Genomic DNA, 57,671 nt, shown 5'->3' with positions numbered 1-57,671 from the left:
CGGGTCTTCTTGCCGAGGTTGGGCTCTCCGGCCGAGAGGACCATCACCCTAATAAACTCTCAGGAGGAGAACAACAGCGAGTAGCCATAGCCCGGGCTCTTATAAACAATCCAGCCATTATCCTGGCCGATGAGCCGACCGGTAATCTCGATACTAAAAACACGAGCGAGATTATGGATTTGTTTACCCGCCTCAATGAGGAAAAGGGCATTACAATAATTATGGTAACGCACGAACCTGAAGTGGCGGAATATACAAAACGTAAAGTCGTTTTCCGTGACGGGCAGATAATTGAAGATTCACCTGTCTCAAAAAGAAGAATCCCGCAATCCAGATCGCAAAAAAATACTAAATCTGCTAAAAATAAATAATTTTATCCTCCTTTTATTAAGACATAATACCGGCATATCCGATATTAATATTGAAATAAATAAGAAAATTTATTTTAACTTTCCTGGTAAAAAGTTGTATTAATAGTATAGGAGTGGGATTACTACGTACCTGGAGGATATCCCAAGTGAAAGAAACGCAGGCAATAAGTAGATTTAAAAGGTTTTTACAGGTAGAAAAGGGTCTCTCTCCCAATTCGATCTATTCGTATACCTATGATCTTAAAAAGTTCAGTGAATATCTGACGTCACAAAACAAAGATATATTGGCGGCAACACAGGAAGATGTTCAGCAGTTTTTAAAGTTTGAGAAAACAAAAAAGAAAAACTCGACCAGAACCCTGGCCAGATCGCTTGCAGCTATAAGGCAGTTTTATAACTTTCTGTCCGATACTGAGGTGAATATTGATAATCCTACTACTAAGATTGAATCTCCCCATATAGAGAAGACGCTTCCGGATTTTCTTACAATTAAAGAAGTAGATAAGTTATTCAGCTCCATATCCGAAGAAGATCCTTATGAATTGCGTGATAAAACCATATTTGAATTACTGTATTCATCGGGACTGCGCATAAGTGAAGCAGTAGACCTGGAAATTGACGAAATGGATTTTGAAAATTCTTTTCTGAGTATTATCGGGAAAGGGGACAAGGAACGTATCGTTCCGGTAAATGAAGAAGCTAAAAGACTGCTCCTGAAATATCTCAGGGATTCAAGACAGGACATTCTCGGTACCCGCGAGAGTGAGTATCTTTTTGTAAGCAAAAAAGGCTCAAAGCTGAACAGGAAGTCGGTGTGGAGGCTTCTTAAGAATTACGTTGTAAGAACTAAAATAACAAAGAATATCACACCGCATACGTTGCGTCATTCTTTTGCCACTCATTTAATAGAAAATGGTGCTGATCTGAGATCTGTCCAGGAATTGCTGGGACACATGGATATTTCGACCACGCAGGTATACACACATCTTGCAAAAGAAAAATTGCAAAAGATACACAAGCAGTACCATCCGAAGGGATAACACTGGTAATACGGGAGGGGGGATACCCCCTCTTTTATTTTGAGGGGATATGAAAAAATTTTATTTTATTGATATATTTGCGCTGTGCATCGTAACTCTGATTTTTTCCTGCACACCTTCGCAGCAATATCTGAAGAAAAAAGGACACTCAGTTGCCGAGGATTCAGAATATATCCGCGTGCTGTTATTAAAGTCTCATGATATGATTACCATCTCATCGAAAGCAAGAATGCGGATAACTGACCTCAAAGATAACCGTATTGTTTATGATGCATCCCGGGGAATCGTAAAAATTACGCCGGATAAAATAAAATCCAGGGTACTTATTGAATCATGGAATAGTCCTTTATCTATTCAGAATACAGCTTATCGCGGGTCTATCGAGATTACCAATGTTCTGGGAAACCTGCATGTTATAAATCTGATCAGAATGGAAGATTATATTAAAAGTGTAGTACCCAGCGAGATTCCATCCTCATGGCCCATGGAGGCCTTGAAAGCACAGGCTGTAGCTGCGCGAACCTATGCCTATTATCATCTGTCAAATAAATCCAACGAAAAGGGTATATATGATCTTGATGCTACAACAAATTTTCAGGTATACAAAGGAATATCTGTAGAGACTGAGTCGACTTCAGAAGCGGTTATGAAAACAAACGGTGAAGTGATAGTCGATAACTACAAACCGATAGTTGCTTATTTCCATTCTGCCTGCGGCGGCCGGACGGTAGATGATAAATATGTCTGGATAGGGAATGATCTTCCATATCTGAAAAGTGTCCGCTGTCCCTTTTGCAGCAATTCTCCCAATGCCATGTGGGAGATTTTTATCACCATAGATGAAATAAAACAGCATCTCAGCGTCAAATATAAGAGCATGGGAGCAATAAAAAATATCGCCTTTTATAAAAAAGATGGTCGTGTTGTCGAAGTGCGGGTCAAGAGCAATTCAGGAACTATAAATTTAAACGGCAATGAATTCAGATTACTATTCCCTACCAAAATGATAAAAAGTCTCTATTTTACATCTATAAAACAGGGAAACGGCCTGAAAATCAAGGGGCATGGATGGGGGCATGGTGTGGGTTTGTGCCAGTGGGGTGCTAAAGGCCAGGCTGAAAATGGAGCCTCATATAAAAAGATACTCAATTACTATTATCATGACACAAAAATAGCGAAGCTTAACGGTAAAGGGAAAGACCGATATGCTTCACGGTAATTTAAAATAAACCTCAAATTATTTTTCAAATTCTTGACAGAAATCTTCTAATGCTGTTTTACGACATATATGAACCCTCACTATACACTGGAAGATTTTAACTTCCACCTCCCCGAGGAACTGATTGCTCAATATCCCCGGGAAAAACGGGATGAATCCCGGCTTTTTGTCATGGACAGAAAATCTTCAGATTTCAGACATTCCGTGTTCAGTGATCTTCCAGCGGAACTGCATGAGGGGGACATCCTCGTTTTCAATGATGCGAGAGTTATTCCGGGCAGGATATTCTGCCGGAGAAAAACCGGCGGGAAAATTGAGGTAATACTGACGAGACGCATCAATGACACGGAGTGGCTCGTTATCTGCAACAGAACCAAAAGAATGAACCCGGGTGAACTGCTCCAAGTCGATAAAGATCATGCAATAGAATTAAAAGTTATGGATCGTGTGGACGACTATCTCAGGGTTGAATGCAACTGCTCCCTTGATGATGATGTTTTAAATGAAATCGGAGAAATTCCTCTCCCGCCCTATATCAAGAGAGAGCATGAAGGAGATGACGCGGAAAGATACCAGACAGTTTACGCCCGGGAGAGCGGGGCAGTTGCTGCTCCCACGGCTGGACTCCATTTTACTAACGACCTGATGGATATAATCGCAAAAAAGGGAATAGAACAGCATTTTCTTACTCTCCATGTATCCTGGGGGACCTTCCAGCCTGTGAGAGAAAACGATCTCGCCAGGCATAAAATGCACAATGAACGATATATCCTCCCGGAAAAAACGGCCCAATCACTGGCTCGGGCGAAAAGGGAAAACCGGCGAATTATCGCAGTGGGAACGACTTCACTTCGCGTACTTGAGAGCTGTTACGATAACGGCAATTATAAGGCCGGATATGGTGAAACGGAGATATTCATATATCCTCCCTATAAAATAAAATCTATAGATGCATTGATCACCAATTTTCACACTCCCTATTCAACCCTGTTAATGCTTGTATCAGCTTTCGCAGGTTATGATAAGATAAAACAGGCTTATCAGGAAGCGGTGAGAGAGAGATATAATTTTTTCTCTTACGGTGATGCCATGATTATCACTTAAAGGTGTATATCCGAGATGCATAGTGGTAAATTTTTCAGAATAATTTTCTGGCTTGCCAACACGGGTATACTGGTGGCCGCACTTATTCCCAGCCCGGTTCCCGGAACAGAATCGATAAACGACAAGATACTCCATGGCGTCGCATTTTTTGTTTTATCCCTTTTGGGCAGCATAGCCTATAAAAATTCTCCCGTCTCCCTGGTCCTGTACCTCGCGGTATATGGATTTCTGATAGAATTGATACAGTACTTCCTTCCTTACAGGACTTTTGCATTGTCAGATTTGCTGGCCGATATCATCGGAATAATCCTGTTTTTACTTGGTAAGAAAGTATTCTATAAATCGTCTTTTATGAATAGATCCAGTGAATAAAAAAATAATATCTTTACATTGAACAGTCTTTTTCTATAATAATCCCAATCGCTTGACTTACTATTGCTTTTTTTCCATGCTGCCGATGAAAATACTGGAATTCATAAATATAATAAATGATATATTTCCCACGGCTCTCCAGGAGAAGTATGATAATACCGGTGAACAAATACTATTCCCTCAAGAAGACATCACCGGTGTATTTTTCTCACTTGACGTTGATGAGATTACGATCAAAGAAGCCCTGGAGAAAAACTGTAATTTGATAATATCCCATCACCCTTTGTTTTTTAAGCCTCTTTCGAGGATACATTCAGAAGAACCAAGGTCGTCAATTATCATTCAATGTATCAGTAATCGTATTAGTCTTTTCGCAATTCACACAAACCTTGATAAAATATTCCATAACAAGCTCGCAGAAAAACTGGGATTCGTGAGCAGACAGATCCTTTTCCCGGAAAGGAAGCTCGATGAGGGGAATGATGTTGGATTCGGATCAGTTGTAGAATTGGAAAATAATGTGTCTCTCCAGGATCTGCTGAGACACATAAAAGCAACACTAAACCTGGAATATCTGATTTACACCGGGGATATTACTTGCAGTATATCCAGAATAGCCATTTTAAACGGAGCTGGAGGCGGGAGTATCGAAAAGATACTGGAATCCCATGATATAGATTGCATCATTACCGGCGACGTTAATTATCATAACGCAAAGTATGGCCAGGATCATGGAATATCCATAGTGGATGCAGGACACTTCGGTACGGAAAAAATACTTCTGGAATTTTTAATGCGAACCATTGATGAATGCTTGACAAATATTCCACAGGGAAAAGAGTTCAGATTAATTAAATCAGTAAATGAAAGAAATCCCTTCAAAGTTTATCCGGATATTATATGAATAAAGATATCAAAATCATGATCGAGCTGCAGCGTTATTGGGACAATATTTCACTGGCTAAAAAAGAAATAGAGCGTTGCAGTAAAAATATCACATACTGGGAAAATGAACTCGCACAAAAAGAAAAAATGCTTTTGAAGATGAGCCAGGATTTAAAGACAGGGAAGGCCGATCTCAGGGAGAAAGAACTCCATCTGAATGAACTCGATGATCGCATAAAAAAACTTGAAAGCAGAAGGATACAGCTAAAAACGGAAAGAGAGATGGAAGCTCTTGACAATGAAATGAAAAAAGTAAAATCTGATGATGAAGAACTCGAAGGACATCTCCTGGAATTGATGGAGAGCCTGGAGATCATGGAAAATGAAATATTGGCCGAACAGACCTTGTTGCAGGAACAAAAAGCGGAAACAGCAAAAAGTGTTGAAAAATTAAACAATGATATACAAAATTATAATTCAATTGTTTCTTCAAACAAGAATTCTTTTGATTCATTATTACCGAACCTCCATGCTTCCCATCAATCGAGGTTCACAAAACTGCTCCAGTCAAAAGATGGCAAGGCAATAGGCGAAGTGCATGGCGAGATTTGCGGAACCTGTAATTTCCAGATACCATCGCAGCTTGCCCAGGATGCATCTAGTTCCGTAAAAACCGTCAGCTGCACAAATTGTGGAAGATATATTTATAAGCAATAATTTGTTGTGTTTTTTTTCTTTGAAATCGTATTATTTATTGTCAGTGACACTGATAAAATCATCAATGTGAAAGGTATATTATGCTGCTAAGTATTGACAGGGTATTGCAATTACTTGCCGAAGGAAAAACCATCGATAAAATTTCCGAACTCGCTTCCTGTGAAATAAATGATGTCGTCGGTGTTATAGAGGAGGCCAGGCTTATTCTGGGCAAATATGAAAAGCAGCTTTCCCGGAAAAAAATAATTCTTAAGAAAAAGAATACGCCGGAAACCGAAGATCACGATGATTCCGAGATTAAACTGATTCTGGCTGGAGCAGAACTTTCCGCTGTTCCTGTTTCCTCTCAATTGTCGATATACATTGCCGGTTACACTAATCACGAAACTCTTGAGTCCGGTATTGGCATAATCATTTATGACAAAGAAAATCGTCAGGTGGGCAAAATTTCAACATACCTTGGCAAACAGGAAAATAAATACGTACCCTTTGTCGCAATAATCCGTGCCATGAAGATCGCCAGGTATTTTAACACAGATTCACTTAAAATCAGAATAGATTCTGAAACTGCTGCAAAACAGATACACGGAGAAATAACCATCGATGACCTGAAAATAAAAAAATTCAGAGATGCGATTTTTGCCTTATCGACGGCTTTCGAAAGTTTTAAAGTAGATTCTATTTCTAAGGCCATGAATGATAAAGCAGTGTGTCTTGCACAGAAGAGCCTTGAGCAATTATATAATAAGTAAATGAAACAGAACTGGCATCTACCTAAACACTCCAGTCCCGATGCGGAGAAGCTCTCCGGCATATTTAATGTAAGTAAAAAAATTATTGAAATAATGCATAATCGGGGTGTATCAACCTTTGAGGATATTGATAGCTATTTATTCCCACGGCTTTCCTCCATGCATAGCCCTTTTTTACTGGAAGGTATATTCCCCGCAGTGGACAGAATAAGAAAGGCGATTTCCGGGAAGGAAAAGATAGGTATTTTTGCTGATTCCGATCTGGATGGCTTAACTTCTCTGACAATTCTTTACAACCTGTTCAAGAAGTTTTCTATCGAAATATTTTACAGGTTTCCTCTGAATGATGAAGCATATGGGCTGAGCAGGAATATAATACAGGAGTTCATAAATGCCGATATCACGCTTCTTATAACCGTTGATTCCGGTATCCGGGATATTGATGAAATAGCCTGTATACGTGAAAAAAATATTGATGTCATAATTACCGATCATCATGAACCCGATGAACTACTACCCGATGCTGTAATAGTCAATCCCAAGAAGCATACATGCCAGTATCCTTTCAAACACCTAGCCGGCGTTGGTGTCGCTTTTAAAGTGGGATATGCAGTATTATTGAGTTATCTGCCCTCATTCAATAAATCATTTCTTCTTGTCACAACCGAAAACGAAAAATATTATACATCAAAGATACTTAATTATACTCCGGGTCCTGTAGAGGAAACGAGTGTATTTGAAGACGTAGTTAAGATAGCCGAAGGTTTGAACGATGGCGATTACGTTTTGTATCACGAAGAATCGCTCTATAAGAAGATGATGCAGCAAACCAGGAGCAGCATAAATTACCTGTCTTTATGGGACCTGTTTCCCGTGGCAATGCAGGATGGGGCACAGAATACACCGGACAGGCTTGAAAAATTATTTTCCCGTTCGGCAATTAAAGATACGATCTATCACAGAAAAATAGACAGATTAAAAATACTCTTTCAGGAAGCGCAGGTTCTCAACTCTCCCCGGGTTCTTGAATTTATTCAGTTTTCCCTGGCCCTTGTTTCAATCGGCAGTATAGCCGATGTAATGCCGTTGACGGGAGAGAACAGGGTGTTGTCCCATTATGGTCTGAAGTTCCTTGGTAAAACTGAACATACAGGACTTGCCTGCCTTGTCACCGATGATGCTGTAACATCCAAAACCATCGGTTGGGATATAGCGCCTTTGCTCAACACTCCCGGGCGTTTCGGAAAAGCGCAACTCACTGCCGATTTTTTTTTGGAAGATGACACCTCCATTGTCCTTGAAATCATTAAATCCATAAAAAAACTGAATGAGGACCGTAAAAATCTTGTTTCAAATATACAGAGCAATATTGAGCGGGATATTAGTGAAGGCAAAATCCATGTTTCCCATAACATGGTCCATATTGAATATTCTGAAATACCCGATGGCCTTGCCGGACTTATTGCCAACAGGATATCTGATTTATTGAAAAAGCCTGTGATAGTTACGGTATTTCCTGCAAAAGATGGTATGGTTAAAGGGTCGGGAAGAAGCATCAATAATTTCAATATGCTCGAAATAGTTGAAAAACATGCAGAACTGTTTGACCGCTTAGGAGGGCACAGTCAGGCTTTCGGTTTTACAATTAAAGAAGAAAATCTGGGAAAGGCAATCGATAATATCATGGAATCGATTAAAACGACTCCGGTTATAGAATCAAATATTGCTATCGATGCAGAGCTGTCTATCAAAGACGTCAGCAGTTATTTCATTAAATCGCTTTCCGTTTTAGAGCCATATGGAAAAGGAAATGAGGATCCTGTTTTTATTACCAGGAATGTTCGGATAAACAGCTTCAGCCGTTTTGGTCAGAGCGGAAACCATGGCAAATACGGCATTGAAGGTAATGGAGGCTTAACAGCAATCGGGTGGGGCCAGGCGGATAAAATGGTGGACTATTTCAATAAGACCGGCGGAGTAGATTTGGTTTATACACTGGAAGTTAATAAATTCAGAGGGAATCTTTATCCACGAATGGTTATCGTCGATATGGATGTTTCTGCCTGATTATTTCATTCTATTCCTGTAATTATTATTTCTATCCTGTCAATTCTTCTGTATCCTACAGCTGTATCCATCACCTCGGTGTTGCCAAGACCTATTACGGAAATTCTGCCGGCAGCCGTTCCCTTGCTTATTAAATAGTTTTTAATATTCTCGGCTTTCCTTTTTGTATAATCCTTGAGATCCCTGTAACTGGAATGTCCGACAATTTTTATCCCGGCCTGAGGATGCTTGTTCAAAACAGCAGCGATACGGTCCAGCTGATTCCTGGCGCTTTTTGTAAGCCGGTATCCTTTTTGTGTAAAAATTCGCTTGTCCAGCATGATTGTACGGTATACATTATCTTTCCTTAAAAGACCGGCATCGACGATTTCATTGCCTGGAGCAGTTGTTTGCTCCGCAATTGCCTGATGGTCGCGATAATAATCCCTTTCAAGCGCTAACTTCTCATATCTCGCTTTTCTTGCCTGCGCTGTGAGCGAGGTCGTTTCTATTTTTACAATCGATATGGCGGCATAAAAATATGCCATTTTAAAATTATCTTTGTCAAACTGTATCCTGGCACTGCGAATACTGATCACCGCTTCACTGTATTCGTCGTGTGGAATGAATTCTTTCAGTTCATAATTATAATCCAGATCATTTACCATTGATTCAGCTTCCTGAATCATCAATATTGATTTATTTTTATTCCACGCCATCAAATTGGTGGAGAATATCATAATCAGGCAAAATGACAGTATTATGCGCTGCTTCATTGTCTCCTCATTTACCCAGTTTGTCTTTTATTTGATTTAATTCCGTCTCTGCATCAATAAGTTCCTGTGAGGCCTCTATCTTTCTGAAGTATGCCATACCGATGCTTATTTTATAATAAGCCATCTCTTCATCTCCACTTTTAAGGTCGCTTTTTGCCTCATTTATATAGATGCTGATTTTATCTACTTCACTCTTAGCATGACCCATGTCGCCTTTCTGTTTTATGGCTTCCAGTCGTTTTTCTGCAATAGAGATGAGGCTTTGGACTTCCTCTTTCTCAGCTGCCTGGACTTGCATGGAGCATACCACAAAAAATGTGGTCAGAATTACGAAATATTTTCTTTTCATTCGGATTTTTGATTTCATTTTATTTTAACCTGAAAAACGAATATATTTCAATTTATATAGCATTTATATTATAATCGTCAATACAAATTCAGATATTATCAAAAAATATAAAGTGTCTTCAACTGCCATTGGATTGATCTCCCGAGGTACATATATTAACGACTGAGGGGTGGTTTTTAAAAATATATTAACGTTCCATGGGGGGTATACATAAATAATTTAATATTTAACAAAATTTATGTTTGACTTAAAAGAATATGGCGTTATGATAATTGTAATATATAACAACTCTGCGATGGGATTAAACTATGGATATAGAAATAAAAGAGAATGATGAGTTGGTCAACATAATCGTTAACGGCGATATCGAGATGATGACTATTAAAACCTTCAAACAGAAACTCTTTGAAATTGGACAAAATGTGGATAAGGATATAGAAATTGACTTATCCAGCGTGGACTATATAGATTCATCGGGAGTAGGTGTTCTCATTAGTCTTCTAAAATTGCAGAAGAAAAAAGGAAAGACACTGAAAATTAACAAGGTAAGCTCGAAGGTTCTCAATGTTTTGAAGTTAAGTTCCCTCTCCGATGTATTCAATATCTGACTCATATCTGTATTAATGAGTTACCCCTCGTGAATTATAAAAATCTTCGCATAGGAAATGGTTTCGATGTCCACGCCTTTGCCGAAGGCAGGGATTTATTTCTTGGCGGAATCAAAATAGATCATCGTCAAGGCCTCCAGGGCCATTCCGATGCCGATGTTCTAATTCATGCAATCATTGATGCCCTGCTTGGAGCGGCAGGAATTGGTGATATTGGCCAGCTATTTCCCGATAGTGAAATGCAATACAAGAATATCAGAAGTACAAGTCTTCTTTCCTCCGTTGGAACTATTTTTAAAGAAAAAAATATTACCGTCATCAATATCGACTGTACGATTATCTGTGAAAAACCAAGGATATTGCCGTATGTGCCGGCCATGAAAAAATCCATTGCGGAATGTCTTGGCGGGATGGATAGCAGCCGGATCGGTATAAAGGGAACTACTACGGAAAAACTGGGATTTACCGGCAGGAGCGAAGGTATTGCCTCAATGGCTTCGGCACTGATCATGCTGCCGGAATGATGGTTGCATGCTTAAACAATTTGGATTTACTACCGCCAGAAACGCGGAGTAAATAAAACTAAAACAGTATAGAGTTCCAGTCGGCCGGTAAGCATCCCGAAGGATAAAACCCACTTCACGTAATCCTCGAAAAAGGCATAATTTTCCGTGGGGCCAACTCTGCCAAAGCCCGGTCCGATGTTTCCCACCGTTGCCAGGGAAGCAGTAAAGGCCGTTAACAGATCATGCCCTGAAAAAGCTACGACACTCGTTACAATCAGAAGAAGAACAATATACAGAAAGAAAAAACCGGAAATTGCATAAACAATATTCTTTCGTACTGCAGCCTTTCTTATTCGTAAGGTAAATACGCCTCGTGGATGGAGCAAAAGATTCATTTCGTTCAGGGCCTGTTTAAACAATGTCACAATGCGAATCACCTTTATGCCGCCTCCCGTGGAACCGGAACATCCTCCGACAAACATTAGGATAAACAATATCATCTGACTAAAGTAAGGCCATTTTTCATAATCGGTTGTGGCAAATCCCGTTGTTGTTAAAATTGTGGCGCATTGAAAGCTGGCATATCTGAAACTTTTTTCAAAAGAATCATACACGTGTCCGTTAAGATTGATTGTAACCAGCATGGTTGAAAAGAAAAAAATAAGCAGGTAGGCCTTGAATTCGGTATCTTTAAAGAGACTTTTATATCTGCCTGTAATCAGATTAAAGTGAAGTATAAAATTGACCCCGGCAATTACCATAAAGAAGGTAATGACATAGTCTATATATGCTGAATTGAAATGACCTACACTGGCATTTTTGGTGGAAAAACCTCCCGTGGCCAATGTCCCGAAAGTATGAGTCAGTGCATCGTAAAGCCCCATTCCACCGCCCATGAGAAGCAGGGTCTCGATTACGGTGAGCCCCGTATAGATATACCATAATAATTTGGCGGTCTCGGTAATTCTCGGTGTGAGCTTGTCGATTGTAGGTCCTGGAGCTTCAGCCTTGATGAGTTGCATGCCGCCAATGCCCAGGAGTGGCAGTATGGCCACGGCAAGAACTACAATACCCATCCCTCCGAGCCAGTGCGTTAGAGACCTCCAGAACAGCATGGAACGGGGAATAGCATCGGTTACTGTGAGAATGGAAGCACCGGTTGTGGAAAAACCGGAAATAGTTTCAAAAAACGCGTTGGTAAAGGACGGTATACAGTCGGATAAATAAAAGGGGAGGGAGCCGGCAACTGAAGCGAATACCCAGCTTCCTGTTACAAACAGGAAGCCGTCGCGGGTTGAGAGTTTATTTGATTTTACCTTCCTGAAAAGAAAAAGAAAGAATACTGAAATTGTCAGTGTGCCTGCAATGGTGTAAAGAAAGCTATACAGAGAAGCTGTTTCCTGGCAATAGGCTGCTATTCCGGCAGGGACGATCATAAATCCGGCTATGATAAGAAGCAGCAGGGAAATCATTTTTAAGACTATTTTAATATTCATGTAATATATTACGGCTTATCCGGCCAGGTATTCTTCAATTTTGTTTATAGACGTTTTGCTGGCAATTATTATGGCCACATCTCCGGGTTCTATGACAAGATTCCCGTCGGGGAGAACGTTCATGTTATCTCTTACTATTGATAGGATCAGTGAATTTGCAGGGAGCTCCATGTCTTTTATCTTTTTACGGGCAAGCTGATTATTTCCGTCCACGGAGAATTCAATGACTTCGGCTTTACCGTCAAATATGCTGTGAATGCTCTTTATTTCTCCGCGCCGTATGAATTTCATGATAGCATCAACCGTGCTCATTTTCGGACTGATGGTTGCATCTATGTCGAGTTTGGACGCAATTGGTAAATAATTTGATTTGTTTACCAGGGCTATGGATCTCCTGGTTCCGAGAGTCTTCGCATATATTGATGTTAAAATGTTAAGTTCCTGGTTATCCGTAGTGGCAATTATCAGATCATATTTATTAAGCTGCTCTTCTTCAAATATATCTTCATCGGAAATATCTGCATTGAGTACGAGTGCTTCAGGGAATTTTTCCGACAGGATTTTACAGTTTTCGTAACTATTGTCGATGATGGTTATTTTCCTGCCGGTCCTGATAAGATACTGACAAACGAGCGATCCGATTTTACCTCCACCGATTATGACAATACGATCAATATTTTCCTGTTTACGGCCGGTCTGGATGAAAAGACGTGTAAACTCTTTCTGTGTTGCCAGCAGGTATACATTATCATTTTCCTTAACCATTGTATCGCCGGTAGGTATAATGAATTCAGAATCACGTAAGATCCCGGCCATGAGAAATGATTCTTTAATGTGATGGCGGATTTCGCGCAGGGTTCTGTTTCTGAAATATGAATTCCTTGTTATGATGATATTCCGCATCTGCAATTCAGTATTCTCGAAAAGCATGACATCACTGCTTGCTCCCAGGGCAACAATGTTGGCAATCTGTCTCGCGGTCTCAACTTCGGAATTAACAATATAGTCAATGCCCAAAAAGTTCTTTTCTGTTATCTTAAGTCTTGAATAATCAAGGTTTCTCACCCTTGCAATTTTAATCGGAACGGTAAATTCGCTGTCCACGAGAGCGCAGGCAATCATATTGACTTCATCGGAGTTTGTGACGCTGATAAAAATATCGGCTTTTTCAATACCGGCTTTTTTCAACGTATGAATATTATTTCCTTCTTCGTTAATCACCATGCAATCGAGATGACTGTTGACGTATTGAGCTCTCTCCATATTTTTCTCAATTACGACGATGTTTTTCCCCTCGGCAATAAGCTTAGAGGCGATCTGGACTCCTACGATTCCGGCACCAAGAACTACGATATGCATAATACTTTGTATTCCCTGTTTAATTGATTTAATATACCGCTGACTGCAAGGCGGCTGTATAATATTCTAATGAGACATAATATATCTTATCGGAAGTTGATATAATGTATTTGCAACCGGAGAATATCAATCTTCAAGGCGAATTCTTGAAAAAAAGTCCTTGAGAAAATTGGTCATTCTTGTGAGAACGAGTGCACTTATAGCTGTATCAAGTATAAGTGGCAATTTTATACCGGTCCCCCTGAACAATGTGAGTAATTCCACCTTGTAACAGAGAACCAGGGCAAGTATCAGGATGAGAGAATCCCGGGCTATTTCAACGGGTTTTGAATTGGATATATCTTTTAATGCTGACATGGAAAAAAGCGCCATAATCGATGATTCAAGAATTATGGCAACAATGAACAGGTTAAAGACATTTTGGACAAGAACTTCACCATTCATAAGAAACGCTCCATCAATTTTTAATTGGATTTTAATTTATATACATATACAATATAAAAAGTTTATTAAAATATCAAGCCCATTTTCTTCACACGGGATTGATATTCAGATAAATGATACTAAACACGAACAGGCATCATGATTGATAAAAAGATAAATATATCATATTTAGGCAGAATGGATTATGCCTCGGCGGTCAAAATACAGGAAAATGAGCGCACCAGGGTTCTTTCATCTTCGAGCTGCGGATCGGTCTTTCTGCTGGAACACGTTCCAGCGGTTATAACCCTGGGAAGACATGCCGCAAGAGAAAACCTGAAGGTCAAGGCTGAATATGCCATGCAATGCGGCTACCAGGTGGCCATGTCAAGCCGTGGTGGTGATATTACCGTTCATGAGCCCGGTCAGCTTGTCGTATACTATGTCCTGCCTGTTAAATCGAAAGATACGGGCCGGTTTATACGGAATCTTGTTTCACCCGTCGCCGATATGCTTAACAGCATCTACAAATGTGATGTTTACTATGACGCGTCCCGACCAGGCATATGGCATGGGAATGAAAAGCTCTGCTTCTCAGGATTTGATCTGACCGGTAAGGTAAGCATGCACGGGATATCAATCAATATATGTAATACACTGGATGGATTTTCCTATATTGTTCCCTGCGGAATGGAGGGTATCAGCCTCACTACCCTTTGCCGTCTCGCAGAGAAACAAATATCAGTTCGTGAGGTCGCTCACGAAATCACAACCATTTATGAAAAATTATTCAATGATTAAAGCTCAAGTCCCGTGAACAGACTTTCATCATGCAGACATATCCGCCGCATGATAAGAACTTCTGATCAGCGGACCTGACATGACCTTGTCAAATCCGATTTTTTTTGCCATATCACCGATAATGGTAAATTCTTCAGGAGTATAATATTTTTTTACGGGAAAACCGTTTTTCCTGGATTTCAGATACTGTCCCACGGTAAGTATCCTGCAGCCCGCAGCATAGAGGTCACTGAATGTTCTTTCAATATCATCGACATTCTCACCGAAACCTATCATGAGACCGGATTTTGCCGGTATACCGGAAGCGGCAGCCCGACTCAGAAGACGAAGAGATAATTCGTAATCGCCTGCCGGGCGAAGCTGTTTATAATAAGAAGATACAACTTCAATATTATGATTTATCACATGCGGTCCCGATGAAACAATAACATCAAGGGACGTCTCCATTGCTGACTTAAAATCGGGCACCAACAGTTCAATTCTGCATTGAGGATACCTGGCCCTGATGGCGTTTGTCGTTTTTGCGAAAACGGAAGATCCGCCATCGGTAAGATCATCCCTGGTGACTGATGTTATAACGGCATATTTCAATTCCAATTGTTTAACGGCGTTGGCAATATTTTCCGGTTCATCAGCATCGGGGGATTCCGGAGTTCCCTGCGATACAGCGCAATACAGGCAGTTTCGTGTGCAGATATTCCCCATAATAAGGAACGTGGCTGTCCCACACCCGAAACATTCCCCTATATTGGGACAGCCCGCTTCAAGACAAACCGTATGAAGCCTATTTTCCCTGATTATGTTTTTTACCCGGGTATATTTTTCTCCGCCGGGAATTTTAAAGCGTATCCAGCCCGGTTTTCTAGCGCTAGTCGTTTCCATGTATAGTCATCAGTCGCCTTTTTCAACATGCTGGCTGTAGGTATCGGCGTCCATAAGCTCCCTGAGCTCGTTTTTATCTTTCACTTCTATTTGAAAAATCCATCCTCCCTCGTAGGGATCTGAATTGATAAGTTCCGGGGCATCTTCCAGGTCTTTATTGACGGCCATTATGCTTCCGGAAACGGGGGCGTAAACATCGGAAACCGCCTTTACAGATTCGACGACGGCAATCTGTTCCCCTTTTTTTACTTCCATTCCGACTTCAGGCAATTCGACAAAAACAATATCGGTAAGCAATTCCTGAGCGTGATCGGTTATTCCGCAGGTTCCGGTGAATTCTTCATCCATTCGTATCCACTCATGATCCTTGGTGTATTTCAAATCTTCTGGAATATTACTCATGCAATAATCCTCCTGTATAGGTATTAATATTTTTCATGTAATCCGCAATATGATACATGTGTTGTTGCGCTACTTCATGATAATAAATTCGACTCGTCTGTTCATGGCTTTCCCGTCCTCGGTATCATTACCGGCAATGGGTTTGCTTTCCCCATATCCTGAAACAAGAAGGCGTTTATCGCTGACTCCATGTTTTACCAGGTATTCCTGAATGGACCGCGACCGTTGAACGGAGAGTTCCTGGTTTTCATAAGCGGGGCCTACACTGTCCGTATGTCCCTCTATCATGATGTCCTCGCTCCTTTGTTTAAGAATCTCGGCAATCTTATCCAGTTCGGGATATGATTCCGGCAGGATGCTGGCACTAGCCGTTTCAAAATAAATCTTGTTGGTTATAAGCAGGACCTCATTGAGATGCAAAGAATTGAGTTTGGATTGAAAGTTTAATATTTCATCAGTCGTCATATCTTCGGGATTTCCTGGAAGTTCGGACAGTCCATTGCTCGCCTTTTTCTGATTCGACAGAAGAATGGATTGATTTTGAAATTGCGGATTGCTGATTTCAATTATGCCCGATATATTGAATACCGTTGTACTTGTTTCATTACCTTCTATTTTTTTTAGTCCTGTTTTTTTAACAGCGTTCTTATTTACTTTTTTTGTTTTTGTTGCAGTCACGGAATCAACCGGCTCATCTTCCCCTTCAGGCTCATTTATTTCAATTGCCAGTTCGGTGCCGCGGATAGAAGCCATAGTAGTGGGTGTCTGTATCCTTATCTGGTGCCTGTCGAATACACGCTTAAATTTACCGTATAATGAACCTTTTTCCATTTTAATAAGCAGATTTTTTACGCTCACCTGATCAATTTTCATCTGTGAGTTCTCATTGATTCTAATAGCCGTATCATTATGAAGCCGTATATCAGCCAGTGACAACTTGCCGGTTTTTATCTCACTTCCTTCTTCAAGCGTAGTGCCTACAATGCAGTTATGCCAGTCATTTTCCGCCATTGATTTATATTTCACCTTTCCGATTACATATGTAACCACAATATCCTGCTGAATCACAATGGGGGTTCTTATAATTATCTTCTCTGATTTCACAAAATACAGAGTAAGAGCCGCTCCGAGGAAGAACAGTATTGTAAATGCCAGTGTCAATATTTTCTTCATTTCATCTCCCTTAACTGATATATGATTGTTAATAAAATATAATACGGGATTGCAGTAAAAAAATATTATTTAAAAATTTACAGTTAAAGTGATATCATCTAAAAAAGAAAGGTGATAATATCAAGAAAAAAAATAAATAAATGCCGGTAGTATTACATATTGGCTGGAGAATAAAAGTGTTTCAGTTAAAAAACCGTAAAATCGAATTATTTCATCAAACCTTCAACTTTTACGATTATATCCTGCACAAACGCCTCAACATTCTCCACCTTCGAACGGGAAAGCCTGAAGCCGATGGCCCCTTCATGGCCTCCCCCATTTTCAATATTGAATATTTTTAATACATTACGAAGATCATAATCCTTGAATGATTTACTGCGCCGTATCCTGAACTGAATAAGATCCGATTTTTCATCATTTTCAAAATAACTGACAAACCCGAATTTTTTACTTTCTTCAGCCATTCTATCGGCAATACCCCTGGTTATGGAAACAATGGTATCATCATCAAACTCTTTGTAGAGATATTTCATATCATCCTGATCCATAATGATGTATCCGAAGTGAGATGTTAACTTTTTCTTTTTCATCATGTAATTCGCGCATTTTTCTTCCGATGTTGATAATTTCTGAATTTCAGTAAAGACTTCATTCATGTTGGCAAGATTGGTTTTTTTTATTGTCTCTCGTGATAATATAGAATTGTAAAGACGACTGAATATATCATAATACCTCAGTTCTCTTTTTGATTTCAGGAAGCTTCCCATTTTCGAATCACCAATAATTCCCGTGAGAACGGCAAGGACAAAATTTCTTGTCATGAGATTTTTAATCTGATACTGCTTCATGAGATCCTTGTTATTCCTCATTTTCAAAGCGAGATACCCCACCAGTTCGCTGGCAGAAGACGCTTCCAGGACAAAGGAATAATCAGGGTCTCCATTGTAATCACTGTCGGCACCGAGGTGATGGTCCAGTTCTATCTTGATGATTTCCGGATTGGAAATATATTCATCAATCATGCGATTGGTGTCAACCATTGAAGGTTTGGGTGTATCGCAGATGATAACAGCGTCGGGCGTCTGGGCCACAGTTTCATTTCTTTCAACGATAGTTATGGAATTATAGCGGCATATATTCATCAGGTAATTATAGTGATCATGGACGGGATAGCCATAATAGATATAAACATTTTTAGAGAATTTAGTCAGGATCAGCGCCATGGACACCGTTGAGGCAACACAGTCATCGTCGGGATTTTTATGTCCCAGAATCAGAAAGTTTTCCATCGTGCTGATAGCATTGATAATATTATTGACGATGGTATTTTTCTGAAAGATGGTTTCTATTGATTTTTTTGCCATAATGTTCTCATCCTTTTACAAGCATCCTTTCATGCACACACAGCCCTGTTCCTTCCGCTATTCTTGGCCTCGTAGAGAGCCCTGTCGGATTCCCTTATAAGAGTTTCAGCGTCGAGCCCGCTTTCAGGATACGTAGCAATTCCCAGACTTATAGTTACACTCGTACTTACTTTAGTGGAAATTTCAGCCAGATCCATGTTCCCAACCGCCGAGCACAGTCTGTCGGAAACACTCTTAGCCTGATCCATGGTTGTTTCCGGTAAAATGAGAACAAATTCATCTCCGCCATATCTGGCAAAAATGTCCTTCTGTTTCAGATTTTTCAGACAGATACTTGTCACTTCTTTCAGTATCTTGTCAACTTCATCATGGGAATAGACCTCGTTGATTTTTCTGAAAAAATCCATGTCAATCATCACCAGAGAAAATTGTGCCGATGTGGCCTTTGCCCTGGTTATTGCCAGGTGAAGTGCATCATCAAAGTACCGTCTATTATATGAGCCTGTCAGTTCATCGGTTATAGCCCGTTTTCGCGCCTCCTCTCCCCAGGTAACCATTTCGGAAAGGAACTGATTTTTTTCCTCGAGCCGCTCCGTGGTTATATTAAGCATGCGATACATCATTTTTATTGCAATGTCGGGGTATTTGTGTATTATATCATAAAAATCGTTTTTCCGTAGTTTCAGTAATTCAGATTTACAAAAGCTCGTACATGTTGCGGATCGGGGCGCTTGTTCGAATATGGCCATTTCTCCAAAAAATTCACCTTCGGTGAACTTTGCCAAAACACGCCGGTGTCCGTCGGGGAGCTGTACCGTTGAAACAATCTCCCCTGCAATGACAATATATAAATCCTCCCCGGCATCGCCCTCAAGGAAAATTACTGTTTCCTCATTTATCGAAACTTGCGTAAAGTATTCGAAAATTATTTCTGCTTCATAGTCCGTCAGTAAAGAGAAAAGATGGCTGCATTTCAGTATATTTTTATGAAGATCGGTCATGATATTTTTTTCCTATTCACCCAGAAACACCCCGGTCTGTATGCTGTTACCGCCGGCTTCCCAGGCGGTCATCATTCTAGCATGTGCCTGCTTTATCAAATCTTCTGCATTATTCGCCTCGCCGGGAAATATGGAAATACCGATACTGACCGTTACATGAAACTCGCCGGTCTGTAAGGCATTGCTTAAATCCATGGCGTACAGGGTCTGCTGCATGTCCCGTGAAAATATGATGGCACGGTCAAGACTGGTTCCCGTCAGAACAACCACGAATTCGTCTCCCCGGTATCTCACTGCAATATCCTCTTCCTTAAGCAGTGATTGAATAAAAATAGTAATGAGCCTCAGAACACGGTCACCCGCGTCATGACCGAAGGTATCGTTAACCTGTTTGAAATTATCCGGTTTTACCATAAGGAGACAAACCGGAATATCCATGTTATAAATGCCTTCGGGAAGGTCCTCATCAAGATAATTCTTGTTGAATATTCCCGTTAATTTGTCCGTATAGAGATTTCTTTTCAGTTCATGAAGCCATGGCGTTCTGTCGTTGATAAGCCTGTTAGTACGGCGTATTCTTCCCGCGATAATGGCTATAAGCTTATAAAGGATATTGGCGAAGACTTCACCATGCATTTCTGCAATATCCCAGAATTTAAAGGATGCAGCCGGGAATTGTAAAATACGAGAATCTAATACGGCAATTGCATTGGCATTTTGCCGGGAAGATCTGAACAGAGAAAGTTCACCGAAACATTCTCCCGACAAATATTTCGCCACATCCCTCTCATCGGCCCCTGATTCTGTTTTGGTTATGAGGATTTCTCCGTCCGCAATGAGATACAATGATCGGGCCGGATCATGTATCCTGAAAACAACCTCGTTACTTTGGAAATAAATGAACTCACTGTATCTGACAATTATTTCCAGCTCCTCCTCTCTGAGTTTTGAAAAGAGCTGTGATTGCAGAAGAAGAATTTTTTTTTCTGTAATAATATCCATCATTACGACTGTGCATTAACCATGGATGCGGGTTGACCAGTCGCCTCTAGTACACTGTTCCAGAATGGGGAATTTGGATCTATTTGCTTTCTACTGGATATGGCAAGTTCAATAGGTATATGGATAAAGACATTGTTCCACTGTCCGATCACCAGATCGGTTTTTCCTGCCATACCCGCATGTACGGCGTACTGTCCAAGAATTGCACAGAATATTGAATCATTGGGAACTGCCGGAGCGCTTCTTATTATGTAACTTGGATCAATATATTTGAGATTGATAGTAATCTTTTTCTCCTTGAAATACTCATTGATAGTGTGCTTTAAAAAAATACCGATGTCATCCAGCACAATATTCCCCGAAGCGTCATGGCCCCTGTTTTCCTGTTCCTTTTTAATCAGGTCCTGCCCTGCTCCCTCGGCAACGCAGATAACGGCATGCCCCCGATTTAACAATCGCTTCTCAAGACAGTTCAAAAACCCATGGTCGCCATACAGATCAAAAGGCACTTCCGGCACCAGAACATAATTAACATCATTCATGGCAAGTGTGGCGTTGGCAGCGATAAATCCCGACTGCCTGCCCATGAGTTTCACAAGACCAATCCCGTTAGGTGCTCCCTTTGCTTCGGCATGGGCTGCGTAAATCGAATCCGATGCCTTCGAGAAGGCAGTCTCAAAACCAAAAGAACGCTGAATGAAGCTTATATCGTTGTCAATCGTTTTAGGGATACCGACGACAGAAAGATCATAACCCCTTTTTTTTGCCACCTCGTTTATTTTATGGGCACCCCGAAGTGTCCCATCACCACCGATAGTATATAGAATGTTTATACTCATATTTTCCAGGGTATTCACCAGAATTTCCATATCGTCGGTTCCGCCCCTGGACGAACCAAGGATAGTGCCGCCGTCCATGTGTATGGATTCCACAAGTTCGGGAGTTAATTCTATGGGATGGTAGCCCATGGCTGGATTAAGCCCGTTATAACCATATCTAATGCCAATTATTGAACGAACACCATAGCGGTAGTAGGATTCCATTACAATGGAACGGATAACATCGTTCAGCCCGGGACAGAGTCCACCACAGGTTACAATGGCGCATTTCGTTGTTTTCGGATCGAAAAAAAGCTTTTCCCTGGGACCGGCCAGTTCAAAGCTTTTTTTCATGTCAGAGGGATCGTATCCCCTTTCATCGATAAAAATGTTATGCAGAAGGCGTTTTTCGTCTGAAACTATGTAGGAATCCTTAACAGCAAAATTGACAATATCCTTCGCCCTGTATTTGTTTTCGCCAAGCGATTTAATTATAAAATTCATATGCTCCTCATAACCTGTTGCTACTATAAATAAATATACTCTATGCCAGCATTGTGAAGCAGTCAAGAGAAAAGACATCTTTATTCATATAATTTATGGGCACCTCTAAAAATAAGGTTTTTCATTAACAATAAAATGAAAAAACCTTATTTTCCCAAAGTTTGTGCCTGCTGATCACGATGATCGAATGCAGAACCAGCTCACTCTGCTAAATAATGATTCATAGAGGTTCCCTTATCAAGGTTTTTATTATAGTTAATTACTTGAATAATCTTTACGGCTAATATATAATTCATCAACCAGGTGTGGTCTTTTCTCGGGATACAATAAAAAGATGATCATAAAACGCTTAAAAAAAAGAAGCATCACTTCAATTTTTCTTTTCTCCATGCTTTTTATCACTTTGATAATCATGGTTCCCATTAATTATCTCTGGGTCAGTTCTGAATACAAAAAATTTGATGTTGAAGCTGCTCTGATAAAAGAACGTTATCTGGAGAGTGAAAGAGTAAAATTAAAAAATAATGTGGATATGGCAGTCGAGAGTGTCTATTTCCTTAAACGAAAGCTCATGGAGACATCGGGTTCAGAACAAAAACATGATTACAACAAGAAGAAACTTCAGAGAGATGTCCTGGAGCGATTATCGATGATGACATTCGGCAAGCAGGGGTATATTTTTGCCGGTACATGGGATGGCATCAGCCTCCTGGGGCCTGCCCGGGGAAAAAACATGATCGATGTGACAGACACTAATGGGGTGAAGATCGTCAGGGAACTTATAGCCCTTTCCCAGACAGGGGGCGGATACCTTCACTATGTCATGCCTGAATTCGAGGGTACGGAGCCCAGGCCTAAAATCAGCTATGTGAAGGCTGTGGGCGAATGGGAATGGTACGTGGGACTGGGTATTTATGTTTATGAAATTGACAACTATATTGAGAAAAGTCGAAAAGAACTCCAATCTCATGTGATCCGGCTAATCTATAAGATTCTGTTCCTGTCGCTGGGGATATTGTGTATAGTCTTCATCATTGCCTTATTCATTTCAAAAAAGCTTGACGGAGAGTACAAGGTCTTTTCAAAATTTTTCAATCAATCGGCCGACAGCTATGGGACAATAGACATCGACCGTCTGTCATTGTCTGAATTCAGGGATCTGGCTGAATCAGCCAATCACATGATCGGAAAAAGGAAGGATGCAGAAAGTAAGCTGAAGGATACCAAAAATATACTTAACGGAATTATAGATTTTATGCCTTCAATCGTGATATGTTTAAATGAAGAGCTGAAAATAACACAATGGAACTCCTGCGCCCAGAACAAGACTGGAATCTCTCAAGAAGAAGCTCTTGGTAAAAAGCTGGAAGACATTGTACCCGCTTATAATCAGTATAGTGATGATATTCAAAAAGCAATTGCAACACAGGAAATCATTGTACGGGAAAAACTGGTAAACTACCGTGGGGACAACCGCTTTTATAACGATCTTATTATATACCCGGTACTGGACGAAGAAAGAAAAGGAGTCGTTATACGAATTGATGACACGACTGAACGAGTAAAAATGCAGGAATTGATGGTTCTTAACGATAAAATGCTTACCGTGGGAGGTCTTGCGGCAGGGATGGCTCACGAAATAAATAATCCCCTGGGCATCATAATACAGGGGATACAAAGTGTAATCAGAAGGATCTCTCCAGGAGAAAGTTACAACAATAGTATTTTCAAGGAATATGGCATTGAACCGACGGCTCTTCAGAGACTGTTTGAAGATAAAAAAATTCCATACTACCTCGACGGGATACTGGAAGCAGGAATCAGGGCCTCAAAGATAATACAGAATATGCTTGAATTCAGCAAAGGTTCTAAATCGGGCAGAATTGTCTGTGATATTAATGATATTATTGACAAATCAATTGACCTCGCCATTAATGATTATGATCTGAAAAAAAAATATGATTTCAGAAATATAAATATAGTAAAAAATTACGACACGCAGATACAAAAGCCCCTGTGTTCCTCCACTGAGATGGAGCAGGTTTTTCTGAATCTTCTGAAGAATGCTGCGCAAGCCATGGCAGAGAGGACCGGGATCAGCGTGGAGCCTGAAATACAAATAAACACATATCTGCGTGACGATAAAATAGTTATTGAAATATGCGACAATGGACCGGGAATTCCGGCCCACATACAGAAGCATATTTTCGAGCCTTTCTTTTCCACGAAAGACACGGGACAGGGAACAGGCCTCGGACTTTATATCTCATATTTTATCATCACCAATAATCATCAGGGTAGTATTTCGGTTACATCAAAAGAAGGAGAATGGACCTGCTTCTCGGTCTCCCTCCCTGCCGTAACAGGACAATAAAAGCAAAGGAGGCTTCACCTGTGTTTAAGTCAAAATTCTTCTGGTATAATCTCATGGCAGGAGCACTTTTACTCTGGCCGGCCGTTATTTTTTTAGGATACTTTTTTGGAAAACCACTCTGGGGCTGGGGAGTCTTTATTGCCCTGATAATCCTTCATGTGTCGGAAATAAAAAAAGGAATACAGGTCGGCTCGTCCAGGGGGATATCAAAAACAAAATCCGCCGTTAAAGCCTTCATTTTCGGTTTTACCTGGTGGATTCCACTCAGCAAAAATATAATAGACAACTAAAAAATACTGGTTCTCCAACAGTCAAACACCACAACAACCAAAGGTAGATGAAATTATGAAAAATATACTCCGCTATGGTCCCAACAATGCGCTGGTGAAGCTGCAGTTATGGCTTTCCTGGCCTACTATTATTTTGGGAAAAAGATTGAGCAATGTTCCCTATCTCCGGTCATTCATCAATCTCTTTTTTAAGGCGCCTCACAATGAACTGACATCAATTCCCATAAAAGAAGAAGTCAGTCCTCCGGACACAACTCCCGTGCCGAGAAAAGTGCTGGAAAAACTTATGTATGATATTAAGGAAAACATCTTTGTCCTTAATGAATGCATGTGCCACGGAGTAATGGACAGAAAAAGCCCCCGGATGAAAATCGGCTGCATCGCCTATGGTCCTGCCACGCGGCGGATACATCCTTCCCATGGCAGATTCGTTTCTCCAGAAGAGGCAGTCAGCCATATAGGCCGGGCCGCCGAGGCCGGTCTTGTGGCAAACCTGGCACATGTATGGATCGATGCCCTCGCTTTCCAGCTTCCCGATTTTAAGAGGCTTATGTTCATCTGTTTCTGCGATGATAACAAGTGTCTTTACCGCAAACATATGAAAGTACGCGGCCCGGAGTTGAACCGGACATATAAAAAACTCCCCGGTCTTTCTATTCGTGTCAATGCTGAAAAATGCAACGGTTGCGGGATCTGCATAGAAAAATGCTTTGTCAATGAAATGAGGATGATAAACGGCAAGGCCACTATTTCGGCCGATTGCAAGGCCTGCGGTATGTGCATCGAAACCTGCAAGCAGAATGCAATTGAGTTAATCGTGGAAGATGAAAAAACTCTTTACAGGCAGCTGCAAAACAGGGTTGAGGAAATGTCCAATGTGCCGTATAACTTTAAAAAGTAATGTGAGTTGCTGCATAATATTCCGGAATCATCGGTAACAGTTTTAAGATGCCCCGCTCCATTCTGCTGCGGGGCATCTTTATATGATAGATTAATCATACTATTGCTTTCAATTGTTCAGCATCATCATTTCAAAGTACTGGATATCCTTATCGGACATGATTCCTTTTTCTCTAAGAACATCGGGAGAAAAAAGGGCAAATATCCCCGTGGAACGGGCTGCAAGAACGCCTTTATCATTGTAAATAAAACCCTGCATGACAGCTTCCCTTTCACCGGTCCTTTCAAGCACCTTCCCTTCTACCCGTATATCTTCATTGATCATGATGGGCTGCAGAAAATCTACAGAGATGGATTTTGTCAGCACTATCTGTCTCAGCAGGTATATGGCACCCCAACTCATTATTTCATCCAGGATAGTTGATATCACTCCTCCATGGACAAGCGTGTTCCATCCACATAAATGCTCCGGCACGGAAAGCCTGGAATAAACTCTAGTATCATCGGTATAAAATTTCATCTGCAGCCCTGACTGGTTTGAGGGACTGCAGCCAAAACAGTTATGATCATCCCTGTTGGGAAGCAATTTCAATGTTTTACTGAAGTCGGGAGCGTTCATTTACTTCTCCGGAACATTATAATTAAAGTCACGGCTATATTTTCTCCCGTCATCGGACAGGCAAGTACTTTTTCTTATTTTTCCTGCCGGATTATTGCACATATACTATCGATAAATGGGAGCGAGACAGTGATTCATTTGAATAACCGATCCCCAAAAAGCATTTTTAAGAAGAGCCGATCCGTATTAAATCTTGACATTTGGTAGTTATTCAATTATACGTATAGAATGTGAAAACATAATTATGTTTCAGATAGAATATTCATGATAAAATACACGCAAAGAATCGCTATAAATATCATTTTTTTGTTTTTAGCAACAACTCCACTGGTTGCTGAAAATATATTCAGGCTCGGTGATGATTTAAAATCGACACGGCTCTCAACCTGGATGCAGTATTATGAAGACCCCCAAGGCAATCTCAATCTCAGTGACGTTCTAACCGAGCCCATCACCATGCAATTCCGGAATTTGAGCAATGAAACAAAAAGTTTTGGATACAGCCGTTCCACATTCTGGCTCAAGATGAAAGTGCATAATTTCACAAATCATGCAATCAGCTGGCTGCTAGAAGAGGAATATCCTCTCATCGATTTTATCGATATCTATATAATGGACTCTGGCGGAACCACTCATTATGCAGGTGGGGATAAGTATCCTTTTGCCAAACGGCAGGTTGAATCCCGTTCCTTTGTTTTTCCCGTTGAATCCCCGCCGGGCGATTCGGATATTTTCATAAGAGTGAATTCCACGGGATCGCTTGTCCTTAATCTATCAGCCTGGTCACCAACTGAATTTTATAAAAAAACGAATAACGAAATGATGTGGCTATGGATTTACTACGGTATAATGATCGCCCTGATATTCTACAATGTGGTAATTTTCTTTTCTTTCAAAGATTGGGCCTATCTCTATCTTGTTGGCTTCATCTTCGGTATTTCCATGTATTCCATGAATCAAAATGGTCTTGCATTCCAGCATTTATGGCCTGAATCCATCGCATGGGCCCATTATTCCAATCCCTTTTTTATATTTTTCAGCGGTGCTTTCGGCCTGCTTTTTACGAGAAGTTTTCTCAACCTGAAGAAAATTCTCCCCTTTGCGAATAAAATTTTTATAGTTTATCTGGTTTGTACTTTGCCATTGATCATCGCTGTGTTTTTCATGGACTATTTCCTCATCACCCAGGTTTCAGTCATATATGTTTTAATCATCATGACAATCTTTATTGCTACCGGATTTATAGCGGCTCTGAAAAGACGTCGCGAAGCATATTTCTACATGGGGTCATGGATTATTTTTCTCCTGGGTGCCCTTATTTATGCTGCCCGGGCATTCGGCCTGACTACCATCACTACTTTAACAAACTGGACGTATCAAATTGGGTCTTCGCTGCTGGTTCTCCTTCTCTCACTTGGTATCGCTGAGAAAATAAATATTTACAGGAGAGAACGGGAAAAAGCACAAAAGGATTTAAAAGAATCGGAGGAAAAGTACAGGATACTTATAGAAAATGCACATGACGGTATAATGCTTATTGTCGATGAAAAACCCATTTATGCCAATAACAAAATGATAGAAATGACCGGTAAAAATGAAAGGGATTTTTATACAACTAAACTTGACGATTTTTTTCCCGATACGCCAACGGGAAGAGAGATGGTGATGAAACAGTACAATAACCGCCATTCGGAAAAAGCTGCGTCATCACAATATGAGGCACAAATGTTTACAGCTGATAAAAAGATCATCGATGTAATCATTTCTGCTGCTCTGACTTCCATCAAAGGTCAGAAAGCGTCAATTGCCATCATCACGAATATTTCGGAATTGAAGCTGGCGGAAAACACAATACGCAGCCAATATGATGAAATTCAGAATCAGTGTGCTGCACTGGAAGAACTGAACACAGAATTATCGGAAACCCATGATGAACTTATCAATGCAACGGATAAAATAAATCAGGAAAAGGAACATCTTTCGGCAACGCTACGTTCTATCGGAGATGCGGTCATAAGCTGTGACAGGGACGGCATGGTTATCCTTCTTAATAAGGTCGCAGAAAGTCTTACCGGCTGGTCTCAGCAAGAAGCGGTATCCATGCATATAAGTGATGTAATTAATCTCAAGGACCAGAGGGCCAAGGAACTATTTTTCAGTAATATTGAATTTATAAGAGAAATCGGCAACCTTGATACGATCGGTATGCCCTTTGCCATGATATCCAGAGATGGTACAGAATGTATTGTGGAGATAAACTGCGCGCCTATTCTTCTGGAACATGATGTCATGGCGGGCATGGTTCTTGCCATCAGGGATATAACTGAAAAGAGCAAACTTGAAAAAGAAATAATGCGAATCAGCAAAATGGAGTCTCTCTCCATACTGGCAGGAGGAATAGCCCATGATTTCAACAATCTGTTGACGGGCATAATTGGTAATATCTCCATCGCAAAAACCATGAGTGCGGAATCGAGAGAATTACTGGAATTGCTAGATAAATCAGAACAGGCGGGGAAAAGAGCGGTCAATCTGACACGTCAGTTGTTGACATTTTCAAAGGGTGGAGAGCCCATCAAGCATACCGTCTCAATAGGCGATCTGATCCAGGACAGTGTTGATTTTATACTGGCAGGCTCCAGTATTTCCTGCACCATCACGATAGATAGTGACATCTGGCCCGTGGAAATCGACATCGACCAGATAAGCCAGGTTTTCAGTAATATGATAATCAATGCCATGCAGGCCATGACCGAGGGTGGTATCATTACTATTTCGGCAGGCAATATCCATTCCATTCCCGCGAATCTCCCGATTCCAGACGGTCAATATGTGAAGATTACTATTTCAGATAACGGCTGCGGAATACCATCGGAAAATATAGGAAAGATTTTTGATCCATATTTCACTACCAAAAAATCAGGAAGCGGGCTCGGACTTGCCAGCAGCTATTCCATTATTAAAAGACATGGCGGTTATATTGATGTTAAATCCCAGCCCGGTTCGGGAACCTCTTTCTCCATATACCTTACAAAATCCATCGGCAAGATACAACAACAGGCTGATTCAGACCAGGAGCCTGAGATGCATGAGGGAAGGATACTGATTATGGATGACGAGGATTATATTTTAGAGGTCGCTGACAAAATGTTCCGGCATCTTGGCTACTCAGTCGTAAAATCCAGGGATGGGTCCCAGGCAGTCCGCCTGTACAGGGAAAACCTGGAGAGAGGTGCACGGTTTGACCTGGTTATAATAGATCTAACGATTCCGGGAGGAATGGGGGGAGCCCAGACTATAAAAGAGCTGATAAGTATTGATCCCGATGTCAAGGCCGTAGTTTCCAGCGGTTATTCCGACGATAAGGTTATGGCCAACTACCGTAATTATGGATTCAAAGGCATTCTTGTCAAACCTTACCAGCTTCAGGATATTGATAGAATGCTTAAAAGCGTATCCTGATATTCCAATTCACAGTATTTTCATCAGATGATAGTATACCCATTCCGCGCTATATCTGTAAAATAATCTTTTATGCCAAGCCTGTCTTACCACTGTTGAAAATGTATGTTTCAAGATTAATACTTTCCCTTGCCGATTCCATATCACTATTTTCCCATGTCGATCACGCGCATCTTTTTCCACTTGCCGTTTTTAAACCGCAGGAGAAATACAAATCCCAGTAGAATGACATATGCCGAAGCAATTGTCCATCCGGCATACAAACCCATTTCAAATATGACAACGCATACGTAGGTGGGAATGACAAGAACGGTAAGTGATAGACTGGAAATCATATACATGACAAAGCGTGTATCCCCGGCTCCTTTAATTGCCGATGCGAATATGATATTGAGCGTATCAAAAACAGAATAGAAGGCTACGAATCGCAAAAGAATAACGGTCAATTCAAAAATTTTTCTGAATTTTTCAGGATCTGCCTTGGCAGCGAAGATACCAATGAATATTTCAGGGAAAAAAACAAAAAGAGCCGCAATAGCTGTCATATATATAAAGGTCAGGTGAAATCCTGAATAGGCGCTGTATTCAGCATTTTCAGGTTCATTTCTACCAAGATTCTGTCCCACAAGAATGGACACGGCAATTCCCAACCCTATCATGGGCATGAAGGCCAGGTTGTTTACGGTGAGCGCTATATTGGATGCGGCCAGACTGACTTTCCCGAGACGACCTATGATAAGAATGAAAAAAGTAAAACCAGCCACATCGAGGAAAAACTGGGCGCCGCTGGGCAGTCCATATTTCATCAGCCTCATAAACAACACCCTGTTGAATCGCCAGCCCCGCACCGAATCAAAAACCGACCGGTAATAGGGACCGAGAGTTATGGCAAAATAGATGAGAAAGTTCACACAGGCCGAAATTACCGTGGCAATACCTGCTCCCCTGATGCCCATGGCAGGGAAACCGTAGTTGCCGAAAATAAGAAGATAGTTAAATACAATATTTACTATTGTAGAAAAAATATTAACGAACATAACAATCCAGGTTTTTCCCAGACCGGAGAAAAGTCCTGCCAGGCAAGATGAGGCGACAACGGGAAATCCGCCGAAGCACAGTATCTGGAAGTAATCGGTTTCAAGTATCCTCACCGCTTCATCGTGACCGATGAGCGTGAATATCTGGGGCGCAAAAGGGATAAGCATAAAAAGAGTGAAAGCCGACATGAGAGAAACATACATTCCCTGCCATACGATGGGTCCCACCATCTTATGCTGATCTGATCCGAAATACTGGGCTACAAAAGTACTCACATAACTGGCCGTGCCCATAAAAAAACTTATTATGGTAAAATTCAGAATTCCCGCAGGCATGGACGCGGCAATTGCTGCTTCGGAATGCCAGGTGAGAAACATTCTGTCAATGACATGCTGAATGGACCATGACCCTGTGCTGATAATGAGCGGTATGGCCAGCACGAGCAGATGACGGTATCCGAAAGGCGCATTCCAGCGTATTAAGAAACGCTTTGATAATGTGGAAATAATTGGTATCATAATTGTTGTTCAGACCTGGAGATCTTTATTTTTGCGGCATGATGGCAGTCAATCAACGGTATCAAGGATGCCTTCATCAGTCATTCTGATAAGACATGCTGGTCCCGGAACATTCCGTTTGTTTAAAGTTCTGATGCGGAAGCCTTCACGGAGCTTTTTTTTTCCAATTTCAATAAATCCGGGAAGTATTGTCCACTTATTATTTTCTGTCTCCACCTGAAATTGACTGAATGACGGCGTATAAAAATTATATTCAGAAGAAACGAAGCGTATATGGTATGTTTCATTTTTGGGATTATATTCAGCTATTTTTCCCCGGCATATATTGAGATCATGTAAAAGCCGATCGGCAGACAATGGTGTTTTATCAGCAAAGGGCCAATTCCTGTCTTTTCCATTGATATTATCTTTTATAATATACATGGAGTCCCATATATCCATTCCAGAGCCGTCTCCATGAGTGAAAAAATTATTCCTTCCCACATAGGCAATCTCATAGGTATAGCTGATCCATTCCTTTGTGACAGGCATTCTGCGCCAGAGTACGGAATCGTTCCGGGTTATGGGAAGTTTATGAAAATCATACCTCTTCTGAGTTCGGCCCGCACCATAAACGTATATCATGGATTTACCGCGGTCCCTGATCCAGTCATCACGCATTTCCAGCACGGATAGAGGTACCTGCTCTTTTGTTCCTTCAAGATGTATATTCCATGTAGGGTCTATATAAACCCATTTTTTATAAACATTGGACCATACATCAACGGCTGCATGCATTTCCCCCGAAGGCTTACGAAGAAAAATATACCGGGACGTCCAGCCCATACTGAGGGCGCACTGCATGTAGAGCGCTGCATAGGACGAACAGAGGAAAGCTGTTCCTTCTGACGATTTTCTGAGAATCTCCAGGGAATTTCTTAACTGCGGATATGGAGAATTGAAGCTATATCGGAGATGATGATATACCCAGGATTTGAGCATGACCATCCGGTTAAATTCATTATTTTCCTTCAGACAATACTCATCAAAATCATATTGTTCCCTGAGTCGGTTTAGATCCGGATGATCCCAGGCTTCGTGGACGAACAGATACGGCTGTCTTTGAATTTCAGGTTCTGCGGCCCATGCCATTATTCCAACAGCAAACATGGCCATAGCTGCTGCAATGATGCAGCCCGTGAATATTGTCAGCCTGTTCATGTCATGGTGCTCTATAGCCTGCCGTATGTTCCCTGCGAAGGGCCAGGAGCAGGTGGTATGTCATATCGCCATATCCATATCCGTATCCATATACGAAGGGAAGAGGCTCCCCCGACGTGTTGGCCAGGTCCTTTTGTAATTCAACCTGATATCTTTCTTTAAAAACGGGCAGTGGTCGATGATATTTCCCAAAAAGGCGGATTTCCCAATCCTTGTTATTCTTTAAATAGGTATAGGGGATTCCGCTGTCATCCTGGAGAATAGAACTGCTGAGAGAGAGGACTATATCCCGTATAGTTGAAAAATTACTGTTATGCATGAGATATGATGCCGATTTGATGATAGTTGAAAAGGGACTTTGGCCACGAAGCCATTCGCTGAAACGTCCAAGCTGGGGGGAACCGTCAGCTATGTTGATCTGGAAATAGCGGACTCTCCTCGGCTGAGAGGTATCATTTCTGGAAAAAATTATTTCTACCCCGTTCAAGCGTCCTTTAGCAGGCTTACCGGCCCCCCGGAGGAGTCTTCCTCTTTCGTCAACATGTACCAGGTTTATATCCATAACCTGGTACCCTCCCCTGGCGAGAAAAAAGACCATGATTGCCGTAATGCCTGAAAGCGGTGTTTTGCCCACACTTTTTTCCATCTCAGTAGTGATAAAGAATGCGTGATCCAGCATAAAATTGATGGCCGGCAAAAGTTCATTGAGGCCGGGCAGTATTTTTTGACGCGGCATAGATGTCAGGTCCGGTATCCCGCCCGTTGGTTCAAGTCCGAACATGATGATGTCCCGGGCTTCGGGATAAAAGGCTAGAGGATTCAATATGTCGGGGCCGCTGAAGGGATAAAAAATTGTTTTAGCGTATCGGGATGGAAGATTGCTACTGGTCCATCCTTCTATCCTGCATAAATTGGGTTTGAAAAAGTTTTCCCAGCTCCGCTCTACGGATTTTTTATACGCCTCATACTGACGGGTTTTGGTCAGGTCATGACAGGATACATCCTTCCCGGAAGGTAGCGCTCCGAGGAATATGGCCGTGTCCCTGAATCCATTTTTAGTTTTCGGTATGCGGATGTCATGGTATCGTGAGTCCGTATTGTTTGAACCATTTTCGGGCCTGCACCCGGGGAAAAAAGCAATCAGTCCCGCAACGATGAAAATAGAATAAATAGTTTTCAGCTTCAATTTTTTTCTCCCCTATGAATTAATCTTGTAAAGAATCGCAGGAGGAACATAATGTCAAGTAAAAAGAAATATCATATCCGGGGAAGACCTATCCATGATTATCGTCGACAAATTGAATAAGATTGCTGCATGCACAGCGGCTTTGTTAATGTTTACAGCAATTTCATTCTTAGAATGCCGTGCCGCTGACCAGGGACCACTATTACTCCTTGTCCATGTCACCAGCCGGCTTAATGATATAAGCCTCAACCAGGCTCATTACATATTGAACAATGGCCGGCTCCCCGGTAAAATGGTAACCCCCTTTCATGTTTTTGTCGATGCAAAAATTGAAACAATAATAAAAAGACGGTTTCCTTCGCTGAATTTCAAAACATGTATTGCCTCTAATACGCCGCCCCATTCTGACCAAAACGCTCTTCTCATCACCGATATGGGAGGTATAAAATCTTCGATGAAGGTGCTGTCCATAAACAATAACTATCCCTGGGGCGTTACGAACGCCGATTACACTATTTCAGATTCTGATGCCTACCCATTGATGGTAAAAGGTATATCGTTCTTTGATAAATCACTTCATGTAACTATTGTTCAGACTGGTGTTACAGCCATGACGCGGGCCTTTATGCGTACCGTTAATAAACATGGGGATATTTACCGTCCCATTCGCGCTGTTGAGGCAATAACCTCCGCTGCGGATCTGGCCATGACCTCCAATGAAGTCTCCTTTGTGCCGGGGTGCTCGTGGCCACTGAAAGACAGAATGCTTTTCTGTTCACCCCCGCCTTATTTTGATATTCTGAAAAAATCAGGTTTTGATATAATTGAACTCACGGGAAATCATAATAATGATTTTGGATGGAATTATAACACTGCCAGCATGGTCATGCTGAAAGAAGCGGGGATGATCTATTTCGGAGGCGGTGAGAATCTCTCCGAGGCCATGAAGGTGCGATATATTACGATCAAGGGAAAGATATTTTCTTTTGTTGGTTTTAACCAGTGGGGCCCTCCCGATGCATGGGCGACGGAGAGCCGTGCCGGGGCGCTAAAACTTACCAGAGAACGCTTCATAGATCTTATCAGCGAGGCGCGCAAAAATTCCCATGTGGTATTTGTCACCGTTCAGTGGGGAAATGAAGACAACCCCGTGCCCCATGAAATCCAGGTAGAATATTTTCACCTGGCCGCTGAGATGGGCGCTGATATTCTTGTATCCTCTTCATCACACCGTCCCATGGGACTTGAATTTTACCGGGGAAAATTCATTTCATACGGGCTGGGGAATTTTTTATTCGACCAGATGCAGACCATACATCATCGACAGGGACTCATTGCCCGGCATCATTTTTATGATGGAAGACATATACAGACGGAGTTGATTCCCTATATTATACATAATTATTCCGAACCGGTCCCCGTCCATGACAGAGAAGCTAAAGAATTGCTCGATGATGTATACAGGTACAGCCGAGGCCCTGTATTTAAAAAATAGTGGCCGCAATCAATATGCCCCTGTTTTCTTTTTCAAATTCATCTGCGAATTGCTGATAAGTTCGTCAATAGTCACATGAAATTCAACGAGATAATTTTTAGCGGATTTTTTTATATTTGCATTGAGACGCTTAAAACGGTTTACCGCTTCATTCTTGACAAACATTGTCTTTCTCTGCAGGGAAGCTGCTACTGTTTTTTCCCGTTCCCGCGTGGGCCTTGTGAGAGCATCATTCAGCATGGTCACATTGCTGTTCAGAAAAGTGCGGAAACCTTCCAGTTCTATAAGATCCTGGGTTATAGCAATAAGATGTACTCCCATTATGGAAAGTCTTACCGCATCGGGGAATAGCTTCCTGTTATTTAACAGAGTCCATAGTATAAATTTCAGGTGTTTCCTGCCGCCGGCAGAGAGCATGTTCTTCACGGTAAATTTCCAAAGAATGAGGATATCATCAAGCCCAACGCTCCTGCCATGGAAATCGTTGACGGGAAGCCGTTTGAGGAGATTTTTACAGCGGATATAATAATTTTCGGTATTATATAGTCGCGTTATCAGTTCCTTGTATCCCTCTCTCAGCCTGGTTTCATCCATTCGCGATGTGAAATTCAGATCCAGATCGTGAGTATTATTCCCATTGGTTTCACCTGTCAGTCTGCCTTCTTTTTTAAGCCTTTCATAAAGCTGTGTTCCGGGAAATGCCTGAAGCAAGCCTACCATGGCGACCGGTATTCCCGCGGCCTGAATAAAATTGAACTGTCTCTCGAATATATCATCGGGATCACTGTCGAATCCGACAATGAATCCTCCCGTAACCTCGAGTCCTTTCTGCTGCATTTTTCTGACGCCCTCGGACAGGTCCGTTCTCATATTCTGCGTCTTGTGAGCCTCGGCAAGCGATTCGATGGAGGGAGACTCAATTCCAGCAAATACCATGTTAAATCCCGCATCAACCATGAGTGTTATGAGTTCATCGTCATCGGCGAGATTCATGCTGGCTTCCGTGAAAAGGCCGAAAGGGAATTTCCTGTCTCTCTGCCATGGGATTATTTGCTTCAGCAGCTCGCGGCAGTTCGCTTTATTCCCTATGAAATTATCATCAACGATAAAGAGTGATCCCCGGAAACCTGTTTCGTATAACGAGTTCATCTCGTTGATGAATTGATCTGGTGTTTTTGTCCTTGGTTTTCTGCCGAACATCTCTATTATGTCGCAGAATTCACAACTGAAGGGACATCCCCTTGAAAACTGCAGCATCATGGAATAATAATTTCTATGATCGACGAGGTCAAACCGCGGCGAAGGAGTCGTCGTTATATCAGGATATTCATCGCTCCGATATTCCCTTTCAGCACATCCATTTTCAAAATCTTCCATAAATTTCAGGAGGGTGGTTTCACATTCGTTTATTATAATGTGATCCACTCCATATAAGGTTTTATAGGCTGACGAGGGATATGGCCCGCCTGCTACTATGGTTTTATTGTATTTTTTTACGCGGTGAATAACATTTTCAAAGGACTCTTTCTGGACGATCATGGCAGAAATAAAAATCATGTCAGCTTCCCTGATATCCTTTTCAGACAATGGCTGAACGTTCATGTCTACAAGCTTAATCGCATACTCACTGGGAAGCATGGCTGCAATGGTCATGAGGCCCAGAGGCGGGTAAGAAGTCTTTGCCCTGGTGTATTTCAAAGCGTGCGTAAAAGACCAGTAGGTTATCGGTATTTCCGGATAAATCATTAATATACTTCGGGACATGACTGACCTCTCCACAAAAATGTTGATTAATTAGTAGGCTGTAATGAAAATTGCATAGATAAGATGCTGGCGAATAATGTCTGTTTGATTATACAGACAGGGAAACGGGGATACGGGTTGCAAAATAAATCTTGATACGGGGAGTATAAATTCTAATGAAGCGTCCCGGCATCGGAAATGTTGTCAATAACATCTATGTCGGCGATTTCGTTACCGTGTTTCTTCTTCAGGTTGTCAACGGTGAGATTCTCCAGATCCCGGGCTGCGATAATCATTTCGTCAATAGCCGGTTTGTGGTCAAAAATAAAGACGATATGCGAACAGATCGAAGGCGCAATCATCATGCCAAATTCGAGAAAGAAAAGAGTTTTATCATTTTTTGTGCAGTAGCCCATGGTGATGGTGTCATTCTCTTTGTTAAAAATCCCGGGTTCAAGTGAATATAGTTTCTCGGTTTCGCTCTGACTCATAATACAATAGCTGATCATCGCTTTGTCCAGAGTCCCGGAAAAATTTTCAACGCCGGTGAAAGTAAAATCTATGTATGGTTTTTTTGCTGTCATATTTAATCGATCTCCAGATTATTTATGGGCACCTCTAAAAAAAGGTTTTTCCGATGTTTGTGTCCACAAGGTAACATCCAAAATTTAATTTATAGAGGTTCACTTATAATATGTTTTCTGTTCTTTCACCGTTGAATTGGGAAATCGGCCGTAGTGATGTCCCGGCCAGATGATAGTTTTATCGGGAAACGAAAGTATCTTCTTTGTTATGGATATCATTATCTTTTTGTACGAGCCATCGCCAAGGTCGGTTCGGCCCATTCCTTCAGTAAAAAGAGTATCTCCCGTAAAAATGTTTCCCGGGCTGTAAAGACATATGCTTCCATCGGAATGACCCGGCGTATGAACGACGGTCAGGCTGCTGTCGCCAAATGAGATTTCATCGCCATCCTTCAGTATGCCGTATGGTTGCGGCGACCCCTTCCCTCCCACAAATCTTGACAGGAGCTTGTTGGAAATACGTCCAAGCTTACCTGCGTCCATTTCATGGATGAGCAGCCCGGCGCCGGTTTGTTTCATCACATGGTCATTGCCCGAAGTATGATCGAAATGTCCATGGGTATTAATTACCCATTTCACTGTTGCATTGTGCTTTTTTACCAAAGAAAAAATCTTTTCAAAATCACCGGCGGGATCTATGAGAATGGCTTCTTTAGTTTTTTCATCCACCAGTAGATAGCAGAAAACAGCCATGGATGTTACCAGGATCTGTTCAATTATCATACATACCTCACGGAAAGACACAGTGAAACAATTTCTTCATTTGTAAAGAAAATTTAAGTGAAAATCGGTTTAACTATGCATATTTATACCACAGGCCCCGTAATTATTGCAAAAAAAGGTAAAAAATATTATTATTCCGCCCAGCTGGGCTTTATTGTGCTTGATTTTTTATCGACTATAATAGATATTGTTCATATATTAAACATGTATTCCTGATATACGCAATACATGTGATTCTGAAAAGAACAACATGAAAATCACAATTTATGAACATCCCGGCAGTAATACCGCTACAATGACCGTCAGCGGCAACGTTGAATTTCATAATGTCAATAAATTCAGGGCAGCTTTCTATCCAATTATCGAAAAAAAAGTCACGGATCTCACCATAGACTTTGGTGAAATTCTTTATATAGATTCATCGGCACTGGGTGTACTGGCCATCATGTATAAAAAAATGAAGGAATACGATGGAACCATACAATTGATCAATGTGGCTGATGATGTTCTTGCCCTTTTCAGAATATCCACCCTGGATAAACTGATATCCATTCATTAAAAATGCTTCTCCCTTATCCACCAGAATGCTTCACCCCATAGCATTTTCCAGTGAATTTTGTTGTTGAATTAATACACTGCGCCGATATAATCAAAAATCTATCCAGATGAAACTCTGACCTTTAAAATGAACGGGAGTAGCGCATGGCCTTCTACATAAAGGATTCAATCTTAAAATTTATCGGATACACTCTTATCATCTTCGGCATATTTATGCTTGCTGCCGGTATCGGTATGATGTTTGATCCGGACCCCACTGACCGCATGAATGGTCCGTCAATCGCTGTCATATCCATGGCATTTGCCGCACCGGGAATATTGCTTGTATATCTTGGAATCAGGGCCGGCAAAGATGAAATTCTCCTCAAATCCGTGGCCGCCCTGGCAAGGACTCACAGGAGAATTACCACGGCAGACCTTGCAGAGAAATTGAGGATACCCATCCACACCTGTGAAAAACTCATTGCCCGGGCCATAACAGACAGACTCCTCAAGGGGAACTTCGACCGAACAACAGGCGAATTTTATACCGATGAAGCCGCTGCTCAGACCGTAGAAATGCGTTACTGTCCGTCATGCGGGGCGCCCCTCGGGAGGGTATACCTGCAGGGTGAAACCGTACGATGTGAAAATTGCGGAACAGTATTTTAGCCTGGCCAAACAGGCGGCTTCCCTCCAATAATTCATATATATATAATATTTTGATGCACAAATTACTGATATCATAAATATTCCAAATAATAATTGACAATATCATGAATATTCGTAAATCGTTTTTCTTAGGGCAAAAAAGCACTATGCTCCTGATATTATGAAAATTGATGATGTAAACATTGAAATAATAAAGCATCTCCGTGACGGTAGGAAATCCTTCAAGGAGATAGCCGACGATCTTTCCATAACAGAAAATACAGTCCGGTCCAGGGTTGCAAAGATGACTGAAGAAGGCGTCCTGGACATCAGCGGCCTTGTGGACCCGGAAAAACTGCCGGGCCACCGCATGGTTATCATCGGTGTTAAACTGGAAAATATGGACCTGGTGAATAAGGGAAGAGAGATAAGCACACTCAAGGGAGTTGTTTCCGTCAGTGTCGTCACCGGTCAGTATGACCTTATAATGATTGTACTTCTCAAGGAAGGATTTGATATCCTGGAATTTTATACAGAAGAGATGTCCTGCATCAAGGGAGTCAGATCCGTGGAAACTTTTGTTGTATATAAGAATTATAACATGAAGCTGCCCTATCTTTTATAAGGGAACCTTGATACATCACAATATACAGGTTCCCTGAATCATATTTCGATTAATAATCGGATAAGTAGTTTATTGCAAAGGAAACCCGGGTAGAAAAGAGACATAACAGAACACCTGCCCTGTAAAGGCGGTGCTCCATACATAGGACTATTCCGGACAGGGCTCAAAAATGAAAATGACAAGATGCGTGGAGGATAAAATTGATATGAATCAAACAGCGCTTTATAACGAGCATGTTGCACTTAACGGCAAAATTGTTGAATTTGCAGGATGGATGCTGCCGGTTATGTATTCGTCCATCATTGAAGAACATATGGCTGTGAGAACCGCTGCAGGAATTTTTGATATTTCGCATATGGGAGAATTTATTATTTCCGGTCCCGGATCGGTTCCCCTTTTAAAGAAGGTTATTCCTACGCGTCTTGACAAACTTGAACCCGGGAAGGCCATGTACAGCTGCCTGAGCAATCCCAGCGGAGGCGTCATCGATGACCTGTTTATTTACATGGTATCGGTAGACCGGTATATGATCGTAGTAAACGCGTCCAATATTGAAAAAGATCTTGCCTGGCTCAAACAACATGCCGGGAACGACGTAACCATTGAGGATATATCATCATCGACCTGCAAGTTAGACCTGCAGGGTCCCGCATCAAAAAATGTTCTTAAAAAAATCATAAATGAAAAAAAAATAGATGAACTGCCCCGGTTTTATTTTTATGAAACACAATTCATGGGAACTACGGTCATTGTTTCAAACAGTGGTTATACGGGGGAGCTTGGATATGAATTGTATATAGATAATAGCCGCGCCGTCGATTTATGGAATGGACTTCTCAATGCCGGAGCTGAATTAGGGTTAAAGCCCATAGGACTCGGGGCGCGCGACAGCCTGAGGATTGAATCGTGCTACTCCCTGTACGGACACGAGCTTACCGATGATATATCCCCCGTAGAAGCCGGCCTGTCCTGGCTCATAAGTTCCGACGCCGAATATACCGCCCGGGACATACTGACAAGTCAGAAAACAAATGGTACTGAAAGGGAATTGATCTGCCTGGAAATCCCGGACCGCGGAATTCCCAGGGAAGGATACCGTATTGAAAAAAACGGCATCGATACCGGTTACGTCACCAGCGGTGTTTTTTCGCCTCTTATGAAAAAGGGTATTGCCATGGGACTCATCAAATCGGGTACGGCAAAAATGGGTGATACACTATCGATCATAATCAGGAACAAACCAGTTGAAGCTGTTATTGTAAAAAGGCCCTTTTACGTATATAATGGCTGATATATATATAACCGGTTCAGTGAATAAACGAACCGGAATATTTTTGAAAAACCAGGAGAAGAGCGATGAACTTTATTGCTATAACCGAAGAAGATAGAAAACATATGCTCAGGGAAATAGGCGTAAACGATATAAAAGACCTGTTTAAAGACATCCCTGAAAATATCAGGAGGGCCTACTCCCTTGAACTGCCCGAAGCCCTGTCTGAGATAGAGGTTGAAAAGCTGCTGAAAAAACATGCATCGGGCAACACCCTGCCCGTATCATTTGTCGGTGCCGGCGTCTATCAGCACCAGGTGCCTGCTGTTGTTGATGCCCTGGCATCCAGGTCTGAATTCTATACGGCCTACACACCGTATCAACCTGAAGTAAGCCAGGGAACGCTGACTGCCATTTTTGAATTCCAGACCATGATCAGCAACCTTACGGGCATGGACGCAACCAATGCAAGCATGTATGACGGAGCAACGGCACTGGCCGAATCGGTAATGATGGCCTCAGCGCACACCAAAAAGAACCGCATAGCTGTAAGCGGGGCTCTCCATCCCAACTACCTTCACGTACTTAGAACCTATGCCTGGGCGTCTGACATGGAAGTTGTTGTCGTCGGCATGGAAAATGGAGTGACATCACTGACCGACATGGAAAACCTGCTCGATGACTCCATGGCGGCCTGCGTGGTCCAGTATCCCAATTTTTTGGGATGCATAGAGGACCTGTCTTCTTTTTCAAAAAAGGCCAGGGAAAAGAATGTTCTCTTTATCGTTGCTGTGAATGAAATGATGTGTCTGGGCCTACTGAAGCCCCCGGGTGAATTCGGCGCCGATATAGTATGCGGCGAGGCTCAAAGCTTCGGCAACTATCCTGCTTTCGGTGGTCCTATGGTGGGATTTATTTCTGTCAGAAAGGAATTTCTGCGTAAAATTCCGGGACGGCTCGTGGGAAAGACGACCGACGTCGATGGAAAGGAAGCCTATGTTCTCACTCTTCAGACAAGGGAACAACATATCCGCCGCGAAAAGGCCACTTCCAATATTTGTACAAACGAGGGTCTCATGGCACTCCGTTCTGTTATGTACCTGAGCCTTATCGGTCCGCGGTTGACAGATATCGCCCGGCTGAATCATTCCCTTGCATCGTACCTGAAATCCGGACTGCTGTCAATGGGGTTTACGGCTGTTTTTCAGGCTCCATTTTTTAATGAATTTGTCATTAAAAAAAATAACATGAATATCCTGTACGAAAAACTGAAGAGTGATGGATTTATCCTGGGGCTTAATCTCGAGGCATATGGCATGAAAGACTGCATGCTTGTCTGTGTTACGGAATACAGAACCCGTGACGAGATAGATTCCCTTCTGTCGGCCTGTAAAAAGGCCATTTCATAGAATCACAAATAAAAGCGAGGTTCATCATGAGCACAATTTTTGATAAAAGCAGAATCGGTAAAAACAAATACGCTGTCCCCGGCTATGGCCTCTCTTCATCGGGAGACATACCTCCGTCTTTTCTACGATCCCATGTGGATCTGCCCGATGTCAATGAAACTGAAATGGTCCGGCATTACACAGGACTATCGACCTTGAACTTTGGTGTTGATACGGGCATGTATCCCCTGGGGAGCTGCACCATGAAGTACAACCCAAAGATCAATGAAAAACTGGCATCAATGGAGGCTTTCACATCTCTCCATCCCATGATTGACTGCTGCTACTCCCAGGGAGCTCTCCAGATCATGCATGAGTTGACGGGATATCTCTGCAGCATAACAGGTATGGACAGATTCTCCCTGGCACCCGCTGCCGGTGCCCATGGCGAACTCACGGCCGTTATGATGATAAAAAAATACTTCCAGGAAAAGGGAGAAAACAGGCCCGTAATCCTCATCCCCGACTCGGCCCACGGCACCAATCCGGCATCGGTGGCTATGTGCGGCTTTGAAATAAAGACAGTCCATTCAAATCAGGAAGGTGATGTGGATATTGAATCCCTGAAATCGCTTCTTGACGCGAATGTGGCCGCCATGATGCTCACGAGCCCCAGCACGCTGGGCCTTTTTGACCGGCATCTTACGCAGGTTGCCCATCTTCTGCACGATAATGGTTCACTTTTTTATTGTGACGGAGCCAACCTGAATGCCGTCATGGGTGTCGCAAAGATAAAGGATATGGGATTCGACATCATGCATGTGAACCTTCACAAGACTTTCTCTACGCCCCATGGTGGCGGCGGTCCCGGGTCAGGGCCCGTTGGTGTCGTGTCCAAATTGGCTCCCTATCTGCCGGTGCCGGTTGTTGAGAAGCAGGAAAATCAATACATCCTGAACTATGAAAATACGAGAAGCATCGGGCGGGTTCATTCATTTTACGGGAATTTCCTTATAATGCTCAGGGCCTTTATATATATCCGTATGATGGGAGAAAAAGGAATACGCGGTGTCAGTGAACACGCCGTACTCAACGCCAATTATCTGATGGCACGGCTGAAGAGTGAATATCATCTGGCCTACAAAAGAACCTGCATGCATGAATTCGTCCTCAGCGACAGGGATTTGCCGAACCATGTTACAACCAATGATGTGGCCAAAAGAATTCTTGACTACGGCATACATTCGCCGACGGTGTATTTCCCTCTTATCGTGGATGGCGCTCTCATGGTAGAACCAACTGAAACGGAAAGCCTGGAGTATCTCGATGATTTTGTCGAAGTGATGAAACAAATTAAAAAGGAGGCCATGGAGGATCCCGATATGGTTAAAAAAGCTCCCCATAAAACACCGCTTCGACGTATCGATGCCGTTACTGCAGCCAGAAAGCCCGTCCTCAAGTGGGAAAAAGAATAGGAAGGTAAAACTAAGCGCCCATTATCAGCCGGTATGGGCGCTCTTCTATTTCACACGTATATTTTCACTCATCCTTATATTCCTCAACAACCCGTCTGAATTCCTCTACAACGGCATAAAGTTTCCCGGCATTATCTGATATATTGTCTACACCTGTGGAAGTGGACTGGGAAAGACCATTGATATGTTCCACGGCCCTGAGTATTTCCGATATGGCGGCTTTCTGTTCATGGGCCGAAGTGGCTATTTCATCAGATCTCTTCTTCAAAAGAACGGCCTGTTCATTGGCGATCCGGTTTGTCTCCAGCTGCTTTACCTTGTACTGTGAGAGTTCACGCATTTTTGATGTGATATGATTTACATCGTCTATAATCGATGCGATGGTTTCAACCGATACTTTTAATCCTGCCATTCCTTTTTCAATCTCAGCTTCATTGGTAACTATGAGATATTCAATGCTCTTGATGCTCGACGCCGTTTTGTCTGCCAGTTTTGATATTTCATCGGCCACAACGGCAAATCCCCTTCCTGCATCCCCGGCCCTGGCAGCTTCGATAGCGGCGTTGAGACTGAGGAGGTTTATCCTGTCAGATATGTCGTTAATTATATTTACGATATCGGTCATTTCCATGGACCGGCTTTTAATGGCTCCCATATTCTGTTCCATATTGTTCAGTTCCATGCCGCCGGACTGAGCCCTATTGGCAATTTCTTCCATCGAGCTGAGCGTATTGTTTATCGATGAATCGATGTTGTCGATTATTTTCGACAGGTCGTCGAGTATACGGGACATGGCATTAATGTTTTCATCATGTGATGTAACATTCTGGTTGACGCTATCCAGACCGGCCGACATCTCCTCGATCGATCCCGTTATCTCTTCAATGGACGAGACCTGGTCCTGAGCGTTTCGTGAAACCATGTTGCTCTGGTCCGTGATTTGCTGCATGGATGTGACAATGTTTTTTATCCCGTCCCTGAGAACATTGGTAATGAAATTGTTGTGCCTTTGGTTTTTTTCCGACTCGTTGTTTATCATCGTGATATTGCCGTGAAAAATTCTCGAGGTAAACCACCCGATTAGATACAGGAAACCTATGGCAAAAAGGCTGTCGGTAAAAGCGATTATAACCTGACGGGTGTTGTCATATTGAACAACCTGAATCATAATAAAAAAAAGTGCCGTGTCCGTTAAAGCCAGAATTATGGTAATGATGGTGAGAAATTTAATGGTACTGAAAATAATGCACATGCCGATGACGGGGTATACAAAATAAATGTAACTCGAATAGGCCACATCGGTCAGGAAAAAAGGTTCCCGCAAAAGTCCTGCTACGACAGCGACGGTTGAGACCGAAATAAGTATATTAGCCGCGGTCATGTACTTCCCTTTCCTGAGAAACAACAGACTGATAACAAAGCCGAAGATAAGGCCCGGTGTTATATACAGGGTCTTGATAAAATCTTCCCAACCGGCAAAAAGCATGCTGACCTGCAGAAAACCTATAAGAAGAATAAAAATGGTTTCAAAGGCAAGAAGAAGTTTTGATCGGGATTGAGTTAAATAATCGACATCACTGTATTTATGCAAAAAATATCTTTTATATCCTTTTAGCATAGGATTGACCCTTTCAAGTAAAAATTCATTTAATTTGCTCAAATTTTATAGATGATTATGGCCTATTATTCGATCAAAATCAATCATTAATATGTAATGAATCAATAAAATCCTTCTTTGTGATTGCCGCTTTTATTTTCTTAATGTTTATTGAATATACGATTTAATTAAAGATAGTGTGTCTTTAGAGTCTTTTAAAGTTAAACCGCCTGAAGAGATTAAAAATTTTTCATATTACAACTTTTCCTTGACAGATGGCTGTAGATATTTATTTTTCACTAAAAAACTAAATTTCCTTCGGATGTAATTAATATCACCAGAGTAGAGACATATCATGACAGAAAAGAAAAAATACATTGAGATTGTCTGGTTCGGTCGCGGGGGCCAGGGAGCCATAACGGCGAGTCAGATAATTGCTGAAGCGGCATACAAGGAAGGATATGAAGGAGTGACAACAGCTCCATCATTCGGCGCTGAGAGGCGTGGTGCTCCCGTAGCGGCATTTTTACGTCTCAGCCATGTACCCATCCGGATTTTTTCACAGATAGCCGATCCCGATATTATTGTTGTCCTCGATCCAACTTTGCTGCCCATACTTCAGCTTGGGAAAAAATATAAAAGCGATGCACTTGTCATTGTCAATTCAACCAAGTGCCCATCGGAAATAGACCTCGATATGTTCAGGAAGGTAGGCGTAGCCGATATAACAAGCATAGCCCTGGCCAACAGCCTCACACTAGCCGGAACTGCGATTCTCAACACTCCCATTCTGGGAGCCTTTGTTAAAAGCACGGGACTTGTCTCACTTCCCGTTGTTGAGGAGGCAATTCGAAGCAAGTTTACCGGCAGCAAGGGTGAGCTGAACGTGACTGCAGCACGACAGACGTATGAAGCAACTATGGTATACGAAGGATAAATATATGGGAACAAGAGATTGCAAACACATCACCGCATCTTCCACGCCATCAATAGGAGAAGCAGGAAGAACCGGCGACTGGCGGGTTAAACATCCCGAGATAAATAATGATATTTGTACCCCGGCAAAAACGGGAAAACCGAGCTGCTTTATCTGCTGGTCTTTCTGTCCCGATGCCGTCATGACAAAGACAGTGCCTCTTACCATTGACCTGGAATACTGCAAAGGATGCGGCATATGCGCCCAGGAATGCCCTACGGGCGCTATAACCATGGTTGATGATGACAGGGGCTTCAGTCATACTTGTTAAGAGGAAATAATGAACGAAAACGTAAAAAATAAACCAGTGAAACAAACCACTAATGATGTTGCCATAATGACAGCCAACCATGCTGCCGCGTGTGCAGCAAAATTGGCTGAAGTCCAGGTTATTTCGGCCTATCCTATCACGCCTCAATCTCCAGTTGTGGAAAAACTCATGGAATATGTGGACAGCGGCGAGATGAAGGCTGAATTCGTCACCGTTGAAAGCGAACACAGTGCAATCACCGTCTGTATTGCCGCTTCAGCCGTGGGTGCCCGCGTATTTACGGCTAGTTGCGCCAATGGCCTGGCCCTCATGCATGAAATGCTTCATTGGGCTGCCGGAACCCGCCTTCCCATAGTCATGGCCATACCAAACCGTGCCGTGGCAGCGCCGTGGAATATCCTCAACGACCAGCAGGACAGCATCTCACAGCGTGATACGGGATGGATGCAAATATACTGCCGCAACAACCAGGAAGTCATGGATACGGTGATACAGGCCTTCAAAATCGCCGAAGAAGTTTATATACCTATCATGGTTTGCTATGACGGGTATGTTCTTTCACACACCTTGATGCCTGTTGACGTACCCGATGCCGAAAAGGTAAAATCCTTCCTGCCCGAGTATGTTCCCCATACGGTGCTTGATCCGCAGAACCCGCAGAATATAAATCCTGTAACCCTGGCGGACCCGCGAATCAATGCCGAAGGGACCCTCTGCCATGGATATTATGAGATCAGGTACCTGCTTCAGGAAGCTCATACCAGGGCCATCGACGTTACCAAGAAAGTGGGAAGCGAATTCGGAAAACTTTTCGGCCGCGAATACGGGATTATCGATACATACCGATGCGATAATGCCAAGCTCATTGCCCTTTCCATGGGAAGCGTGGCCAGTGAAGCCATGGATGCCGTCGATATGCTCCGTGATGAAGGATACGAAATAGGTGTCATGCACCTGCGTCTTTACCGGCCTTTCCCAGCCGCAGAAATCGCCGAGGCCATCAGATCGATCGGTTGTAAAGGCCTTGCCGTTATGGAAAAAAATACCAGTTACGGATACGAGGGCGTTCTCTGCAGCGATACCAAGGCAGCCCTGTTCGATCACAACGTTGAGGTTTTCGCTCACTCTTATGTCATGGGACTTGGCGGTAGAGATGTAAAAGTGCAGGATATTATTGAGGCCCTTAAAAAGAGTTATGAGTACCTTGATAAACCGCGACATGAACAGTTCAAGACACAGGAATGGATCAATTGTAAAATATGAATCATACCACATGAATATCAGGTTATATCATGAATAAAAAAACTACGCCTCTCACATTAATTGAAAAAGAATATGCCCTGCCGGGAAACCGCGCCTGCGTCGGATGCGGCTTGGCTATCGCCTACAGACATGGACTTAAAGCGCTGGGAGACGACGTTATCCTGACAGTCCCGGCCAGCTGTCTTACGGTTCTACAGGGGATGTATCCGGTCTCCTCCATGCTGGTGCCGTGTCTTAATACAGCCTTTGAAACGACAGCGGCTTCAGCCACGGGGATAAAGGCCGCACTTAGAGCCTTGGGAAGGAACACTACAACCGTCGTCGGCTGGGCCGGGGATGGAGGCACCGCCGACATCGGCATTCAGGCTCTTTCCGGTGCAGCCGAGAGGAATGAGGACTTTATATATGTCTGCTACGACAACGAGGCTTACATGAATACGGGAACTCAGAAATCGGGAAGCACTCCCATGGGCGCCCGTACTACGACGACCATAGGCGGCAAATTGCAGCACAAAAAAGATATGGCCCGGATAATGGCAGCACACGACATTCCCTACGTGGCAACCGTAAGTCCGTCATATCCCATGGATCTCCATGATAAATTCAGGAAGGCGAAAGAGATATCGGGAACGCGCTATATCCATATCCTGATACCCTGCCCGCCCGGCTGGGGATATGATCCCCAGTACACCGTCCAGATTGGACGCATGGCCATTGAATGCGGCATGTTTGATCTCTACGAGGTGGAAAACGGAGTTTTTTCCTTTTACGGTCCCTCCAAAAAAATTGCGGAAAAAGGAGGCCGGAAACCCGTCGAGGAGTATATCCGTGCTCAGTCCCGCTTTCAGGGAATTGACCGGGCAACCATTGATGAACTGCAGAAGTGGGTTGACGCGAAGTGGGAAACATACCGACAGCTTGGTTACTGTAACCTGTAAAGGATAATTACATCGATCAAATGAAGATGGCGTGGAATTATCCACGCCATCTTCATTTAGTATCTTTTCCGGTAATGTATCAGGTAATAAGCGCCTGTATTTGCTGCATATGATTGTTCAGATGCATAGCGTATTCCGGCGCTCCTTCTACAGTCACGTAGCCTTTTGCCACTGCTTCCACGAACTCGACATCATTCATGAAAACCGGTAATGCACCCTGTGCGCCATGGAATTTCATATGTACAAAGGGGTGTTTCCTCTTATAGTACCCCCGGCCTGCCTTGGTCTTACCAGCTTTCACGCGGACATAGGCGGCAATCCCTTCCGGTTCGCATGACATCTGGTAAATGCGATCCGGCTGTTTGGTGGTCCACCTTACCATTTCGGGATCACCTCCCTTGTTGTACTGTGAAAGCGCAGTGGTGATCATGTACATGACCATCTTCACCTTGAGTCTAACCTGGTCATATTTTTTGGGTCTCTTGTTGGGAAGCAGGATAGTTAAACTGAGCAGTAATCCCACGCATTTCATGAGAAGTCCCGGCTTCCCAAGTCCCTTTATTTTTGGCAGTGCTATCCCGCCGGTAAGAAAGGCAACCATGCTTTCCGGTTTACCAAAGGCAAACCTTATATCGGGGTTTCCATGAACACCCTGGACAATTTCAAGCTCCCCATCAGTGAACTTGAAATAAGCCCCGATGTTTTCATCGCCGTTTTTTGCCTGAATCTGGAATGTGGCGTTCACTCCCTGAAACTTTTTCTTCATCGCCGGTACTTCTTCTATAACCACTTTGGCAACCGGCAATACTGCTTTTAATATAATTTGTGATGCCAGTAGATCCCTTTCTGTTGCCATGGTTTACACCTCGTCTTCCCAGCTTTCGTCTTCCTCGAAATCCTTGCCCATTACCTCTCGCACCTTGTCGATAATTGAATTGGAATCAAGACCATAATGGGAGTACAGGTCCTCGGGATAGCCAACTACGCAGAAACAGTCGGGGATTCCTACCTTGTCAAAGGCACACCCCTTTCCGCTCTTGGCAACTACATCAGCTACGGCAGAACCTAAACCTCCAAGAACATTGTGATCCTCGAAAGTGATTATTCTCCGTGTTTCCACAACGGCCTTCAGAATAGCTTCTTCATCAATTGGCTTTATAGTATGCATATTTAATACACGAACGCTCAGGCCATCTGATTCTTTCAGGATTTTGGCCGCTTCCATGGCCTGCAGTACCGTAATACCACAGCATATGATGGTTATATCGGTACCGGGATTGAGTTCCACGGCTTTCCCGATCTGGAATCCGTAATTTTCATCCTGGTAATACGTGGGTTCGAATCCTCTTCCGATACGGATATAAACCGGACCGGGCCAGTCAACACAAGCCTTGATCGCATTGGACGTTTCGATACCATCGGCCGGCACAATGACCGTCATGTTGGGGAATGCCCTGGTGATCGCCAGGTCCTCCGTGCAATGATGTGTAGAGCCGGCAGCGCCAAAGGATGTTCCGCCGTGGGTGGCTATAATTTTTACATCGAGATTCTGATAGCAGATATCGGTCCTGACCTGTTCGCCGGCCCGCATGGTTACGAAAGCGGCCATCGTTGAAACAAAGGGCAGAAGTCCGGAACGGGCAAGGCCCGCAGCTACACCGAACATATTCTGCTCGGCAATGCCCACATTGAAAAATCTATCGGGGAATTTGTCCCCGAACATACCTATTTTTGTTGACTTGGCAAGGTCAGCAGAAAGCCCCACGATTTTAGGGTTTGCGGCACCAAGATCGCAAAGCACCTGACCATAAATTTCGGCCTGCGTCATGGTGTTTGCGTCATATACTGTCCAGGTTGTTCCTGATTTTGTGCTCATGTAATCCTCCTCATGTTATTTCATGAAATTCGCTGTCACGCAATCCGTCATGACATTTTCTCAACAGATTCACGGGCCTTCTGGGCCAGTACGGAATCCACACTGCCGTAGTGCCATTTAACTTCATTTTCCATAAAATCGACACCCTTCCCTTTTATCGTGTGACACAGGATTAATACAGGGCCTGACTTTTCAGAATGAGCATATTCAATTGCTTCCGAAAGAGCATTGAAGTCGTGACCATCAATCTCCTTGACGATAAATCCGAAAGCCTTCCATTTGTCGGCGAAGGGTTCCAGCCTCATAACCTGTTCTGTCGGACCGTCAATCATAAGATTATTTCTATCTACAAATGTTATGAGATTTGTCAGTTTGAAGTGGCTTGCCGACATGGCGGCTTCCCATACGGATCCCTCATTACACTCACCGTCGCCGAGGATGCAATAGGTATTCCATGATTTTCCCTGGACACGGGCCCCCAGCGCCATTCCGACGGACATGGATAATCCATGCCCCAGGGAACCGGTTGAGGCGTCAACTCCCTTTACTTTCAGGCTGTCCAGGTGCATTCCGAAAGGTGAATTGAACTGATTAAATGTTTTTAGATCTTCGCGGGGAAAATATCCCTTGTTTGCCAGCACCGGTGCAACGCATACGCCGGCGTGTCCTTTACTCACTATAATACGATCGCGATCCTCCCATTTTGGGTTTGATGGATCGACTTTGGCATACTTGTAATAAAGGATGGTCATAATTTCCACTATGCTCATCCCGCCGCCGATATGGGCTCCGCCCGCAGCTACAGTCGTGTCAATTATATCCAGGCGAATCTGTTTCGCTCTGGCTTTCAGCTCTTTTATTTCCTGATCTGTAAGTGGCATACTGTCCTCCTGATATATTTTTAACGGGATATACGATGGTATTTTATATCCCTCGATGACTCGTCAGCATTTCTGTTAAAACTCGTCACCATATTTTTTCTTAATCACTTTAAAAGCCTCATCGGCGATCTGCAGTGTTTTTTTAATATCTGCATCGGTATGGGCTGTTGATATAAACCAGTTGTGGTGAGAGGTGAAAAACGCGCCACGTTTTGTCGATTCAGCACACCAGTCCTGATGCAGCATGAGGCTCGGATCATTGGTTATCCTGAGGTACGGCATGGATGGGTCACCGCTGGTCTTGAGTTCATAACCGTATCCCGCCGCAATACCGACAAGGCCGGTGAGAAGTTTTGTTCCCTTCTCAGTACAAACCTTGGGAGTATTCAGTCTCTTGTGCTCCTTCAGGGACGCAAGAGCCGCAGCCATGGGTTCGGACTGGAACCAATAACTTCCCGTGTGGAATACGCGGGCCGCATACTGTTTCATGCCACTGGTGCCGAGACAAGCGGAAATCGGATAACCGTTACCTATGGCCTTGCAATAGCATACCAGGTCGGGCTCATATCCGTATTTAGCATGTGAACCGCGAAGATCTATCCTGAATCCATGCCTTATATCATCGGAAATGAGAATGATTCCCTCACGTTTACACAGGGCATCAACATTTTCCCAGTATCCTTCCGCGGGAAGTTCATTGTCCCTGAATGTAGGAACCAGGTAGGGAGATGCGATCAGGGCAGCTATCTGTCCCTTGTTTTCCCTGACAACCCGTTCAAAATCGGCATAATCATTCCATTTTGCCTTGAGAACATATTTTGTGTCGTCTTCAATGACGCCGTGATGTCCATTCCCCTGCATCCATGGAGATGTTCCGTGATAACAGCCGTCGTAAGTAATGATTTTGTTGCGCCCTGTCGCGTCACGTGCAATCATTACGGCATAATTTGTAGTGTCGGCGCCATTCTTTGCGAAAAAAGCCCAGCTCATGCCGGCAGTCATATCGACAAGATATTCAGCAAGTTCCACCATGACCGGTGGAGCTCCCGTTGTGCAATTGCCCAGTCTGGCCGATTTTGCTGCTGCAGAATCGATCTTCGGATTTGCATATCCGTGAACCATGGGTCCATAAGCGCACATGTAATCGATGAACTGGTTTCCATCGGGATCCCATATATGGGCCCCTTTTGCCTTCGATGTGAAAAAGGGATAATCCGTTGCAGGAATCAATGGGGCCGGACTGTAGTGTCCATAAATTCCGCAGGGCATAACACCGGTTGCTTTTTTAAACAGTGCCTGCTGCTTTTTATACGTAAATGTTTTCATTTTTCCACCTCTCTCAACCTAAGTAATAGGGTATTCTATCAAGGATAAGGGACATGCCGTCTATCATGCCAGTCTGCCCTTTAATCATAACATTCCCTGAAGCAATTTCCGTAAAGGCATCACTCTTCCCGTTGAGAAAGTTATTAGCAATTTTCAGATTCTTGAAATCAATTTTCGCCATGGGTTTATCCACAGCCCCTTTGCCCGGTGTAATTTCACCATGGCTGAATGTAATATGCACAGAGGGTCCGCCGGCAAGTACATTAAGCCCGACTGTTCCATCCATCATATGTGACGCCACACTTTTTAGCAACGGATCATTGAGCCCGATTTCCCTTATGGCAAATGCTGCGGTATTCATGGTAAGCCGGGTATTCATTGTCGCGAAATTTTCATCTTTGAGGAGTTCGTCGGTAGGTTTGAGATAATATTCCAGTTTTTCCGTGACTTTGGGAAAATCCTTTAAAAGAAAACCGATTTTGGTAAATCCTTTTATTGGAATCGGTCCCCCTTTCCCATCCATCATTTTATTTAGATGCTGAGGTGAGGTAAAAAATAGTTTTACCGATGGCCATTTATACTTCCCGCGGCCCACGGTGCAGACACCTTTTTTAAATTCGATGAAGGCTTTGGGACCGTTTTTGACCAGAAACTGAATAGAAATATCCCAATCTTTTGCAAGCGCATTCATCTCGGAATCATATTTGATCATATCCTCGAGATTTTGCAACACAGCATAAAGATTAAGATTTGCTTTGATCAGATCATAGCTCATGATGTATCTCCTTATGACTGGATAAAAATAGGAGAACGGAAAAATCTTGTAATTCCCTTTTTATAGTTTCGATTTTTCCTCTTGCTCTCCATAATTGTTGTTCTTAATCTACAAATAATCAGCTATATGAGTGAGCGCTAACTCATTATGAATAGTTATTGCTTATACTACCACAATGTCAAGAAAAAAACAGCAATTGTTAGAATTTATCATTATTCGTTAAAATATCAATAATTTTTCATAAGAAGAAAGTAAATATTTTATAATATTAAACGTTGTATAGATTTATTATCAGTATATAAAATAATTTATTTTCTTGACAGTTAAGTATATGAGTGATTGTTCACTCATATACTTAACTTATTTGACAATCAGGTAAAAAATTAATTTCTTATTTACAGACTGAATATCCGCTTTTTAATGGATAAAATCATGGAGAAAATAGCATGAATGAAAAACGGCACAAAGAGACCTTCGATAAAATTTCCGATGAAAAGAGAGGAAGAATTCTCCAGGCTGCAACAAAGGAATTCGCCGAAAAAGGTTTTTCTGCGGCAAATATCAACGTCATCGCTAAAAATGCCGGTATCAGTATTGGCTCCATGTATAATTATTTTGCCTCCAAAGAAGACCTTTTCCTTACTGTTTTTGACCAGGGATACAAATTGCTCGAAAAGGCTCTTGTCGAAGTGAGCGTGATGGAAGGTGATATTTTTGATAAATTCGAATCCCTTATAAGAGTTGCCCAGAAAAGCTCCCGGCAATACCGTGAACTGACGCAAATATACCTGGATATCACCTCGGAAGGCCTCACCTATCTTCAGCAAAGACTATCACGCGATTTTGAAAGCATTACGGCAAAATACTATCGAGACATGATAAATAAGGCTAAAAATGACGGACTTGTTGATCAGTCGATCGATGAATTCGTTTTTTCCTTCTGTCTGGATAACCTGATTGTGTTACTGCAGTTCTCCTACGCCAGTGAATATTTCAAGGAACGGATGAAGATTTTCGCCGGTGAAGATTCCCTTGAAAATGACGAAAAAATGATCAAGGGTATAATGCACTTTATACGCGGCGCCCTGGCCCCCAGGAAGTAAAATTTCTGTTGAAATATCGTTTCTAAACGGTTAAAATTCAAACATAGTATAATTTGTTATTGACTTTAATAATAATATTTCTAATCTGTCATTATTGAGTGAGTACTTACTCATTTTTGATTAAATTTATTACTGCAATATGAAGGAGTTCAGTCATGAAATTTAAAGGTCTAACAATCGGGATCCCAAAAGAAATTATGAAAAATGAAAACCGGGTTGCGGCCATTCCTGAGACCGTCAAAAAAATGCATGACGGAGGCGCTGTCATACTCGTTGAGAAAGATGCCGGAAAGGGATCTTTTTTTACCGATGAGGAATATGTACAAGCCGGCGCTGAGATAATTACTGATGTTCGTGAAATTTTCACACGATCCCATATTATCATGAAGGTAAAAGAACCTAAACTGAACGAAACCCATAATATACATGAAATTGATATGATGAAAAAGGATCAGATTCTCATAACATTTATCCACCCGGCCAATCCCAACAATCATGCTATGGTGAACAAGCTTGCCGAGAAAGGCATAATAAGCTTTTCCCTGGACTGCATTCCCAGAATAACCAGGGCTCAATCCATGGATGCTCTTACTTCCATGAGCACTGTGGCGGGTTACAAGGGCATCATTACTGCAGCCTGCAAGCTACCCAAATTCATACCCATGGTAGGTACTGCAGTGGGAGCGATTAAACCTGCTGTCGTTTTTATCATAGGCGCCGGTGTTGCCGGCCTGCAGGCCCTGGCTACAGCCAAACGGCTTGGAGCAGTCACCTATGCAGCGGACATCAGGCCTGACGCAGTAGAACAGGCTGTCAGTCTTGGTGCAAAAATCATCGATACCACCATCCCTCCCGCATTGGCTATCGGTGAAGGCGGTTACGCCAAACACCTTCCCGATGAATTATTAAAAAAAGAAAGAGAAGCAATCAAGGATATCGTTTCGCAATCTGACATACTGGTATTGACGGCGCTTATTCCAAAAAAAATCGCCCCCTTGCTTATAACCGAGGATATGGTTAAATCCATGAAACCCGGTTCATATATCGTTGATATTTCTGTAGACCAGGGAGGAAACTGCGAGCTTACCGAACCAGGCACTATTGCCTGCAAGCACAATATCTACATTGACGGGACACAGAATATACCCGGCTCTGTTCCCTCCAGTGCAAGTTGGATGTTTGCACAAAACATCTTCCATCTCGTTTCTCTTATAGTTAATGACGGTAAAATTGTTGTAAATACTGACGATGAAATATTACGTTCAGCCCTGATTACACGTGAGGGGAAAATAGTCAATACCGATGTTATCGATGAAATCAATCTCTTTAAGGCAGGGGGACTTCAATGAACGGATATATCCTGCTGGCAGTTTTCATTGCATCAATGCTCATCGGGTATAAATTAATCAGCAATGTTCCTTCGCTGCTGCATACCCCTCTTATGTCGGGAATGAATGCCTTTTCTGGCATCACTATTCTTGGTGCACTTGTATCCACATCCTTTGCGATTCTTCTGGAAAGCAGGATACTGGGAGCTTTATCAATCATCCTCGCCATGATAAATGTTGTTGGAGGATTTCTGGTTACCGACCGGATGCTGCAGATGTTTAAGCCAAAAGATAAAAAGTGAGGATCAGGAAATGACTCCCGGGATATTTGATATACTTTCTCTGGTAATAATTCTGCTCATCATCCTTAACATAAAATTAATGAGCAGCCCTAAAACGGCGTTTATAGGAAACAGGCTCGGTTCATTGGCCATGTTTGGTGCAATCGCGGTGGTAATGATAAGTAACAATGTGATAAATCTTCCCCTCCTGGCTGTTTCAATGGCGGTGGGGAGCTTATTCGGCATTTTTATCGCACTGAAAGTAACGACTCTTCAGATTCCTCAGTTGGTTGCCCTGCTTAACGGTTTCGGAGGTGGAGCATCGTTTTTCGTTGCTTTAATTGTTATCTTCGAAGATGGCGGCAATCTTGATTTTACCAATCAGTTCTCAAGCATGCTGGCAATTATTGTAGGTGCAGTAACTTTGAGCGGAAGCCTCATCGCTGCTGCAAAACTTGACGGCAGAATGGAACAGCGTCCTGTTTTGTTGAAAGGTCACAATCTGTTGAACTGGACTATCCTTTTATCATTTGTGCTGCTCACAACATTGAGCTTTTTTTCAAAAGGTAATATAGTAGTAATCAGTATCGCTCTATCTATTCTTGCATTATCTTTCGGTGTTCTGTTTACTATCCGCATCGGCGGAGCCGATATGCCTGTGGCAATTTCACTACTCAATTCATATTCGGGACTTGCGGCTGCAATCTGTGGATTTGCAATTAATAATTTTCTATTAGTTGCAGTCGGCGCCGTTGTGGGTGCATCGGGACTTATACTTACCCAGATAATGTGCAGGGCGATGAACAGATCTCTTATAGATGTTCTTACGGGAGGCACCTCTTTAAAAAAGAAAAATGGAGCTTCTCCGGCCCCTGCCCTGACATCCCCGACAGTAAAAGGAAATTCTTCGGGCATCAAATCATTAGCTGATGCGAAAAAAGTGGTGATCGTTCCTGGATACGGCATGGCTCTTGCCCAGGCCCAGTGGAAAGTGAAAGCCATCTATGA

56 protein-coding genes (1 of these 56 running past the window's edge) are annotated in these 57,671 nt (G+C 42.5%); 31 read left to right on the top strand and 25 right to left on the bottom strand.

Translation table 11 applies throughout. The features are described 5' to 3' along the window. The 9 genes from CVV44_23290 to recJ form a co-directional block, all read left to right on the top strand. Positions 1 to 371: the 3' end of a macrolide ABC transporter ATP-binding protein gene (locus tag CVV44_23290; GenBank protein PKL35150.1), read on the top strand. It extends 403 nt beyond the left edge of the window; 371 of the gene's 774 nt are visible here — the last part of the coding sequence; the start codon falls outside the window, past its left edge; the stop codon is at positions 369 to 371. Between the two features lie 146 nt (positions 372 to 517). Then, positions 518 to 1,411 (top strand): site-specific tyrosine recombinase XerD, encoded by an 894-nt coding sequence (locus CVV44_23285; GenBank protein PKL35149.1) that lies wholly within the window; start codon positions 518 to 520, stop codon positions 1,409 to 1,411. Positions 1,412 to 1,460: 49 nt separating this feature from the next. Beyond that, a complete protein-coding gene (locus CVV44_23280) occupies positions 1,461 to 2,630 on the top strand; it encodes a hypothetical protein (protein ID PKL35148.1) in 1,170 nt (389 codons plus the stop codon). Positions 2,631 to 2,699: 69 nt separating this feature from the next. After that, positions 2,700 to 3,734: a tRNA preQ1(34) S-adenosylmethionine ribosyltransferase-isomerase QueA gene (locus CVV44_23275; GenBank protein ID PKL35147.1), complete on the top strand. Its 1,035-nt coding sequence runs from the start codon at positions 2,700 to 2,702 to the stop codon at positions 3,732 to 3,734. Between the two features lie 15 nt (positions 3,735 to 3,749). Continuing rightward, positions 3,750 to 4,106, top strand: a complete 357-nt coding sequence (locus CVV44_23270; protein PKL35146.1) for a VanZ family protein — start codon at positions 3,750 to 3,752, stop codon at positions 4,104 to 4,106. A gap of 76 nt (positions 4,107 to 4,182) precedes the next feature. Beyond that, positions 4,183 to 5,010: a Nif3-like dinuclear metal center hexameric protein gene (locus CVV44_23265; GenBank protein ID PKL35145.1), complete on the top strand. Its 828-nt coding sequence runs from the start codon at positions 4,183 to 4,185 to the stop codon at positions 5,008 to 5,010. Further along, complete coding sequence (locus tag CVV44_23260) at positions 5,007 to 5,708, top strand: hypothetical protein (GenBank protein ID PKL35144.1); 702 nt, start codon at positions 5,007 to 5,009, stop codon at positions 5,706 to 5,708. Before CVV44_23265 ends, CVV44_23260 begins: the two co-directional genes overlap by 4 nt. 80 nt (positions 5,709 to 5,788) lie before the next feature. Further along, the gene (locus CVV44_23255; GenBank protein PKL35143.1) at positions 5,789 to 6,460 is read left to right on the top strand and encodes a hypothetical protein; all 672 of its coding nucleotides are present in this window, start codon (positions 5,789 to 5,791) and stop codon (positions 6,458 to 6,460) included. Then, a complete protein-coding gene (gene recJ, locus CVV44_23250) occupies positions 6,461 to 8,527 on the top strand; it encodes a single-stranded-DNA-specific exonuclease RecJ (protein ID PKL35142.1) in 2,067 nt (688 codons plus the stop codon). A gap of 5 nt (positions 8,528 to 8,532) precedes the next feature. Here recJ and CVV44_23245 read toward each other — a convergent pair whose 3' ends face one another. Continuing rightward, positions 8,533 to 9,282 carry a hypothetical protein gene (locus tag CVV44_23245; protein ID PKL35141.1) on the bottom strand — a complete coding sequence of 250 codons (750 nt, stop codon included), beginning with the start codon at positions 9,280 to 9,282 and terminating at the stop codon, positions 8,533 to 8,535. 7 nt (positions 9,283 to 9,289) lie between these two features. After that, the gene (locus CVV44_23240) at positions 9,290 to 9,649 is read right to left on the bottom strand and encodes a hypothetical protein (GenBank protein PKL35140.1); all 360 of its coding nucleotides are present in this window, start codon (positions 9,647 to 9,649) and stop codon (positions 9,290 to 9,292) included. 290 nt (positions 9,650 to 9,939) lie between these two features. Here CVV44_23240 and CVV44_23235 point away from each other — a divergent pair, with 290 nt between their 5' ends. Next, a complete protein-coding gene (locus CVV44_23235) occupies positions 9,940 to 10,239 on the top strand; it encodes a hypothetical protein (GenBank protein ID PKL35139.1) in 300 nt (99 codons plus the stop codon). A gap of 29 nt (positions 10,240 to 10,268) precedes the next feature. Then, entirely contained in the window at positions 10,269 to 10,763 is a 495-nt protein-coding gene (locus CVV44_23230) for a 2-C-methyl-D-erythritol 2,4-cyclodiphosphate synthase (protein PKL35138.1), read from the top strand. Between the two features lie 29 nt (positions 10,764 to 10,792). On the opposite strand, the gene CVV44_23225 is transcribed toward CVV44_23230, so the two are convergent. The 3 genes from CVV44_23225 to CVV44_23215 all read right to left on the bottom strand — a co-directional run bounded on the left by CVV44_23225 (position 10,793) and on the right by CVV44_23215 (position 14,044). Next, entirely contained in the window at positions 10,793 to 12,241 is a 1,449-nt protein-coding gene (locus CVV44_23225; protein ID PKL35137.1) for a potassium transporter, read from the bottom strand. A gap of 15 nt (positions 12,242 to 12,256) precedes the next feature. After that, on the bottom strand, positions 12,257 to 13,600 hold the full coding sequence (locus CVV44_23220; protein PKL35136.1) for a Trk system potassium transporter TrkA: 1,344 nt from the start codon (positions 13,598 to 13,600) through the stop codon (positions 12,257 to 12,259). A 126-nt stretch (positions 13,601 to 13,726) separates the two neighbouring features. Further along, entirely contained in the window at positions 13,727 to 14,044 is a 318-nt protein-coding gene (locus CVV44_23215) for a hypothetical protein (GenBank protein PKL35135.1), read from the bottom strand. Between the two features lie 138 nt (positions 14,045 to 14,182). Between CVV44_23215 and lipB the strand changes: the two genes are divergently transcribed. Continuing rightward, positions 14,183 to 14,824: a lipoyl(octanoyl) transferase gene (lipB, locus tag CVV44_23210; protein ID PKL35134.1), complete on the top strand. Its 642-nt coding sequence runs from the start codon at positions 14,183 to 14,185 to the stop codon at positions 14,822 to 14,824. Between the two features lie 27 nt (positions 14,825 to 14,851). Here lipB and lipA read toward each other — a convergent pair whose 3' ends face one another. The 7 genes from lipA to CVV44_23175 all read right to left on the bottom strand — a co-directional run bounded on the left by lipA (position 14,852) and on the right by CVV44_23175 (position 21,970). After that, positions 14,852 to 15,706: a lipoyl synthase gene (gene lipA, locus CVV44_23205; protein PKL35133.1), complete on the bottom strand. Its 855-nt coding sequence runs from the start codon at positions 15,704 to 15,706 to the stop codon at positions 14,852 to 14,854. A 9-nt stretch (positions 15,707 to 15,715) separates the two neighbouring features. Continuing rightward, positions 15,716 to 16,108: a glycine cleavage system protein H gene (gene gcvH / locus CVV44_23200; protein ID PKL35132.1), complete on the bottom strand. Its 393-nt coding sequence runs from the start codon at positions 16,106 to 16,108 to the stop codon at positions 15,716 to 15,718. 69 nt (positions 16,109 to 16,177) lie between these two features. Further along, complete coding sequence (locus CVV44_23195; protein ID PKL35131.1) at positions 16,178 to 17,281, bottom strand: hypothetical protein; 1,104 nt, start codon at positions 17,279 to 17,281, stop codon at positions 16,178 to 16,180. Between the two features lie 206 nt (positions 17,282 to 17,487). Next, entirely contained in the window at positions 17,488 to 18,645 is a 1,158-nt protein-coding gene (locus CVV44_23190; protein ID PKL35130.1) for a hypothetical protein, read from the bottom strand. A 29-nt stretch (positions 18,646 to 18,674) separates the two neighbouring features. After that, on the bottom strand, positions 18,675 to 19,646 hold the full coding sequence (locus tag CVV44_23185) for a hypothetical protein (GenBank protein ID PKL35129.1): 972 nt from the start codon (positions 19,644 to 19,646) through the stop codon (positions 18,675 to 18,677). Between the two features lie 12 nt (positions 19,647 to 19,658). Next, positions 19,659 to 20,651, bottom strand: coding sequence for a hypothetical protein (locus CVV44_23180; protein ID PKL35128.1), 993 nt, complete (start codon positions 20,649 to 20,651; stop codon positions 19,659 to 19,661). Continuing rightward, positions 20,651 to 21,970: a diphosphate--fructose-6-phosphate 1-phosphotransferase gene (locus CVV44_23175; protein ID PKL35127.1), complete on the bottom strand. Its 1,320-nt coding sequence runs from the start codon at positions 21,968 to 21,970 to the stop codon at positions 20,651 to 20,653. Before CVV44_23175 ends, CVV44_23180 begins: the two co-directional genes overlap by 1 nt. A 334-nt stretch (positions 21,971 to 22,304) precedes the next feature. Between CVV44_23175 and CVV44_23170 the strand changes: the two genes are divergently transcribed. From CVV44_23170 to CVV44_23160, 3 genes are read left to right on the top strand one after another with little or no spacing between them, the layout of a single operon-like run. Next, the gene (locus CVV44_23170; GenBank protein PKL35126.1) at positions 22,305 to 24,344 is read left to right on the top strand and encodes a hypothetical protein; all 2,040 of its coding nucleotides are present in this window, start codon (positions 22,305 to 22,307) and stop codon (positions 24,342 to 24,344) included. 20 nt (positions 24,345 to 24,364) lie between these two features. Further along, positions 24,365 to 24,634, top strand: a complete 270-nt coding sequence (locus CVV44_23165; GenBank protein ID PKL35125.1) for a hypothetical protein — start codon at positions 24,365 to 24,367, stop codon at positions 24,632 to 24,634. Positions 24,635 to 24,689: 55 nt separating this feature from the next. Next, positions 24,690 to 25,535 carry a hypothetical protein gene (locus tag CVV44_23160; GenBank protein ID PKL35124.1) on the top strand — a complete coding sequence of 282 codons (846 nt, stop codon included), beginning with the start codon at positions 24,690 to 24,692 and terminating at the stop codon, positions 25,533 to 25,535. A gap of 108 nt (positions 25,536 to 25,643) precedes the next feature. Here CVV44_23160 and CVV44_23155 read toward each other — a convergent pair whose 3' ends face one another. Further along, the gene (locus CVV44_23155; GenBank protein PKL35123.1) at positions 25,644 to 26,153 is read right to left on the bottom strand and encodes a hypothetical protein; all 510 of its coding nucleotides are present in this window, start codon (positions 26,151 to 26,153) and stop codon (positions 25,644 to 25,646) included. Between the two features lie 264 nt (positions 26,154 to 26,417). Between CVV44_23155 and CVV44_23150 the strand changes: the two genes are divergently transcribed. Continuing rightward, positions 26,418 to 29,615 carry a hypothetical protein gene (locus CVV44_23150; protein ID PKL35122.1) on the top strand — a complete coding sequence of 1,066 codons (3,198 nt, stop codon included), beginning with the start codon at positions 26,418 to 26,420 and terminating at the stop codon, positions 29,613 to 29,615. Positions 29,616 to 29,761: 146 nt separating this feature from the next. Here the strand turns inward: CVV44_23150 and CVV44_23145 are convergent, their stop codons facing one another. Genes CVV44_23145 through CVV44_23135 form a run of 3 tightly spaced genes read right to left on the bottom strand, consistent with a single transcriptional unit; the run spans position 29,762 to position 33,557 of the window. Next, positions 29,762 to 31,171 (bottom strand): MATE family efflux transporter, encoded by a 1,410-nt coding sequence (locus CVV44_23145; protein ID PKL35121.1) that lies wholly within the window; start codon positions 31,169 to 31,171, stop codon positions 29,762 to 29,764. A 48-nt stretch (positions 31,172 to 31,219) separates the two neighbouring features. Further along, complete coding sequence (locus CVV44_23140) at positions 31,220 to 32,371, bottom strand: hypothetical protein (protein ID PKL35120.1); 1,152 nt, start codon at positions 32,369 to 32,371, stop codon at positions 31,220 to 31,222. A gap of 1 nt (position 32,372) precedes the next feature. Then, positions 32,373 to 33,557: a hypothetical protein gene (locus CVV44_23135; protein PKL35119.1), complete on the bottom strand. Its 1,185-nt coding sequence runs from the start codon at positions 33,555 to 33,557 to the stop codon at positions 32,373 to 32,375. Between the two features lie 94 nt (positions 33,558 to 33,651). Between CVV44_23135 and CVV44_23130 the strand changes: the two genes are divergently transcribed. Next, a complete protein-coding gene (locus tag CVV44_23130) occupies positions 33,652 to 35,052 on the top strand; it encodes a hypothetical protein (protein PKL35118.1) in 1,401 nt (466 codons plus the stop codon). A 9-nt stretch (positions 35,053 to 35,061) separates the two neighbouring features. On the opposite strand, the gene CVV44_23125 is transcribed toward CVV44_23130, so the two are convergent. The 3 genes from CVV44_23125 to CVV44_23115 all read right to left on the bottom strand — a co-directional run bounded on the left by CVV44_23125 (position 35,062) and on the right by CVV44_23115 (position 38,102). Continuing rightward, positions 35,062 to 36,816, bottom strand: a complete 1,755-nt coding sequence (locus CVV44_23125; protein ID PKL35117.1) for a B12-binding domain-containing radical SAM protein — start codon at positions 36,814 to 36,816, stop codon at positions 35,062 to 35,064. A 152-nt stretch (positions 36,817 to 36,968) separates the two neighbouring features. Next, on the bottom strand, positions 36,969 to 37,379 hold the full coding sequence (locus CVV44_23120) for a hypothetical protein (GenBank protein PKL35116.1): 411 nt from the start codon (positions 37,377 to 37,379) through the stop codon (positions 36,969 to 36,971). Positions 37,380 to 37,478: 99 nt separating this feature from the next. Beyond that, positions 37,479 to 38,102 (bottom strand): hypothetical protein, encoded by a 624-nt coding sequence (locus tag CVV44_23115; protein ID PKL35115.1) that lies wholly within the window; start codon positions 38,100 to 38,102, stop codon positions 37,479 to 37,481. A gap of 250 nt (positions 38,103 to 38,352) precedes the next feature. Between CVV44_23115 and CVV44_23110 the strand changes: the two genes are divergently transcribed. The 6 genes from CVV44_23110 to CVV44_23085 all read left to right on the top strand — a co-directional run bounded on the left by CVV44_23110 (position 38,353) and on the right by CVV44_23085 (position 44,048). Continuing rightward, positions 38,353 to 38,661: a hypothetical protein gene (locus CVV44_23110; protein ID PKL35114.1), complete on the top strand. Its 309-nt coding sequence runs from the start codon at positions 38,353 to 38,355 to the stop codon at positions 38,659 to 38,661. 143 nt (positions 38,662 to 38,804) lie between these two features. Beyond that, positions 38,805 to 39,311: a hypothetical protein gene (locus CVV44_23105; protein PKL35113.1), complete on the top strand. Its 507-nt coding sequence runs from the start codon at positions 38,805 to 38,807 to the stop codon at positions 39,309 to 39,311. A 160-nt stretch (positions 39,312 to 39,471) separates the two neighbouring features. Further along, positions 39,472 to 39,915, top strand: a complete 444-nt coding sequence (locus CVV44_23100) for a transcriptional regulator (protein PKL35112.1) — start codon at positions 39,472 to 39,474, stop codon at positions 39,913 to 39,915. A gap of 169 nt (positions 39,916 to 40,084) precedes the next feature. Then, the gene (gene gcvT / locus CVV44_23095) at positions 40,085 to 41,206 is read left to right on the top strand and encodes a glycine cleavage system protein T (GenBank protein ID PKL35111.1); all 1,122 of its coding nucleotides are present in this window, start codon (positions 40,085 to 40,087) and stop codon (positions 41,204 to 41,206) included. 65 nt (positions 41,207 to 41,271) lie between these two features. Beyond that, positions 41,272 to 42,594, top strand: coding sequence for an aminomethyl-transferring glycine dehydrogenase (locus CVV44_23090; GenBank protein PKL35110.1), 1,323 nt, complete (start codon positions 41,272 to 41,274; stop codon positions 42,592 to 42,594). Between the two features lie 26 nt (positions 42,595 to 42,620). Continuing rightward, entirely contained in the window at positions 42,621 to 44,048 is a 1,428-nt protein-coding gene (locus tag CVV44_23085) for a glycine dehydrogenase (aminomethyl-transferring) (GenBank protein ID PKL35109.1), read from the top strand. Between the two features lie 64 nt (positions 44,049 to 44,112). Here CVV44_23085 and CVV44_23080 read toward each other — a convergent pair whose 3' ends face one another. Then, positions 44,113 to 45,666 carry a hypothetical protein gene (locus tag CVV44_23080; GenBank protein ID PKL35108.1) on the bottom strand — a complete coding sequence of 518 codons (1,554 nt, stop codon included), beginning with the start codon at positions 45,664 to 45,666 and terminating at the stop codon, positions 44,113 to 44,115. Positions 45,667 to 46,000: 334 nt separating this feature from the next. Here CVV44_23080 and CVV44_23075 point away from each other — a divergent pair, with 334 nt between their 5' ends. From CVV44_23075 to CVV44_23060, 4 genes are read left to right on the top strand one after another with little or no spacing between them, the layout of a single operon-like run. Further along, positions 46,001 to 46,582, top strand: a complete 582-nt coding sequence (locus CVV44_23075; protein ID PKL35107.1) for a pyruvate oxidoreductase subunit gamma — start codon at positions 46,001 to 46,003, stop codon at positions 46,580 to 46,582. Between the two features lie 4 nt (positions 46,583 to 46,586). Further along, on the top strand, positions 46,587 to 46,892 hold the full coding sequence (locus CVV44_23070; GenBank protein ID PKL35106.1) for a pyruvate ferredoxin oxidoreductase: 306 nt from the start codon (positions 46,587 to 46,589) through the stop codon (positions 46,890 to 46,892). A 9-nt stretch (positions 46,893 to 46,901) separates the two neighbouring features. Next, positions 46,902 to 48,155 (top strand): pyruvate ferredoxin oxidoreductase, encoded by a 1,254-nt coding sequence (locus CVV44_23065; protein PKL35105.1) that lies wholly within the window; start codon positions 46,902 to 46,904, stop codon positions 48,153 to 48,155. 29 nt (positions 48,156 to 48,184) lie between these two features. Further along, entirely contained in the window at positions 48,185 to 49,093 is a 909-nt protein-coding gene (locus CVV44_23060; protein PKL35104.1) for a 2-ketoisovalerate ferredoxin oxidoreductase, read from the top strand. 79 nt (positions 49,094 to 49,172) lie between these two features. On the opposite strand, the gene CVV44_23055 is transcribed toward CVV44_23060, so the two are convergent. The 5 genes from CVV44_23055 to CVV44_23035 all read right to left on the bottom strand — a co-directional run bounded on the left by CVV44_23055 (position 49,173) and on the right by CVV44_23035 (position 53,951). Next, positions 49,173 to 49,949: a hypothetical protein gene (locus CVV44_23055; GenBank protein PKL35103.1), complete on the bottom strand. Its 777-nt coding sequence runs from the start codon at positions 49,947 to 49,949 to the stop codon at positions 49,173 to 49,175. A 3-nt stretch (positions 49,950 to 49,952) separates the two neighbouring features. Further along, entirely contained in the window at positions 49,953 to 50,969 is a 1,017-nt protein-coding gene (locus CVV44_23050; GenBank protein ID PKL35102.1) for a transketolase, read from the bottom strand. Positions 50,970 to 51,016: 47 nt separating this feature from the next. Next, positions 51,017 to 51,850 (bottom strand): transketolase, encoded by an 834-nt coding sequence (locus CVV44_23045; protein ID PKL35101.1) that lies wholly within the window; start codon positions 51,848 to 51,850, stop codon positions 51,017 to 51,019. 75 nt (positions 51,851 to 51,925) lie between these two features. Next, entirely contained in the window at positions 51,926 to 53,176 is a 1,251-nt protein-coding gene (locus CVV44_23040; GenBank protein PKL35100.1) for a glutamate-1-semialdehyde 2,1-aminomutase, read from the bottom strand. A gap of 13 nt (positions 53,177 to 53,189) precedes the next feature. Next, positions 53,190 to 53,951 carry a hypothetical protein gene (locus CVV44_23035; GenBank protein PKL35099.1) on the bottom strand — a complete coding sequence of 254 codons (762 nt, stop codon included), beginning with the start codon at positions 53,949 to 53,951 and terminating at the stop codon, positions 53,190 to 53,192. A 446-nt stretch (positions 53,952 to 54,397) separates the two neighbouring features. Between CVV44_23035 and CVV44_23030 the strand changes: the two genes are divergently transcribed. The 4 genes from CVV44_23030 to CVV44_23015 form a co-directional block, all read left to right on the top strand. Further along, positions 54,398 to 55,054 carry an AcrR family transcriptional regulator gene (locus tag CVV44_23030; protein PKL35098.1) on the top strand — a complete coding sequence of 219 codons (657 nt, stop codon included), beginning with the start codon at positions 54,398 to 54,400 and terminating at the stop codon, positions 55,052 to 55,054. A gap of 155 nt (positions 55,055 to 55,209) precedes the next feature. Continuing rightward, positions 55,210 to 56,403: an NAD(P)(+) transhydrogenase (Re/Si-specific) subunit alpha gene (locus CVV44_23025; protein PKL35097.1), complete on the top strand. Its 1,194-nt coding sequence runs from the start codon at positions 55,210 to 55,212 to the stop codon at positions 56,401 to 56,403. Continuing rightward, entirely contained in the window at positions 56,400 to 56,684 is a 285-nt protein-coding gene (locus CVV44_23020; protein ID PKL35096.1) for an NAD(P)(+) transhydrogenase, read from the top strand. The genes CVV44_23025 and CVV44_23020 overlap by 4 nt, the downstream gene beginning before the upstream one ends. A 10-nt stretch (positions 56,685 to 56,694) precedes the next feature. Next, the coding region (locus CVV44_23015; GenBank protein ID PKL35095.1) for an NAD synthetase at positions 56,695 to 57,671 on the top strand (977 nt) is incomplete at its 3' end.

The sequence above is a fragment of the Spirochaetae bacterium HGW-Spirochaetae-1 genome (assembly GCA_002839375.1).
Lineage (GTDB): Bacteria > Spirochaetota > UBA4802 > UBA4802 > UBA5550 > PGXY01.
This window is presented reverse-complemented; position numbering and strand designations above follow the sequence as displayed.

Coding starts and splice junctions, on each gene's coding strand:
- CVV44_23280 (PKL35148.1), top strand. CDS start 1,461: ATGAAAAAATTTTATTTTATTGATATATTTGCGCTGTGCATCGTAACT.
- CVV44_23275 (PKL35147.1), top strand. CDS start 2,700: ATGAACCCTCACTATACACTGGAAGATTTTAACTTCCACCTCCCCGAG.
- CVV44_23270 (PKL35146.1), top strand. CDS start 3,750: ATGCATAGTGGTAAATTTTTCAGAATAATTTTCTGGCTTGCCAACACG.
- CVV44_23265 (PKL35145.1), top strand. CDS start 4,183: ATGCTGCCGATGAAAATACTGGAATTCATAAATATAATAAATGATATA.
- CVV44_23260 (PKL35144.1), top strand. CDS start 5,007: ATGAATAAAGATATCAAAATCATGATCGAGCTGCAGCGTTATTGGGAC.
- CVV44_23255 (PKL35143.1), top strand. CDS start 5,789: ATGCTGCTAAGTATTGACAGGGTATTGCAATTACTTGCCGAAGGAAAA.
- recJ (PKL35142.1), top strand. CDS start 6,461: ATGAAACAGAACTGGCATCTACCTAAACACTCCAGTCCCGATGCGGAG.
- CVV44_23245 (PKL35141.1), bottom strand. CDS start 9,282: ATGAAGCAGCGCATAATACTGTCATTTTGCCTGATTATGATATTCTCC.
- CVV44_23240 (PKL35140.1), bottom strand. CDS start 9,649: ATGAAATCAAAAATCCGAATGAAAAGAAAATATTTCGTAATTCTGACC.
- CVV44_23235 (PKL35139.1), top strand. CDS start 9,940: ATGGATATAGAAATAAAAGAGAATGATGAGTTGGTCAACATAATCGTT.
- CVV44_23225 (PKL35137.1), bottom strand. CDS start 12,241: ATGAATATTAAAATAGTCTTAAAAATGATTTCCCTGCTGCTTCTTATC.
- CVV44_23220 (PKL35136.1), bottom strand. CDS start 13,600: ATGCATATCGTAGTTCTTGGTGCCGGAATCGTAGGAGTCCAGATCGCC.
- CVV44_23215 (PKL35135.1), bottom strand. CDS start 14,044: ATGAATGGTGAAGTTCTTGTCCAAAATGTCTTTAACCTGTTCATTGTT.
- lipB (PKL35134.1), top strand. CDS start 14,183: ATGATTGATAAAAAGATAAATATATCATATTTAGGCAGAATGGATTAT.
- lipA (PKL35133.1), bottom strand. CDS start 15,706: ATGGAAACGACTAGCGCTAGAAAACCGGGCTGGATACGCTTTAAAATT.
- gcvH (PKL35132.1), bottom strand. CDS start 16,108: ATGAGTAATATTCCAGAAGATTTGAAATACACCAAGGATCATGAGTGG.
- CVV44_23195 (PKL35131.1), bottom strand. CDS start 17,281: ATGAAGAAAATATTGACACTGGCATTTACAATACTGTTCTTCCTCGGA.
- CVV44_23190 (PKL35130.1), bottom strand. CDS start 18,645: ATGGCAAAAAAATCAATAGAAACCATCTTTCAGAAAAATACCATCGTC.
- CVV44_23185 (PKL35129.1), bottom strand. CDS start 19,646: ATGACCGATCTTCATAAAAATATACTGAAATGCAGCCATCTTTTCTCT.
- CVV44_23180 (PKL35128.1), bottom strand. CDS start 20,651: ATGATGGATATTATTACAGAAAAAAAAATTCTTCTTCTGCAATCACAG.
- CVV44_23175 (PKL35127.1), bottom strand. CDS start 21,970: ATGAATTTTATAATTAAATCGCTTGGCGAAAACAAATACAGGGCGAAG.
- CVV44_23170 (PKL35126.1), top strand. CDS start 22,305: ATGATCATAAAACGCTTAAAAAAAAGAAGCATCACTTCAATTTTTCTT.
- CVV44_23160 (PKL35124.1), top strand. CDS start 24,690: ATGAAAAATATACTCCGCTATGGTCCCAACAATGCGCTGGTGAAGCTG.
- CVV44_23155 (PKL35123.1), bottom strand. CDS start 26,153: ATGAACGCTCCCGACTTCAGTAAAACATTGAAATTGCTTCCCAACAGG.
- CVV44_23150 (PKL35122.1), top strand. CDS start 26,418: ATGATAAAATACACGCAAAGAATCGCTATAAATATCATTTTTTTGTTT.
- CVV44_23145 (PKL35121.1), bottom strand. CDS start 31,171: ATGATACCAATTATTTCCACATTATCAAAGCGTTTCTTAATACGCTGG.
- CVV44_23140 (PKL35120.1), bottom strand. CDS start 32,371: ATGAACAGGCTGACAATATTCACGGGCTGCATCATTGCAGCAGCTATG.
- CVV44_23130 (PKL35118.1), top strand. CDS start 33,652: ATGATTATCGTCGACAAATTGAATAAGATTGCTGCATGCACAGCGGCT.
- CVV44_23125 (PKL35117.1), bottom strand. CDS start 36,816: ATGTCCCGAAGTATATTAATGATTTATCCGGAAATACCGATAACCTAC.
- CVV44_23120 (PKL35116.1), bottom strand. CDS start 37,379: ATGACAGCAAAAAAACCATACATAGATTTTACTTTCACCGGCGTTGAA.
- CVV44_23115 (PKL35115.1), bottom strand. CDS start 38,102: ATGATAATTGAACAGATCCTGGTAACATCCATGGCTGTTTTCTGCTAT.
- CVV44_23110 (PKL35114.1), top strand. CDS start 38,353: ATGAAAATCACAATTTATGAACATCCCGGCAGTAATACCGCTACAATG.
- CVV44_23105 (PKL35113.1), top strand. CDS start 38,805: ATGGCCTTCTACATAAAGGATTCAATCTTAAAATTTATCGGATACACT.
- CVV44_23100 (PKL35112.1), top strand. CDS start 39,472: ATGAAAATTGATGATGTAAACATTGAAATAATAAAGCATCTCCGTGAC.
- gcvT (PKL35111.1), top strand. CDS start 40,085: ATGAAAATGACAAGATGCGTGGAGGATAAAATTGATATGAATCAAACA.
- CVV44_23090 (PKL35110.1), top strand. CDS start 41,272: ATGAACTTTATTGCTATAACCGAAGAAGATAGAAAACATATGCTCAGG.
- CVV44_23085 (PKL35109.1), top strand. CDS start 42,621: ATGAGCACAATTTTTGATAAAAGCAGAATCGGTAAAAACAAATACGCT.
- CVV44_23080 (PKL35108.1), bottom strand. CDS start 45,666: ATGCTAAAAGGATATAAAAGATATTTTTTGCATAAATACAGTGATGTC.
- CVV44_23075 (PKL35107.1), top strand. CDS start 46,001: ATGACAGAAAAGAAAAAATACATTGAGATTGTCTGGTTCGGTCGCGGG.
- CVV44_23070 (PKL35106.1), top strand. CDS start 46,587: ATGGGAACAAGAGATTGCAAACACATCACCGCATCTTCCACGCCATCA.
- CVV44_23065 (PKL35105.1), top strand. CDS start 46,902: ATGAACGAAAACGTAAAAAATAAACCAGTGAAACAAACCACTAATGAT.
- CVV44_23060 (PKL35104.1), top strand. CDS start 48,185: ATGAATAAAAAAACTACGCCTCTCACATTAATTGAAAAAGAATATGCC.
- CVV44_23055 (PKL35103.1), bottom strand. CDS start 49,949: ATGGCAACAGAAAGGGATCTACTGGCATCACAAATTATATTAAAAGCA.
- CVV44_23050 (PKL35102.1), bottom strand. CDS start 50,969: ATGAGCACAAAATCAGGAACAACCTGGACAGTATATGACGCAAACACC.
- CVV44_23045 (PKL35101.1), bottom strand. CDS start 51,850: ATGCCACTTACAGATCAGGAAATAAAAGAGCTGAAAGCCAGAGCGAAA.
- CVV44_23040 (PKL35100.1), bottom strand. CDS start 53,176: ATGAAAACATTTACGTATAAAAAGCAGCAGGCACTGTTTAAAAAAGCA.
- CVV44_23035 (PKL35099.1), bottom strand. CDS start 53,951: ATGAGCTATGATCTGATCAAAGCAAATCTTAATCTTTATGCTGTGTTG.
- CVV44_23030 (PKL35098.1), top strand. CDS start 54,398: ATGAATGAAAAACGGCACAAAGAGACCTTCGATAAAATTTCCGATGAA.
- CVV44_23025 (PKL35097.1), top strand. CDS start 55,210: ATGAAATTTAAAGGTCTAACAATCGGGATCCCAAAAGAAATTATGAAA.
- CVV44_23020 (PKL35096.1), top strand. CDS start 56,400: ATGAACGGATATATCCTGCTGGCAGTTTTCATTGCATCAATGCTCATC.